This is a genomic window from Leptospira sarikeiensis, from assembly GCF_004769615.1.
In the GTDB taxonomy this organism is placed as follows: Bacteria; Spirochaetota; Leptospiria; order Leptospirales; family Leptospiraceae; genus Leptospira_B; species Leptospira_B sarikeiensis.
The window spans coordinates 400,728-458,398 of the sequence record NZ_RQGF01000012.1; the positions used below are offsets into that span (position 1 = coordinate 400,728).

The 57,671-nt window shown below is 40.6% G+C and carries 56 protein-coding genes and 1 pseudogene (2 of these 57 cut by a window edge); 38 read left to right on the plus strand and 19 right to left on the minus strand.

What is annotated here, in order from left to right:
* On the minus strand, window positions 1–1,234 hold the 5' portion of the coding sequence (locus EHQ64_RS06325; RefSeq protein WP_135648645.1) for a hybrid sensor histidine kinase/response regulator. The gene continues 278 nt to the left of window position 1, outside the view; the window shows 1,234 of its 1,512 coding nt (coding positions 1–1,234); it begins with the start codon at window positions 1,232–1,234; its stop codon lies off the left edge, out of view.
* 22 nt (window positions 1,235–1,256) lie between these two features.
* Window positions 1,257–3,602: pseudogene (locus tag EHQ64_RS06330) on the minus strand (two-component system sensor histidine kinase NtrB).
* Window positions 3,603–3,692: 90 nt separating this feature from the next.
* Here EHQ64_RS06330 and EHQ64_RS06335 point away from each other — a divergent pair.
* From EHQ64_RS06335 to EHQ64_RS06345, 3 genes are all read left to right on the plus strand, one after another.
* Window positions 3,693–4,565, plus strand: coding sequence for an alpha/beta fold hydrolase (locus EHQ64_RS06335; RefSeq protein WP_135648646.1), 873 nt, complete (start codon window positions 3,693–3,695; stop codon window positions 4,563–4,565).
* Window positions 4,566–4,928: 363 nt separating this feature from the next.
* Window positions 4,929–5,546 (plus strand): response regulator, encoded by a 618-nt coding sequence (locus tag EHQ64_RS06340; RefSeq protein ID WP_135648647.1) that lies wholly within the window; start codon window positions 4,929–4,931, stop codon window positions 5,544–5,546.
* 164 nt (window positions 5,547–5,710) lie between these two features.
* Window positions 5,711–6,343: a hypothetical protein gene (locus EHQ64_RS06345; RefSeq protein WP_135648648.1), complete on the plus strand. Its 633-nt coding sequence runs from the start codon at window positions 5,711–5,713 to the stop codon at window positions 6,341–6,343.
* Here EHQ64_RS06345 and EHQ64_RS06350 read toward each other — a convergent pair.
* Genes EHQ64_RS06350 through ppk1 form a run of 4 tightly spaced genes read right to left on the minus strand, consistent with a single transcriptional unit; the run spans window position 6,340 to window position 10,951 of the window.
* On the minus strand, window positions 6,340–7,044 hold the full coding sequence (locus EHQ64_RS06350) for a lysophospholipid acyltransferase family protein (protein ID WP_135648649.1): 705 nt from the start codon (window positions 7,042–7,044) through the stop codon (window positions 6,340–6,342). The two genes, EHQ64_RS06345 and EHQ64_RS06350, sit on opposite strands and share 4 nt — an antisense overlap.
* The gene (locus EHQ64_RS06355) at window positions 7,041–7,397 is read right to left on the minus strand and encodes a hypothetical protein (RefSeq protein ID WP_135648650.1); all 357 of its coding nucleotides are present in this window, start codon (window positions 7,395–7,397) and stop codon (window positions 7,041–7,043) included. The genes EHQ64_RS06350 and EHQ64_RS06355 overlap by 4 nt, the downstream gene beginning before the upstream one ends.
* 3 nt (window positions 7,398–7,400) lie before the next feature.
* Window positions 7,401–8,819, minus strand: coding sequence for an FAD-binding oxidoreductase (locus EHQ64_RS06360; RefSeq protein ID WP_135648651.1), 1,419 nt, complete (start codon window positions 8,817–8,819; stop codon window positions 7,401–7,403).
* A 2-nt stretch (window positions 8,820–8,821) separates the two neighbouring features.
* The gene (gene ppk1 / locus EHQ64_RS06365; protein ID WP_135648652.1) at window positions 8,822–10,951 is read right to left on the minus strand and encodes a polyphosphate kinase 1; all 2,130 of its coding nucleotides are present in this window, start codon (window positions 10,949–10,951) and stop codon (window positions 8,822–8,824) included.
* 172 nt (window positions 10,952–11,123) lie between these two features.
* Between ppk1 and EHQ64_RS06370 the strand changes: the two genes are divergently transcribed.
* The gene (locus EHQ64_RS06370) at window positions 11,124–11,384 is read left to right on the plus strand and encodes a type II toxin-antitoxin system Phd/YefM family antitoxin (RefSeq protein WP_135648653.1); all 261 of its coding nucleotides are present in this window, start codon (window positions 11,124–11,126) and stop codon (window positions 11,382–11,384) included.
* Window positions 11,381–11,800, plus strand: a complete 420-nt coding sequence (locus tag EHQ64_RS06375; RefSeq protein ID WP_135648654.1) for a type II toxin-antitoxin system VapC family toxin — start codon at window positions 11,381–11,383, stop codon at window positions 11,798–11,800. Before EHQ64_RS06370 ends, EHQ64_RS06375 begins: the two co-directional genes overlap by 4 nt.
* A gap of 19 nt (window positions 11,801–11,819) precedes the next feature.
* On the opposite strand, the gene EHQ64_RS06380 is transcribed toward EHQ64_RS06375, so the two are convergent.
* Window positions 11,820–12,257: an LIC13259/LIC11441 family protein gene (locus tag EHQ64_RS06380; RefSeq protein ID WP_135648655.1), complete on the minus strand. Its 438-nt coding sequence runs from the start codon at window positions 12,255–12,257 to the stop codon at window positions 11,820–11,822.
* A gap of 46 nt (window positions 12,258–12,303) precedes the next feature.
* Window positions 12,304–12,627 carry a hypothetical protein gene (locus EHQ64_RS06385; protein WP_135648656.1) on the minus strand — a complete coding sequence of 108 codons (324 nt, stop codon included), beginning with the start codon at window positions 12,625–12,627 and terminating at the stop codon, window positions 12,304–12,306.
* Between the two features lie 126 nt (window positions 12,628–12,753).
* On the opposite strand from EHQ64_RS06385, the gene EHQ64_RS06390 reads away from it, so the two are divergent.
* From EHQ64_RS06390 to EHQ64_RS06425, 8 genes are all read left to right on the plus strand, one after another.
* The gene (locus EHQ64_RS06390) at window positions 12,754–13,263 is read left to right on the plus strand and encodes a DinB family protein (RefSeq protein WP_135648657.1); all 510 of its coding nucleotides are present in this window, start codon (window positions 12,754–12,756) and stop codon (window positions 13,261–13,263) included.
* A complete protein-coding gene (locus tag EHQ64_RS06395) occupies window positions 13,260–13,601 on the plus strand; it encodes an SH3 domain-containing protein (RefSeq protein ID WP_246048606.1) in 342 nt (113 codons plus the stop codon). Before EHQ64_RS06390 ends, EHQ64_RS06395 begins: the two co-directional genes overlap by 4 nt.
* A gap of 34 nt (window positions 13,602–13,635) precedes the next feature.
* Complete coding sequence (locus EHQ64_RS06400) at window positions 13,636–14,433, plus strand: hypothetical protein (RefSeq protein WP_135648658.1); 798 nt, start codon at window positions 13,636–13,638, stop codon at window positions 14,431–14,433.
* 173 nt (window positions 14,434–14,606) lie between these two features.
* Window positions 14,607–18,092 (plus strand): PAS domain-containing protein, encoded by a 3,486-nt coding sequence (locus EHQ64_RS06405; protein ID WP_135648659.1) that lies wholly within the window; start codon window positions 14,607–14,609, stop codon window positions 18,090–18,092.
* 11 nt (window positions 18,093–18,103) lie between these two features.
* Entirely contained in the window at window positions 18,104–18,511 is a 408-nt protein-coding gene (locus tag EHQ64_RS06410; protein WP_135648660.1) for a response regulator, read from the plus strand.
* A gap of 150 nt (window positions 18,512–18,661) precedes the next feature.
* Window positions 18,662–20,422 carry an acyl-CoA dehydrogenase family protein gene (locus tag EHQ64_RS06415; protein WP_135648661.1) on the plus strand — a complete coding sequence of 587 codons (1,761 nt, stop codon included), beginning with the start codon at window positions 18,662–18,664 and terminating at the stop codon, window positions 20,420–20,422.
* 323 nt (window positions 20,423–20,745) lie between these two features.
* Window positions 20,746–22,689, plus strand: coding sequence for a flagellar filament capping protein FliD (fliD, locus tag EHQ64_RS06420; RefSeq protein WP_135648662.1), 1,944 nt, complete (start codon window positions 20,746–20,748; stop codon window positions 22,687–22,689).
* 30 nt (window positions 22,690–22,719) lie between these two features.
* Window positions 22,720–23,694: a hypothetical protein gene (locus tag EHQ64_RS06425; RefSeq protein ID WP_135648663.1), complete on the plus strand. Its 975-nt coding sequence runs from the start codon at window positions 22,720–22,722 to the stop codon at window positions 23,692–23,694.
* Here the strand turns inward: EHQ64_RS06425 and EHQ64_RS06430 are convergent.
* Entirely contained in the window at window positions 23,691–25,484 is a 1,794-nt protein-coding gene (locus EHQ64_RS06430) for a SpoIIE family protein phosphatase (protein ID WP_135648664.1), read from the minus strand. The two genes, EHQ64_RS06425 and EHQ64_RS06430, sit on opposite strands and share 4 nt — an antisense overlap.
* Complete coding sequence (locus EHQ64_RS06435) at window positions 25,481–27,229, minus strand: SpoIIE family protein phosphatase (protein WP_135648665.1); 1,749 nt, start codon at window positions 27,227–27,229, stop codon at window positions 25,481–25,483. The genes EHQ64_RS06430 and EHQ64_RS06435 overlap by 4 nt, the downstream gene beginning before the upstream one ends.
* Window positions 27,230–27,429: 200 nt before the next feature.
* Between EHQ64_RS06435 and EHQ64_RS06440 the strand changes: the two genes are divergently transcribed.
* Complete coding sequence (locus EHQ64_RS06440; protein WP_246048607.1) at window positions 27,430–28,038, plus strand: hypothetical protein; 609 nt, start codon at window positions 27,430–27,432, stop codon at window positions 28,036–28,038.
* Here EHQ64_RS06440 and EHQ64_RS06445 read toward each other — a convergent pair.
* Window positions 28,024–28,956, minus strand: coding sequence for a bifunctional riboflavin kinase/FAD synthetase (locus EHQ64_RS06445; RefSeq protein ID WP_135648666.1), 933 nt, complete (start codon window positions 28,954–28,956; stop codon window positions 28,024–28,026). The genes EHQ64_RS06440 and EHQ64_RS06445 overlap by 15 nt on opposite strands.
* Before the next feature lie 35 nt (window positions 28,957–28,991).
* On the opposite strand from EHQ64_RS06445, the gene EHQ64_RS06450 reads away from it, so the two are divergent.
* Complete coding sequence (locus EHQ64_RS06450; RefSeq protein WP_135648667.1) at window positions 28,992–29,615, plus strand: LIC10729 family protein; 624 nt, start codon at window positions 28,992–28,994, stop codon at window positions 29,613–29,615.
* 4 nt (window positions 29,616–29,619) lie between these two features.
* On the opposite strand, the gene EHQ64_RS06455 is transcribed toward EHQ64_RS06450, so the two are convergent.
* Window positions 29,620–29,952 carry an STAS domain-containing protein gene (locus tag EHQ64_RS06455; protein WP_008595407.1) on the minus strand — a complete coding sequence of 111 codons (333 nt, stop codon included), beginning with the start codon at window positions 29,950–29,952 and terminating at the stop codon, window positions 29,620–29,622.
* A gap of 118 nt (window positions 29,953–30,070) precedes the next feature.
* On the opposite strand from EHQ64_RS06455, the gene EHQ64_RS06460 reads away from it, so the two are divergent.
* From EHQ64_RS06460 to EHQ64_RS06475, 4 genes are read left to right on the plus strand one after another with little or no spacing between them, the layout of a single operon-like run.
* Window positions 30,071–30,763, plus strand: a complete 693-nt coding sequence (locus tag EHQ64_RS06460; protein ID WP_135648668.1) for an LIC_12936 family protein — start codon at window positions 30,071–30,073, stop codon at window positions 30,761–30,763.
* A gap of 27 nt (window positions 30,764–30,790) precedes the next feature.
* Window positions 30,791–31,459 carry a J domain-containing protein gene (locus tag EHQ64_RS06465; protein ID WP_135648669.1) on the plus strand — a complete coding sequence of 223 codons (669 nt, stop codon included), beginning with the start codon at window positions 30,791–30,793 and terminating at the stop codon, window positions 31,457–31,459.
* A 6-nt stretch (window positions 31,460–31,465) separates the two neighbouring features.
* Window positions 31,466–32,458 carry a type I phosphomannose isomerase catalytic subunit gene (locus EHQ64_RS06470; RefSeq protein ID WP_135648670.1) on the plus strand — a complete coding sequence of 331 codons (993 nt, stop codon included), beginning with the start codon at window positions 31,466–31,468 and terminating at the stop codon, window positions 32,456–32,458.
* Entirely contained in the window at window positions 32,455–32,745 is a 291-nt protein-coding gene (locus tag EHQ64_RS06475; protein WP_135648671.1) for an HNH endonuclease, read from the plus strand. The genes EHQ64_RS06470 and EHQ64_RS06475 overlap by 4 nt, the downstream gene beginning before the upstream one ends.
* A 2-nt stretch (window positions 32,746–32,747) precedes the next feature.
* On the opposite strand, the gene EHQ64_RS06480 is transcribed toward EHQ64_RS06475, so the two are convergent.
* Both EHQ64_RS06480 and EHQ64_RS06485 read right to left on the minus strand, forming a co-directional pair.
* Entirely contained in the window at window positions 32,748–32,975 is a 228-nt protein-coding gene (locus EHQ64_RS06480) for a hypothetical protein (protein ID WP_135648672.1), read from the minus strand.
* Entirely contained in the window at window positions 32,972–35,464 is a 2,493-nt protein-coding gene (locus tag EHQ64_RS06485) for an ATP-binding protein (RefSeq protein ID WP_135648673.1), read from the minus strand. Before EHQ64_RS06485 ends, EHQ64_RS06480 begins: the two co-directional genes overlap by 4 nt.
* 207 nt (window positions 35,465–35,671) lie before the next feature.
* Between EHQ64_RS06485 and EHQ64_RS06490 the strand changes: the two genes are divergently transcribed.
* The 3 genes from EHQ64_RS06490 to EHQ64_RS06500 all read left to right on the plus strand — a co-directional run bounded on the left by EHQ64_RS06490 (window position 35,672) and on the right by EHQ64_RS06500 (window position 39,312).
* Entirely contained in the window at window positions 35,672–36,010 is a 339-nt protein-coding gene (locus EHQ64_RS06490; RefSeq protein ID WP_135648674.1) for a DUF1292 domain-containing protein, read from the plus strand.
* A 143-nt stretch (window positions 36,011–36,153) separates the two neighbouring features.
* Window positions 36,154–37,674 (plus strand): potassium/proton antiporter, encoded by a 1,521-nt coding sequence (locus EHQ64_RS06495; protein ID WP_135648675.1) that lies wholly within the window; start codon window positions 36,154–36,156, stop codon window positions 37,672–37,674.
* A gap of 12 nt (window positions 37,675–37,686) precedes the next feature.
* Window positions 37,687–39,312, plus strand: a complete 1,626-nt coding sequence (locus tag EHQ64_RS06500) for a hypothetical protein (protein WP_135648676.1) — start codon at window positions 37,687–37,689, stop codon at window positions 39,310–39,312.
* Here EHQ64_RS06500 and EHQ64_RS06505 read toward each other — a convergent pair.
* Window positions 39,283–40,014, minus strand: coding sequence for a motility protein A (locus EHQ64_RS06505; RefSeq protein ID WP_135648677.1), 732 nt, complete (start codon window positions 40,012–40,014; stop codon window positions 39,283–39,285). The genes EHQ64_RS06500 and EHQ64_RS06505 overlap by 30 nt on opposite strands.
* A 502-nt stretch (window positions 40,015–40,516) precedes the next feature.
* Between EHQ64_RS06505 and EHQ64_RS06510 the strand changes: the two genes are divergently transcribed.
* From EHQ64_RS06510 to EHQ64_RS06555, 10 genes are all read left to right on the plus strand, one after another.
* On the plus strand, window positions 40,517–42,061 hold the full coding sequence (locus EHQ64_RS06510) for a cellulose synthase family protein (RefSeq protein WP_135648678.1): 1,545 nt from the start codon (window positions 40,517–40,519) through the stop codon (window positions 42,059–42,061).
* 85 nt (window positions 42,062–42,146) lie between these two features.
* Entirely contained in the window at window positions 42,147–42,428 is a 282-nt protein-coding gene (locus tag EHQ64_RS06515) for a hypothetical protein (protein ID WP_010414765.1), read from the plus strand.
* Between the two features lie 8 nt (window positions 42,429–42,436).
* A complete protein-coding gene (locus EHQ64_RS06520) occupies window positions 42,437–43,588 on the plus strand; it encodes an oxidoreductase (protein WP_135648679.1) in 1,152 nt (383 codons plus the stop codon).
* On the plus strand, window positions 43,578–44,486 hold the full coding sequence (locus tag EHQ64_RS06525; RefSeq protein WP_135648680.1) for a hypothetical protein: 909 nt from the start codon (window positions 43,578–43,580) through the stop codon (window positions 44,484–44,486). Before EHQ64_RS06520 ends, EHQ64_RS06525 begins: the two co-directional genes overlap by 11 nt.
* The gene (locus tag EHQ64_RS06530; protein WP_135648681.1) at window positions 44,461–44,916 is read left to right on the plus strand and encodes a PTS sugar transporter subunit IIA; all 456 of its coding nucleotides are present in this window, start codon (window positions 44,461–44,463) and stop codon (window positions 44,914–44,916) included. The genes EHQ64_RS06525 and EHQ64_RS06530 overlap by 26 nt, the downstream gene beginning before the upstream one ends.
* Window positions 44,917–44,928: 12 nt before the next feature.
* Complete coding sequence (locus EHQ64_RS06535) at window positions 44,929–45,828, plus strand: ABC transporter permease subunit (protein ID WP_135648682.1); 900 nt, start codon at window positions 44,929–44,931, stop codon at window positions 45,826–45,828.
* Entirely contained in the window at window positions 45,825–46,595 is a 771-nt protein-coding gene (locus tag EHQ64_RS06540) for an ABC transporter permease (protein ID WP_135648683.1), read from the plus strand. The genes EHQ64_RS06535 and EHQ64_RS06540 overlap by 4 nt, the downstream gene beginning before the upstream one ends.
* Entirely contained in the window at window positions 46,592–48,220 is a 1,629-nt protein-coding gene (locus EHQ64_RS06545; RefSeq protein ID WP_135648684.1) for a PEGA domain-containing protein, read from the plus strand. The genes EHQ64_RS06540 and EHQ64_RS06545 overlap by 4 nt, the downstream gene beginning before the upstream one ends.
* 61 nt (window positions 48,221–48,281) lie before the next feature.
* Window positions 48,282–48,845, plus strand: coding sequence for a hypothetical protein (locus EHQ64_RS06550; protein WP_135648685.1), 564 nt, complete (start codon window positions 48,282–48,284; stop codon window positions 48,843–48,845).
* 132 nt (window positions 48,846–48,977) lie between these two features.
* Window positions 48,978–49,349 carry a VOC family protein gene (locus tag EHQ64_RS06555; protein ID WP_135648686.1) on the plus strand — a complete coding sequence of 124 codons (372 nt, stop codon included), beginning with the start codon at window positions 48,978–48,980 and terminating at the stop codon, window positions 49,347–49,349.
* Here EHQ64_RS06555 and EHQ64_RS06560 read toward each other — a convergent pair.
* Both EHQ64_RS06560 and aroE read right to left on the minus strand, forming a co-directional pair.
* On the minus strand, window positions 49,346–50,560 hold the full coding sequence (locus EHQ64_RS06560; protein WP_135648687.1) for a glutamate ligase domain-containing protein: 1,215 nt from the start codon (window positions 50,558–50,560) through the stop codon (window positions 49,346–49,348). The two genes, EHQ64_RS06555 and EHQ64_RS06560, sit on opposite strands and share 4 nt — an antisense overlap.
* A 33-nt stretch (window positions 50,561–50,593) precedes the next feature.
* Window positions 50,594–51,460 (minus strand): shikimate dehydrogenase, encoded by an 867-nt coding sequence (gene aroE / locus EHQ64_RS06565; RefSeq protein WP_135648688.1) that lies wholly within the window; start codon window positions 51,458–51,460, stop codon window positions 50,594–50,596.
* A 67-nt stretch (window positions 51,461–51,527) separates the two neighbouring features.
* Here aroE and EHQ64_RS06570 point away from each other — a divergent pair, with 67 nt between their 5' ends.
* A complete protein-coding gene (locus tag EHQ64_RS06570) occupies window positions 51,528–51,920 on the plus strand; it encodes a hypothetical protein (RefSeq protein ID WP_135648689.1) in 393 nt (130 codons plus the stop codon).
* 168 nt (window positions 51,921–52,088) lie between these two features.
* On the opposite strand, the gene EHQ64_RS06575 is transcribed toward EHQ64_RS06570, so the two are convergent.
* Both EHQ64_RS06575 and EHQ64_RS06580 read right to left on the minus strand, forming a co-directional pair.
* Window positions 52,089–52,862 (minus strand): glycosyltransferase family 2 protein, encoded by a 774-nt coding sequence (locus EHQ64_RS06575; protein ID WP_135648690.1) that lies wholly within the window; start codon window positions 52,860–52,862, stop codon window positions 52,089–52,091.
* Complete coding sequence (locus EHQ64_RS06580) at window positions 52,863–53,555, minus strand: ATP-binding protein (RefSeq protein WP_135648691.1); 693 nt, start codon at window positions 53,553–53,555, stop codon at window positions 52,863–52,865.
* Between the two features lie 26 nt (window positions 53,556–53,581).
* On the opposite strand from EHQ64_RS06580, the gene EHQ64_RS06585 reads away from it, so the two are divergent.
* The 5 genes from EHQ64_RS06585 to uvrB all read left to right on the plus strand — a co-directional run.
* A complete protein-coding gene (locus EHQ64_RS06585; protein WP_135648692.1) occupies window positions 53,582–54,943 on the plus strand; it encodes an amidohydrolase family protein in 1,362 nt (453 codons plus the stop codon).
* Window positions 54,944–55,010: 67 nt separating this feature from the next.
* Window positions 55,011–56,159 (plus strand): S1 RNA-binding domain-containing protein, encoded by a 1,149-nt coding sequence (locus tag EHQ64_RS06590; RefSeq protein ID WP_135648693.1) that lies wholly within the window; start codon window positions 55,011–55,013, stop codon window positions 56,157–56,159.
* Complete coding sequence (locus tag EHQ64_RS06595) at window positions 56,160–56,621, plus strand: tRNA (cytidine(34)-2'-O)-methyltransferase (RefSeq protein ID WP_135648694.1); 462 nt, start codon at window positions 56,160–56,162, stop codon at window positions 56,619–56,621.
* A 73-nt stretch (window positions 56,622–56,694) separates the two neighbouring features.
* Window positions 56,695–57,360 (plus strand): ATP-binding protein, encoded by a 666-nt coding sequence (locus tag EHQ64_RS06600; protein ID WP_135648695.1) that lies wholly within the window; start codon window positions 56,695–56,697, stop codon window positions 57,358–57,360.
* Between the two features lie 56 nt (window positions 57,361–57,416).
* Window positions 57,417–57,671 carry the 5' portion of an excinuclease ABC subunit UvrB gene (uvrB, locus tag EHQ64_RS06605; RefSeq protein ID WP_135648696.1) on the plus strand. It continues 1,722 nt past the right edge of the window, so 255 of the gene's 1,977 nt are visible here — the first part of the coding sequence; its start codon is at window positions 57,417–57,419; its stop codon lies beyond the right edge, outside the window.

Below are 57,671 nucleotides of genomic sequence, written 5' to 3' on the forward strand. Positions count from 1 at the left end.
CAGAGTTTAAGAATATATTCGAGAATAATAGGCTCAATTGATCCGCATTCGAATGGACCGACGTTTTGTCGGAACTCCTATTAAATACGATTTCGCAATATTTGAGCCTGGTAGTTTTTCTAAAAACTTCTATAACGGACTCTACAACTTCGTTTAAATCTAAGGTCTCTCTATCCCTACCACTATCTCCCGGTTTTCCTAACTGTAATAAGTTGAAAGTCAGGTTCTTTAACTTAGTGATCTGATTCCATGTGACTTGGATCGCTTTATCTTTGATGGGTTCGTCCGCGTCAGGGAGTCTTGCAACTTCTATGAAACCTTGGATAGCTGTAAGTGCGTTATTGATCTCGTGTCCGATGCTGGAAGCGATTGTAGTTAGGAATGCTCTTCTTTCCGCATCGATCAGTTTTTCGGAGATAATATTCTTTTGAGTGATATCTCTAGCGATCCCTGTATAATATGTTTTTCCGTTTAGTTCGTATCTACAAACGGAGATATCAAAATTGAATTTTCCTCCGTCTCTGCCGACCAACTCTGCATTATGTAATCGAGCGATATTATGGTCGGATTTCCTCGTCATTAGATTCGCTACTCTTTCCAAGTAGGCTTCTTTATTTTCTTCCGAAATGAGTAATGTGATCTGTTGGCCTACTATCTCGCTTTCTTCGTATCCGAAATTCCGGATCGTAGCTTCATTCGCTCCTCGAATATAAAGATCTTCGTCTAAGGTGATGACACAATCTCCGGTGGTCTCAAGAATTAAGCTGTTGCGATAGTTTAGATCTTTGGACTGTTGAGCTAAATGAGTTTTTTCTCTTACTGCTTTTAGGATCTTTTTGGATTTTCTATCTCTATCTTCTTTCTCTTTGCGAGCGCTTTCTAAGGCGGCTAAAATGTTCTGTCTGCTGACTGGTTTGGAAATATAATCGAATACACGATTTCTAAGAGCTTCTTCTGCAGTATGAAGTTGTGGGTTCCCTGTGATCAGTATGACAGGTATATTAGAATTATATCTTTTGATCTCTCTTGCGACTTCGATGCCGTCTTTTCCGCCCATGAGTATATCGGAAATTACGATGTCTACAGCGTAGTCTCTTACGATCCTCATTGCGGATTCGAAATCTTCCGCTAAAAAAACGTGGTACCCTTCTCTGGAGATCACACGTTCTAAAGCGGTCCTGATTTCCGCTTCGTCGTCGATGATCAGAACGTTGGGATTTCTTTCCCTTGTCATATTTTTATAATATATAAGTTCTTCATACCTTTCCTACCGGTACTCGGACTGTGACCTTGGTGCCTTGTCCTGGATTCGATTCCAGGTGAATTGTTCCGCCATGGTCAGTGATGATCCTCTGAGAGATTGTCAAACCGAGTCCCGTTCCCTGTTTGGTTCTCCTGGTCGTATATAAAGGTAGAAAGGCCTTTTCCGCGACTTCGGCGTTCATTCCGGGACCGTTATCTTGAATGGTAAAACTCACCATCTCTCCGTTCAAATATAATTCTTTTCTAGCGGAAACTTGTATAAGAGGGTTTGCCGGTTTATGTTCCATTTCGGATATCGCGTTCACCGCATTTACTAAGCAGTTAATTAAAACTTGTTCGATTTCTTGCCAAGCTACAAGTATCTGAGGAAGTTCCGGATTAGTAACTCGTTTCAATTCGATTCCATTCTTCTTACAACTTACTTCTATTAACTCACAAGCGCGGAGAAGAATGAAATATGGAGAGACCAATTCTTTTTTTCTAGGAGCTCTTCTTCCTAGATCCAAAAGTCCTTTGATCAAATCTCGGATACGAAGTGCCGCTCCTTACACTCTTTTATAAACTTTTTTTCTTTCGATAGGATCCGGATCTTCATGTTCCAATAGATCTTCCAAATACAAAAGACTAGATTGAAGAGGATTGTTTACTTCATGGGCGATACCTGCGGCGATCTCACCGATCGAAGCGAATTTTGCAGTTTCGTATAATTGCCTGTCCAAAATTTTCGTTTGGGTAACGTCGGAGAAGATCAACATTGCAGCGACCGGTAGATCTTGGTATTTTTTCAAAGGAAGGAATTTTATAGAAAAGTAATTCTCCTCTTCTCCCAAAAGTACCATTGAAAAATCGAAAAATGCAGCTCTTTGTGTACGAATACATTCTTCTAACTTGATCCTAATTCCTTTTTCGGCTTCTTCCGGGAATAGGGCAGGGAATTCATCCTGCACATCTACATTTAGGAATTGGAATAGGTAAAATTTTAAGATCGGAGCGACTTCTAAAACTTTTCCATGAGGATCCAAGATCACGATCCCGTTATTCATGGAGGCGAATAGGTTCCTGAGTTTCATCTCCGAAGCACGGATCAATTCTTCGTTCTTCTTCTGTTCAGATATATCCAAAAGTAATAATATAGTTCCGATCCTATTTCCGTAGTCGTCTTTTAAGGAAGAAGAAGCCAATAGAAAAGGCACCTCGTGCCTTCCTCTTATAGTGATCCTTGTTTCTGCTCTAGAGCCTAATAGGATCATATCCGCTGCTTCCGGATCCAATTTGAGAAGGTCTCTTACTTGAATCCCCACGATCTCTTCTCTGGAGATGCCTAAAAGAGAACTAATATTGTTATTTACGTAAGTAATAAATCCTTCGTCGTCAGTGGAGAGAAGTGGGACTTCCAACGAGTTTAGTAGTGCGCCTTGGAACTGTAATATTTTCGCGGTTTCTCTTCTTTGTTTTTCGATCCTCAGGTATTGTAATGAGGAAAGTAGATCTTCTACGATCTCGAAATAAAGATAATTCTCTCCGGAATCGAAGGCCATATTCTCTTTGGAGATGATCTGGATCCCACCTATAATTTTCCCTTCTTCTCGGATGATTAAGCTTAAGGATCTTCTAAAGTCCTTTGCTACTAACGCTTCTTCCCATTCCGGATAAACGTTGGATCCGAACTCGTAGATATGGAATTGTTCACGACCATCTAATAGGGATTGGAAAGGAGATTGGGATTTTTTTTCTTCCCAAGCGTATTCTAAATTTTTTCTCCATTTAGGATCCAAGTCAGATTGTATGAGTATTTGATCCGTGCCGTCTTCTCTTCGATAGAAACCCCATACCAAACTATAATGAGGATTTTCCTTAAGAGTGTCGCAGATCTTTTGGAATAAGGTACTTTCCGAACTCAAACGTAAGGATCTTAAGTTCAATTTTAGAAGTCTTAATGTCCTAAGAATACTTTGTAGATAATAAAGCCTGAGTTCTATTTCTCTAATCTCTGATCTTTGGTAAATATGAAAGATTAAAGGAGAGTTAGGAGATTGAGAGAAAGCGTTGATCGTAAAATCCGCGAGAAGTAATGTCCCGTCTTTCTTTCTCAAATTCCAAAGAAGAGATATTCCCAATTCTTCCGCACTATTGCCATAATTTCCACCGATACTGTCCGGACGGGCGAGTAGATTGCCTAAGGAAATTTGTTTTAATTCTTCCGGATCATAGCCCAGAATAAGAGAGGCTTTCGGATTCGATCCAAGTATACTATAAGTTCCGGGCTCTAGGATCAGAATTCCTTCCTGGGCAGGAAAGAAGGCTTTTTCTAATAGTAGAACTAACTCCCGGTTATCCATGGATTGTAAATAATATCGGATTTCCACATCGTAAAATTGATTTGGATTCCTTGCTAGTTTCACCTAGAGACGGAATCATTGCCTCAATCTATGGATTTTGTATACGAACTTTTTCTTAAGAATTATACCAGACAAAAAATTCGTTTTATGGAGAAGGAGCTGGGATTCCAAAAGTTGCATTTGGATCTGGGCGGACATAAAGTTTTCTTTTTGAAGAGACCTTCCGAAACTAAATCCGGAAAAACTCTATTTTTCATACACGGACTTTTGGATTCTGCGACTGGTCTCAGACGTTTGGCTCCTTATTTACGAAAAGATCTCAATTTGATCTTTCCGGACATTCCCGGATTCGGATTAAGTCCCCTGCCGAAATTGAAATATTTGTATCAGGTGGATGTCTTTGCGGATCTTCTATACAACTCCATCCGCAAACTCGAGTTAGACGATCTGGTTCTCGGTGGGCATTCGATGGGTGCATTGATCGCGATGCTCATTGGGATCAGGGATTCGAACCGTGAAAAAAGAGTGAAAAGACTCGTATTACTTGCTCCGGGAGGAATTCCCCATCCGCAAAGAGATGAAATGAGAAAATTACTTTTTCCTTCGAAAACCGAAGAGATCGAAAGGCTTTTAACTGCATTGTATCAGGAGAACGTGCCGGAACTGGGTGGTCTGGCAAAAAAAGCCTTACTAAGCCAATGGAATAATTCCGCTCATCATTTTTTGACGGAGAATACTTTAGATCGTGAGAAAGAGATCTTTTTAGGCAAAAAACTTTCCGTAGTTTCTCAAAAAGCCCTGATCATTTCCGGAACGGAAGACCCGATCACTGACCCTCCCATGGTCAAAAAATTACATTCTTATTTAAAACATAGTAAGCTGGTTTGGATCCGGAATGCGAAACACGCATTACATATGGAAAGACCGAAAGAAGTTGCAGATCAAATAAATCTTTGGCTCTAAACTTCTAATTTAGTCCCTTGAATAAGTGATTTGTTTTAAGAGTTGATCCTTTATTAAACGAATTGGATAAATTTTTTCCTAAATGGAAATAAATTATTAATAAATGATATATTCACGTTAGAAGGTCTTTTTAGGCCTTTCTGAAAATATTATCCCTCGGAATGAAAAGTCGGACAGTCAGGATCGAAAAAATTAGAAAAAAATTCGATCTCATTCTCTAAAAAAATCGGTAAACAATCTAGTTCGGAACAATTTGATAAAAATAAAAAAAATATCCGAGCTTACGTCCGTGTTTTTTCAAAAACGAATATAGAAAATAGAATCAACAATTCGTAATGCAGGGGCCGACAGGCGGATACAAAGATGGAAAAAGTAAAGATAGCTATAGTAGAAGATAATCCTGAGTTCGCGCAAAATTGTGCGAACACTCTCTCTATAATGGAAGAAGTGGATAAAGTTGAAGTTTTTTCTTCGACGGAGGATTTGTCCCAAAATCACGAGAGCAAATTCGATCTAGTTTTTATGGACATCGTTCTTAGGGGAAAGTCCGGGATCGATTATATAAAGGAAAGATCCGATTTTGATGACGATCCTAAATACGTTATGCTTTCTACATTAGAGTCCGACGATGCGCTAATTCAAGCGATGAAGGCTGGAGCAGTTGGATTCGTTTTGAAAAAAGATCTAAAAGACATTAAAGAAGTAACTAGGATGGTAATGCAAGAAGGAGGAATACTTTCTCCGGGAGCTGCGGCAAAAGTGATCTCTTTTTTCAGAAAACCTCCTAGAAAAGAAACTCATTCCTTAACTCCAAGAGAGAGGGAAATTTTGAATCATATCATTAACGGATCCAAAACTAAGGACATCGCGCGTAACTTTGGCACGAAAGAAGGAACTGTCAGGATACAGATCAAAAGTATTTTTAAAAAATTACAAGTAAACTCCAGAGTGGACCTTGTTAGGAAGTATTCTCATTTCTAAAAAGAGACTAATCCAAACGGTTTAATTTTATAATGACAGAAGGAATTATTTTTTGCGACACGTAGATATTAGTTTTTACCGAGGCAGAAACAAAAATACTCATTCGCATAAAATAAACGGGAAACTTGCTTTCACTGGATTGTTACTAGTGTATGGTATACGGTATGATGGAGATCAGAGAAACGGAATGGTCCGAAGCTCTTGCTCGTCTCGCCGTGGTAGTATCCACTTATAAGCATGTAGGAAGTACTACAGATCAAGTTTTTCTTGCATGCGAGTCCTTATGGGCGGATTGGGATGGCTTCGAACCCACCGGACCTGATTGGCTTCAAGGTTTTGAAGAATCTATGGACGAAGGCGAGATGTTATATGCAGCCGATTCGTTCTCACAAGTCAGAGCCCTGTTAAGGGAGAAATTAGACGCAGTCAATATCACATTCGAAAACGGGGATGATTCCGCAATAGGTGGATTGATCCTTGAACTCGCGGATGGGATTTATTCACTCTTAAGCGGTCCGGAGGATCCTGACAAAACTGTAGAATCGGTTTTGATAGAAGCAGAGAAACTTTTGGAAATTTTGTTGGAGTCCAATGATCTTAAATTTCCTGAAGATGAAAATTTGGCTTCGATCGATTTGGATCAAGTAACCGATCTAGGGGAAAGAGAGATCTTGAGAGAATTGATATCCGCTTTCGAGCTTGCTCTTGATTCTAGGCAGAGTGGAAAAGCGTTATACTTGTTGATGTCTAGGCTCTTTATCGTTCATTGGAGTTTTTATAGATTGAGAGTTGCTTAATTATTTGTTTTTTCTTTCCCTAAACGTATTTCGATCCTTAGGGTTTCCGCTTCTTCTTCGCTGATCCCGATCTGCTCCAGCATAAAAGTTTCTAATTTTTTTCTCCAAAGTTCTATCTCTTCTTCTCCTTTTAATCTAGGAACATAAAAGGGTTCAGATAAACAAAACTCTGCCTTAGAAAAAAGTTTTGGTACAGGTGTCCTATCCCAACTCTGAAAAATCTTATACCGATCGTATTTCGCAAAATAAGTAATAATAGGATATCCTGTCATAGAAGCTAACTGAATGATCCCTGGTTTTAGAGTATAAACCGGACCTGTAGGCCCGTCAGGAGTGATCAAACTTATACTTCCGTTTTTAGCATCATGAACTAAGGCCTTTAAAGCGGAAGCTCCTCCTCTTTTACTAGAACCTCGTTTCGGCCTCATTCCAAAATGTCCGATCACTCTTGTGGCTAATTCTCCGTCTTTAGATCTAGAAGCCATAGGAATGACCTCTAAGCCAAAACGTTTTACAAAAAATTTATATGTGAAGTCGATTACGAACGGGATCTGATTATGCCATAAGGCGAGAACGAAACCTTGCTGTTTTTGAAGTAACGTTTCAGTTTCTTTGGGGACCTGTATCTTGGTCCAGCGTACGGTTAAATAAATGAATTTTAATATAATCGTGGCTAAAAGAGAATAGATCGCCATCTTTATATTCGACTTCTCTCTTGGAAAAACGGTAAGAGAAATAAACTGATGGAAGAGAGCGCTAATCCTAAACTTTGTTTGAATATCTCGGAATCTAAGTCGGGTTTTGGATTATCTATAAAAATATAAAATCCCCAGACGAAGTATCCAATTCCGATCGCTTTACCTAGACCCGCGACTAAGATCCTATTTCCGGGATCACGAAAGATAGAAAACCATTCCGTAGAATACAATAAGCTTACTGTAATATAGGTCGGTATCCAGACTTCCGGTTCGTAGCTAAGAAAACTGAAGCCTGCAAAAATCACCCAAACGATTACGATAAAGATCCGAAATAGATTCGAAAGAACCCGTTTCATAACTCAGGGAAGGATTTTCCCCGGATTCAGTAAGTTTTTGGGATCTAAAGCCTTTTTGATCATTTTCATCACTTCTATCTCTGCGGAAGAGCGGGAGAAATGTAGGAAGTCCTTCTTTAAAAGCCCGATCCCATGTTCCGCACTTATAGATCCATGATGTTTTTGTAATAGTTCGAACATGGAAGGATCTACTTTTTTGCATTGAGAGAAAAATTCTGCATCCGAAAGATCTTTCGGTTTTACTATGTTTAAGTGAAGGTTTCCATCACCGATATGACCGAAAAGTGCGATCTCGAATCCTGGGTATTTAGAAGAAAGAAGTGCATTCATATCTTCCAAGAATGGATTCATATTGCGAAGAGGTAGGGAAATATCGTTTTTATGAACGGTATAGTCGATTGAAATGGACTCGCTGATCCCCTCTCTGTATTTCCAGAAAGTTTCGGCTTGTCTTGAGTTTTGAGCAAGGCTTCCGTCTGAAACGAATCCTTTCTCAACAATAGTTTCTAAAAATGAGAAAAGTTTTTCTTCGTCCGATTCTTCAGTAATTTCGAATTCCATTAAAACATAATATGGACTACTTTCCGAAAAAGGATCCGGAACATGTAGATGATCCATTACTTTGTCCAGACAGTATTTCGTTAAAAATTCAAAAGCAAGAATAGGTAAGGACATATTATGAGTCTCTTTGAATAACTCTAATATGGATGGGAAATCCGGGACCGCAGTGAATAGGATCCGATTCTCTGCAGGCTTTTTAGTTAATTTTAATGTACATTCGGTGATGATCCCGAGTGTTCCTTCCGATCCGATAAACAGATGTTTAAGATCGTAACCTGTATTGTTTTTAAGGATCTCTCCGTTAAATTCCAGTATCTCTCCTGTTCCGGTTACAACTTTTAAACCTAATACCCATTGGCGAATGAGTCCATAATGGACCACTCTTACACCGCCTGCGTTCGTTGCGATGTTTCCTCCTATATGAGAAGAACCAGTGGCGGCAAAATCAACAGGGAAATAAAAGCCTCTTTCTTCCGCTTCTTTATGCAGGTTTTTAGTGATCATTCCGGCTTGTACGGTTAAGGAGCCGAAAAATGGATCGAAATCCAATACTTGATCCATCTTAGAAAGTGAGATAACTATCTCTCCGCTTTTGGCGACAGCTCCTCCTGCATATCCTGTTCTTCCACCGGAAGGAACGATCTTCAGATCGTTTTCATATGCGAACTTTACGATCTCTGAAACTTCTTTTGTATTTTTCGGGAATGTTAGGATCTCATAATCAGGAGTATATACTTTCGTTCTATCCGTTCCGAAGGAGAGGAAAGTTGCTTTGTCCATTTGGGTTTCGTCTTTAAAAAAAACCCTTTCTTCTCCCAATACCGCTTTGAGTTTATTTTTATTTTCCTGGCTAATGCTCATGTTTATTCCGCGAAATTCATCCTTTCGATTTGGCTATCTACAGGTTTTTCCCCTTCCGCTCTTTCTCTTTTTCTGTATACTCCGTCGGAAGAGAGTAGTCTTGCTTTTACGTTGTCCCTGATCTGAACGTCCAAGATCTTTTTGATCCTATCCTTGTTTTTTGCCTCTAAGATCGGGAATAATACCTCGATCCTTCTTTCGAAGTTCCTAGGCATACAATCCGCAGAAGCGAGGAAGATACTTTCTTCCCCACCGGATAAGAAATAATAAATACGCGTATGTTCCAAAAATCTTCCCACAATCGAAATTACGGTAATGTTCTCGGAAATTCCAGGAAGCCCTGGTTTTAAACAACAGATCCCTCGAATGATCAATTCGATGATCACTCCTTCCCTGCTTGCATTATACATTGCTAATATAATATTCGGATCCACCAGGCTGTTCATTTTGAAAATGATCCTGGCGGGCTTTCCTGCCTTTGCGTTCTCGGTCTCTTTTTCGATCAGAGTTAAGAATGTGGATTTTAGGTTATGAGGAGAAGCCGCGAGTTTATTCAAAAAAGGCATCTTTGCATAACTTGTGATCGTGTTGAAGATCGTTGATACGTCTTCAGTAATCTCTTTATTTACCGTGAAAAAGCTAAGGTCGGTGTAATATTTACTCGTAGTGGAGTTATAATTCCCGGTTCCAAGATGCACATAACGTACTAGATGTTCTTCTTCTCTTCTTACGATCAGCAACATTTTGCAATGGATCTTTAATCCGACTACACCGTAAACTACGTGGACCCCTCTTTCTTCCAGCTTTTGGGCCCATTTGATATTTCTTTCCTCGTCGAATCTTGCTTTTAATTCCACAAGGACCGTGACTTGTTTTCCGTTCTCTGCTGCCTGTCCTAGATACTGTATGATCGGGGAATCTCCGCTTGTACGATACAAGGTCATTTTGATCCCAAGTACTTTCGGATCCTCGCTAGAGATCCTTAAAAGATCTTCGATTGCATTGAAGGACTGATAAGGGTGATGTAATAATCTTTCTTTCTTCTTGATCGCGTCGAAAATTTTCTCTGGGGATTCGAATTTGAGAGTAGTCTTTTGTTGAAAGAACGGATACTTAAATTTAGAAGTATGTTCCAAACCGTAAAAATACATTGAGTCGCTTATGTTTAGAATGGAAGAAACTTCGAAGATCTCGTTGTCTTGAAGTTCCAAAAGATCCTTTAAAGTATTTCTTACGAAAGAAGAAGTTCCTTCATAAATATCCATCCTCACGGCATCCCCCCAAATACGGTTCCGGATCTCTTTTTTCATTGTGATGAGTAAATCTTTTACGGAAGCCTCTTCGTCTATGGAAATGTCCGCGTCCCTTACGATACGGAACGGATAAATTTCTTTTACAGTCATTCCGTAGAACAAGTCATGAACATGCAGTTTGATGATCTCTTCCAAAGGAAAAAATCTTCTGGTCTTTCCTTCTCCTTTTAATTGTAAGAAGCGAGGGAGAACAGAGGGCACTTGCACTACTGCGAATAGATCTTTTTTTAATCCTGTTTTTTCATCGTCGGTCGTAAGTACAATCGCTAGGTTTAAAGATTTATTAAGTATATGAGGAAAAGGGTGAGAAGGGTCGATAGAAAGAGGAGTCAAGATCGGAGACACATCTTCTTTATAATAATGTTTGATATCTTCTATCTCGTTTTTATTAAGTTCTTCCGGGTTTAAGATGAGATGGATCCCATTCTCTTTCATTTGGTCTAGAGTGAGGGTTAAAGTTTCATACTGCGTGGCTACAAAACTTCTGACCTTATTAGAGATCTCTGTTAAAATTTCGGATGCCCTGGAACCGTTTAGACTTTTTTCGTCGTTCCCTTCTTCTAAAATATTTTTTAGACCTGCTACCCGAACCATGTAGAACTCATCCAAGTTCGATTCGGTGATACATAAAAACTTCAGGCGCTCTAAAAGAGGATTGTCCGGATCGTTTGCTTCTTCCAAGACCCGTTTGTTAAAATCCACCCAAGAAAGTTCTCTATCGAAAAAGATGTCCGGGTTACCGAGATGGATCGGCCCCTGTTTTCCGTTTCCTCCGCTTCCTAATGATTGGGTTTCCGGCGATTTTATCTTTTGGGCCACAGATTTTATCCTACTTTCTTCTGGTTTAAAATCGACAGGCCAAGAGTCAAGTCTGCTTTTCGGAACGCGAATTCTGACAATTTGGATACACGGAATCAACTTTCCGGATAAGAGATCTCAAAATTTAAGATCGAGAATTGACAGAGATAAACTAGTCTGATAGACTGGTTGAATGATTGCAGAAGCAAAAGAATTGCCTATTAACGCCTTCGAAGCAAAAACAAAGTTCTCTTCTTTGTTACGAGGGGTTCAAGCGGGTGAAACGTATCTAATCACCTTAAGAGGAGAACCTGTCGCCCGTTTATTGCCTGTATTCAAACATACAAGTTATATGGAATTTTTAGAAACTTTAAGCCAGGCAAAAGATTTGAGAAATAAGATCAAAGGGCCTATTCCTATTTTAGAATATAAGGAAGAAGGCAGAGAAGTTTGAATCGACTTGTATTGGATGCAAGTGCGACTGCTGCCTTATTTCTTCCGGACGAAGATTCTGAAAAGATAGCAAATGTTTTAACGGAATATCAAAAACAAAATCCGAACGTTCCGTTTCTTGTACCTTCCATTTGGTGGTCCGAGATCACTAATATTCTTTTAGTATCTTTTAGGAGAGGTAGGATCAAAGAAGAAGAATTTCAGACTTCTTTGTATTTACTTTCTCGTATTCCGATCGAAACGGATTTTGTGAAAGGTACAGGATATCAAAATGCTCTCATCGCAATCGGAAAAAAAGAAGGTTTGTCCGCTTACGATGCAACTTATATAGAGTTGGCTGAAAGAAAAAAGGCGAGTCTTCTAACTATCGACAAAAATTTGGATAAGATCAGAAAGAAGCGAAAGATCCCGAGATAATCCGCTTCTTAAATATCCTTTAACTTAAAAGTTTTCCTATATTCCTTGCATCTACTAGATAAGGATTTCGGATCGTTTCCGAAACCGAGATCCAAAATTTTCCAGTAACGGGACATACAAAAGAATAAAGTTTGAACTTAGGAGCAACGTCCTTTAAAGAAGAACATAGTTCCGAATAAAGGAATTCTTGCTCTTGTCTCGCTCCCGCTTTTTCCAAAAGTTCTGCGAATGTTTGGGCTTTCGCATATTTTACCCTCTCTTCTCCCGAACTTTCTTTGGCTCGTCTTATGGTTTCTGCTAATCCTTTCGGATTTGTTCTTTTGTCCTCACTTGAAAGAAGTTGTTCGTGAAATACTGAAAGTCGTTGGAATAGCTTAAGTTCGGAAGATTCTGCCGAAACTGGAGCGGATACTGAAACTACGGATGCTGTGGCGATATATGCAAATACGTTGCGCATAAAAATTCTCCTATATTATAAAAATTAAATATTTAAGGAGAATTTTCTAAATGATAAGTCGGATTGTCTCCAGATTTGAATCGAAAGCGATCGTATGAGACGGCGCCTCGCAGACAGAAAATAAGAATCCAGGATCAAAGAAAACGTTTAAAGGAGAAGATCCTTCGTGAATGGAGAAGGTTTCCGTTTCCACCTTCTCCGATTCTTTTTCAAAAATGCCTAATGGGAGAACCCCGGAATGAGAGAGTTCCGACTGAAGATTCAGTTTGTCGCTTTGTTTACTGATCGTATAGGAATTTCCGGATTCGTTAACTGAGACCGTTAGCGAAAAACAGAAAACCAAAACGTTTATGATCAGCTTGGCAAACATTTGTGATTGGACCGAAAGAAATCTGGAATCGTTTCCTTTTTATAGTCGGTTGGATTTAATTTTTACGAAATGATCCAATTTTCAATATGGATTGACCTTTGAAGGATCATTGCCCAATATTTCAGCATGATAGATCCGGAATACTGTGTCGCAATGGCAGAATATAATCGCTGGCAAAATGATTCTCTCTTAACAATTTCTGAAAAATTAAAACCGGGTGAATTGGAAGAAGATAAAAGATTATTTTTTGGATCTATGGCGAAGACATGGAATCATATCGTTATGATGGATCTATCTTGGTTGGATCGATTTCACTCAAGACCTGTACAAAAGACGAATTTCCAAGAAGAGCAGTTTTCAGGCCTTTCCGAGCTGAAAATACTTAGGACAGAATTAGATTCGACGATTTTGAATTGGGTCCAAACCATTACCAAAGAGTGGTTGGCGGAAGACCTGAAATTTTACAGTTATATGTACAAAAGGGAAATCACTCTTCCAAAATGGCTTCTTCTTACCCATTTTTTCAACCATCAAACCCATCATCGCAGCCAAATCTCTACAGGTTTATTACAAAGCGGATTAGATTATGGAGTGACCGATATTCCGTGGAATCCTTTTTATCCGAAGGGAAGATGATATATTCAAAAAACATTATGAATATTTCCGTTACGATTCTACTTTCGTTCGTTTTTTCGTTGGTATGGAATTGTGCCTCTGCAGAAAAAGTGGAACCTCGTAAAATTGAGAAGATCATGAAAGTTAGAGCGGGGGGCGGCCTTAGGCTTAGGATCGCTCCCGATATAAAAGCCCAAAAGATCGACGTGGTTCCGGACGGCGACGTAGTGGAGACTTTCGGTGAGAACGGAGAGTTAGAGATCCAAGACGGAAAACAAGGTCGATGGGTGAAAGTGAAATGGAAAAAGAAGGACGGTTATGTATTCGGGGGTTTTCTCGAATTTATTAACGTAAAATAGCCGATATAATATTACAGAATTTTAAGGAATTCCTTTGAGACGTCTTAGAAACCAATTTATAGAGATCATATCTTTTCAGAATGCTGCAGGTTATTTTGCGGCAATTACTTTCTTTGTTACATTATTCTCTCTTTTGATCGATTCGAAGATCGGGGTCCTCACTCCGGAAATGTTGGAAGGTGGAAGATGGTGGAACGCAGGACTTTTCGTTTTTCATTTACTTTCTCCCAATGAGATCCGCGCAAGTTCCTTCGGCCCATGGTTGTTTTTGATCTTTTACACTTATCTAGTATTTTCAGTCGGAAAGTTATTGGAAGAGGACATGGGTTCTCTTCGTTTTAATCTATTTTTCTTTTCTTTAATATTCTTCATTACTATCGGCGGGGTTCTTTCTCTTTATTATCCTTTATTCGTAGATACTAAAATGATCTATGATTGTTTATTATTGGCACTTGCGATCCGTATGCCGAATATCGAGTTTTTCATTCTCCCTATTCGAATGAAATGGATCGGGATCGCATTATTCGTATATTTATTCTGGGAAAGAGCGGATGAAGTTCGTTTGTATTCTTCTGGTCTACCTTGGGTAGGATTACTTTTCGGATTTTCCAGTCTGGCATTATTTTTCGTAAAAGATATGCTTGGTTCCAAGGTGAGGGAATATAAAACTTCCAACTGGAAAGCGAAACAGACCGAAGTTTTTACCGTTCATCGTTGTTATGTTTGCGGGGCGACGGAGGTGTCGGATCCTCTTTTGGAATTCCGTTATTGTGTGGATTGTGAAGATAAGGAATATTGCGAAAAACATCTTCATACTCATGCTCACTCTTAAACCGAGAGTTCTCTAAACCCTATCCCTTAAGAACGGCTTTTATTTTCAAAAGGCCGTTCAAATAATTTCCAGGCCTTTTAAAGCGGATTGACTTTCTTTAGGTCCAGTATGAAGTTTTCCGACGCTTCGGAATTCCAGGTATTTTATCCGGGATTTTGTAGGAAGATTTTTCCGTGACTGCCGTCGTTTCTTGGTTCGAAGAGTTATTTGCCTCTCTCCCTCTTCCATTTTTGGACATATGGGGAAGGTTCGGTTATATAGTCGGGATTTTCCTAATGGTTTTCGCCTTTGGGGGTTTTACCTTCCGCCCAGGTGGTCGCTGGGGATTCGGGCGTCAGAAACAAAGTTGGGACACTCAGGCTTTCTTAAGTATTCCATTCACTTTTGTTCTGATCTTTTTTACCGGATATTTAGGTTCTTTCATAGTTTTAGTTCCCGGTGCACAAACATTCGAATCTCTTAAAGATCTCGCAGTCTTTTTATGTATTTTATTATTCGGGTATCCTGCCTTACTTGCCGTTCCGTTTGCTTACGGACTTTCCGATCTGATCGAAGGAGTTCCTCCGAATTTTTTATTCGATTGGATCTTAGGATATTTCATTAATCCTGCATGTTTTTGGATCGCTTATGAATTGATCGGAAGGGATCCGGATTTCAGAAGAATAAAGACCTGGGGTCTATATTCTATATTCGTAATGTTATTTATGGGCTTGGAGCCACAGCTCTGGGGTTATATTTGTTCGGCTCAATTCACTCCGGAGATCTCATACAGAAATATCACTCCTGCATTATTTTTTACCACGGGAGTAACATGGGTCCTGGCTCCTTTTGCGATGCTTGTCGCTTTACCTTTTGCAAAAAGATACGGTTTCTTCTGGCGAGAAATTCCAGGCCATACCAGGGATTTGATCTTAAGTTACAAGGAATGGTATTGGCAGGCAGAAGAAAAGCCGAATAAGACCGCCCCTTTGAATCAAGGGATCCCGATCCGTATGTTCTTAGTTGCGCCGTTTATACTTTTAGTCCTGATCATGGTTGCTGCGACTGCATATCTTACCTTAAGGAGTTCGGAGGCGGCTTCAGGTAAACTCGCTAGTAGACTTCATCAAGAGATCTCGGAGAATATTAATTTGCGTTTGGATGATTATCTTGCACGTTCTATTAAAAAAACTCCGGAAGAAATATCCTTATTATTAAAAAATACGAATATAGCAAGGCACGGGCGCGCGTTTATAGTGGATCGGGAAAAGAAATTGATCGCTTCTTCGGACCCCAAATTTGAGATCTCCGGTCTTTCTATCGATAGTAAGGATCCGGTAGTCAAAAATTCCGTAATTTCCATACTGAAAGATTATGAGGATCTATACGGAGTAAAATTCGCGTATCAATTTCGTTTCGATATCGTAAATGCGAAACCAGTATCCAGGGAAACTTGGCTCACCCAGGTGAATCCTTATGTGGATCATACAGGACAATACAATTGGATCGTGATCGTTGCTATGCCTGCTTCTTATTATCTAGAAGGGGTCCAAATCGGAAATAGTGAATCTGCAAAAGTTTTCGCGGTAGCGTTGACCTTGGCCTTGTTGATCGCTGCTTTACTCGCAGGAATTGTTACTTCACCGATTCGTAATATATCCAGGGCGAGTAGGGCGATGGCAGAAGGGGATTTTTCTCAAAGAGTTCCTTTTAGTAAATTGGAAGAATTGGGAAGTTTATCCGTTTCATTCAATCATATGGCAGAACAACTACAAGAGTCCTTTCTCAAAACAAAATCCAGCGAGGAAAGATCTAGGGACCTTGTGGATACTACTCCTGGTGTGGTATGGGAAGCGGATGCGATCAGTTTCGATTTTACTTTCGTTAGCCAGCAGGCCGTAAGTTTGCTCGGTTACGCAGTAGAAGAATGGAAGGTTCCCGGATTTTGGGCGAATCATATTTATCCGGAAGATAGAGATACTGCCGTTCAATACTGTGTTGCCTCTACCGGAAGATTGGAATCCCACGAGTTTGAGTATAGATTTGTCAAAAAGGACGGAACAGTCGTTTGGCTTAGGGATTTAGTGAAAGTAATTCCTGAAGGGAATAAGCCTAAATACTTGCGCGGTGTGATGGTAGACATCACGGAAAGAAAATTATTCGAAGAAAAGTTTTTAGAAAGGAACAGATTCGTAGAATCCATTTTGGATATTACTCCGGATATTCTTTATATCTACGATATTCGAGAGAGCAGGAATATTTATAGGAATAACGGGCTTCAAAGAATGCTCGGATATTCTATGGAACAACTTCAGGCAATGCAAAATGGAGTGGTCCAAACGTTGATGCATCCGGATGATTTTAGAGAGTATATCACGAATATCATTCCTAAATATTTAAGAACGGCGGACAAAGATCTTATAGAACATCATTATAGAATGAAACATAAGGACGGGACCTGGCGTTGGCTCGTTTCTCGCGAATTAATTTATAAAAGAGATCTAAATGGGATCCCGATCCAAATTTTCGGGATCTCTAACGATATTACTGAAAGTAAAACTGCAGAAGAAACTATCTTGGATCTAAATGCAAATCTGGAGCGCAAGATCGATCAACGTACTGAAGAATTAAAGAGGTCTAATGCTGAATTGACCGAGTCTTTGGAATATCAGAAAAAAATACTAAAAGAACTAAAAGAAACTCAAAGTCAGTTACTATTATCCGAAAAGTTAGCTGCGCTTGGGCAATTGGCGGCCGGAATGACCCATGAGTTGAATACTCCTTTGGGTGCGATCGTTTCTTCCAACAGGGCAATCTTGGATATTCTTTATGAAGAAATTAAGGAGATGCCAGATCTTCTTCTTAAACTAGATCAAAAGGAAGCCGAAAATTTCAAACTTATCCTGGAGGAAAGTTTGAAGGAAGTCTCTCAAGTAGAGATTTTACCGAATCGTTCTCTCAGAAGAGAATTGAGCCTGATGTTCAAGGAATCTGCAGTACCGGATCCGGAGACTGCAGTGAATCTGATCCTAGAACTTGGAATTCATAGATTGGGAGAGAAACTACCTGAACTTTTAAAATCAAAAAATTCCATCCAAATGTTAAGCGCAGTCTCTTCTATTTCCTCAGTGGTTCGTTTTAGCAATGTTATTTCTATTGCGACCGGAAAAGCTTCTTATGTGGTGGACGCTCTAAAAAATTATTTGAATCCGGGAAATCAAGACGGAGACGAAGAGTTAATCGCCGTCGATATAGAACTCGAACTTGAGACGATCATAGCGTTGTATCATAATAAGATCAAATACGGCGTAGACGTAGTGCGGAATTACCGTACAAAAGAACTTTGTCTGGGAAACCCTGACAAGTTGAACCAAGTCTGGATGAATCTATTAAATAATGGATTGCAGGCTATGAACTACAAAGGTAAAATCGAAATTTCGATAGAAAGAAGAGAGTCTTGGATTGTAGTCTCCTTTATAGATTCCGGTGAAGGAATTCCGAAAGAGATACAGGATAAAGTTTTTGATCCGTTCTTCACCACGAAAAACCCGGGAGAGGGGATCGGGTTAGGTTTGGATATCTCTAAAAAGATAGTGGAGAAGATGGGTGGAAAGATCGAATTCGAAACGGAGCCAGGCCGAACCCGTTTTGATGTTTGGTTAAAATCTGTTCAGAGATAAAGAGGGATCGATTGGAAACCGAAACAAAACAAAAGGCAATCCTTTGCGTGGATGATGAGGCGATCATACTGATCACCTTACAGAAAGAGCTTAGAAAACAGCTTGGGAACTTATTTCAATATGAAACCGCAACCAATGCGGAAGAAGCTATGGAAGTCATAGACGATCTTGTAAGTGTTGGAGTGAACGTGATCCTGATCCTTTCTGATTGGTTGATGCCTGGAATTAAAGGTGATGAATTCCTGATCTTAGTTCATAGAAAATATCCTGATATTCGATCTATTCTGATTACTGGACATGTTGACGCTGCAGCGGTTGACAGAGTAAAAAGAGAAGCAGGTACTTACACCGTAATTTCCAAACCTTGGGATGTGAATAAATTGATGGAAGCCGTAAAGGTTTGCTGCAATTTGAATTAGAGCAAATGTTATAAGAAACTCTGCCTAAGGGCCGGATATTTTGACCTTCAAACTAACACCGGTTCATTCTGATCACAACTTTCAGAAAACGAATTGACCTTTCTCTTTCTAAGAAGATACTTTATTATCTCTTAAAGGAATCTTCTTACGATGCTCCAGAATAATTATTTTAACGATGTAGCGGATCTGCGACTTCACTTCGACCATATTATCAATTGGAAGGAGATCGTGGATTCATACGAAGGCGGATTTACCGACGCTGCTAAATACAAAGCAGGGGACGAAAGATTTGCCGCTGCTCCTTCGAGCGTGGATGAAGCATTAGAATATTATAAAACACTATTGGACTCCGTGGGTGAGTTCGCAGGTAAAGAGATCGCACCTTTTGTGGCCGATCTGGATAAGGTCGGAGTGAAATTCGAGAACGGAAAAGTGGTGTTTCCTGAAAAATTATTGGAGATCGTAAGGAAAGCGAGGGATGCGGGATTACAACCTACCGGGTTCTCCAGAAAATACGGCGGCCTCGGAGTCCCTTGGACGGTCCGTGCATTCTTCAGTGAAATTTTATATAGAGTGGATGCTTCCGTTTGTATTTCCATCGGTTGTGTGAACCTAGCGGAGATTGTAGAAAAGAACGGAAGTGAGGAATTAAAAGACGAATGGTTGCCTCGTTTAGCTGCAGGAGAATTTGCATGCGCGATGGGGCTAACAGAACCGGATCATGGTTCGGATCTTCCCGGTCTTAGAACAAAGGCGACTCATAAGGAAGGAAATACTTATCTTCTAAACGGTACTAAAAGATTTATCACCCAAGGTTGTGGAACAGGAGAAATTCCTGCGATCCTTCTACTTTTAGCGAGGACAGGAAATCCTGGAAGTGGCGCGAGAGGACTTTCTTTCTTTTTAGTTCAATCCAAAGACATTCAAATTGCAGGCATAGAGAAAAAAATGGGACTCCATTGTTCTCCTACATGCGAAGTTGTTTTAGAAAATACTCCTGGGATCCTGATCGGAGAAGAGGGTCACGGGCTCATCAAACATACGATGGGAATGTTGAATGGGGCTCGTATGGGAATTTCCCAGCAAGGAGTTGGGATCGCACAGGCTGCGTTAGGTGAGACTAAAAAATATACTTCCGAAAGGATCCAATTCGGTAAACCGATAGAGACAATTCCTGCAGTTCGAAAAATCCTTCGTAGAATGGAGAGAGAGACAATGGCAATGCGTTGTCTGATGCTCGAAGGTGCAAGAGCAATGGACCTATATTATTTCAGAGGAGATCACCTGAGAGAAAAAGGTGCTACTGAAAGAGATCTAAAATCGGATGTAGTTTTGAAATATTGGGAGAAACTTGCGAGTATCCTCACTCCTATCTCCAAATTCTATTGTTCAGAGTCTTGTGTGAAGATCGCAGGAGACGCAGTTCAATTGCATGGAGGTGCCGGATTCACGGAAGATTATGATGTTTCCAGAATATACCGTGATGCAAGGATCACTACTATCTATGACGGGACTTCTCAGATCCAAGTCAATGCAAGTATCGGCGGTGTCACTACCGGTATGACGAGTCATGGTTTCTTACGAGAATATATAGAGAACGAATGGACCCATTTCCCTACGGAAGAAACCAAAGTGTTGTCCGATGTTTGGGACGGTTTCCAAGAAGCGGTCGCAATGTACAAAGAATTGTCTACTTCTGAAGAAAGAGAAGAAACTGCGGACGAGATCGTTTGGGCTTCCGCAAGACTTCTTTCCGGATTATTATTTTATCGTTCTACGCTTCGTATCCCTGAAGAACTTAGAACAGAAAGACTTTCTCATGTGGAAGAGTACAATCTGGATAGCCTCGGATATATGGAAGGTCTGAAGGCAAAGTTGAAAGTGAAGATCTCAGCTAGGCAAACTGTATAACTCTTTTGAATCTTCTTCCCTTAGTGGCTTCGCGTGGAAATACGAATAGATTGCGATTTGGGTTCACGCAAAGGCGCGAAGTTAAGAAGATATATGATATAGAATCCGCAAGGGATGCGAAGGGCTTTAGTCCCAAAGGGACGAGGCGACTGCCGAGCCCGTAGCAGCCCGGTCTTTGCAAAGCAAAGATGCGGCCAATCAGTCCTAAGAATTTTTTTTATGTCACTTGAATGGCCTCTTTAAATCGTTAAAAAACGAGAATTATAGTCTCTAAACGCTTATACTTTTGGGAAATCGGTCGATGGATTTAAAAGGAGGGGACTATGCCCGCATTCTCTATTCCGGGACTGAGTTCCGGCCAGGACACGAACCAAATCGTAAAAAAACTGGTAGAGCTTGAAGCGAAGCCGATCCGCCGTTTGGAAAAACAAAACGGTTTCAATCAGGCTCAGGTCAAGGCATGGGCGGACCTAAAAACCCTCGCTACGGATCTTCAAAATAAGACCCGCGAAATTACTTCTTTTACAGCTCCTTTTGCAACCAAATCCATTGTCTCCGATCCCGAAGGTGTGATCACTGGGGACGCAGCACGTTCTGCTAGTAGCGGAAAACGTAAAATAGATGTGAAGGAACTTGCAACCTTTCATCAGATCTCCGGAGATCCGATCGATTCCGAGAGAAAGATCCCTGCAGGCACTTTTAAAATTTTATCCGGAGATATTGAGAAGGAGATCGAGTTCCAAGGCGGGACCATTCGTGATCTTCATCTTACGATCCGTACTGCAGCAGCAGGGATCGCTCAACCTACTTTAGTAAAAGTTGATCAAGATAAAACTGTTTTAACTCTAGCTGCTTCTCAGTCCGGAAAAGACAATCAATTGAAATTCGATGATTCGAATGGGGTTTTAAAAGCGGCTTCTCTTGTAGGAGGAATGCTTCCTCAAGATCCTCCCCAGTCTTTTTATCTTCCTTGGGAAGCAAGCCAGACGAATGTATTTCAACCTGATAAGTATGGAATGACTGCGGATGCAAGACCCGTATTTATTCCGGGAAATGCTGAGAAAAAAGAACCTTCTAAGATCAAATTAACTGGCAAACAAGCATTTCAATTTCATGTGGATGCGAAAGAGGGGAAGAAGGGAGCAAGAATAGAAGCTACTCTTTCCGAACCTCTGGAAGAAGGAGAATCCATTTCTCTCGGGGTCATTTACGATCAAGACGAACAAGATAAGGTCCTACTCGAGCCTGCGTATCATAAAGAAGGAAAGATCCGTATTACTTTTAAAGCACCTATGGAAGGTAAGAAGATCCATAAGGTAATCGTGGTCAATCAAACCGGAAAGGAAAAAGAATTCTCCAATTTTAGATTCGTACTTCCTGCCGAATTTAACGGCGCAAAGCCTGCTAAGACTATTGTAGAAGCTAAAGATGCCGTCTTTACTATAGACGGGATTGAAGTGACCCGCCCTAAGAACGAAGGACTTACGGATGTTTTGGACGGAGTTCTATTGAACCTAAACAAAAAGAGCGAAGGTCCAGTAATCGTAGATATCAAAGTGGATTCTGCAAAAGGGATCCGGTTGGTGAAAGAATTCATAGAAGCATATAATAATGTTCTAAAATACTCCAAGGACGCTACTGCTGTGAACAGAGAGTCCGGAACAAGTGATTCCAAATTGGACGATCCGGATATCGCGAGATCCTTCTGGGAAGGAAAAAGTAAAACCGGGATCCTTGCAGGGGAAAACTCTGTGATCCGTTTGGTTGCGGGGTTGAAATCCGTGACCACTGCTTCATTTCCTGCCTACCCGAATTCGGAGATTAGAACTCTTTCCGATGTAGGAATTTCGACAGGAGATGTTGGAAGTAAATGGGCGGATATCCAAGAAGGACTTCTGACTCTGGACGAGGCTAAACTTTCTGCAAAACTTGCGGAGAATCCGGACGCAGTAAGGCATTTATTTGCTCAGGATACGAACTCTGATGCTAGAATGGATACCGGAGTAGGGATCAATCTAGTCGAACATTTAAAACCTTATACCCAATACGCGGGCGGTTTGGTAACGAGCAAAATTAAATTATTAGAAGAGCAGGTCTCTGATAATAACAAAAAGATCAAAAACTTCGAATCCCATCTTTTGAGTTACGAAAAAAAACTCAAAGAGAAGTTCCTGTACATGGAACAGGGTGTGGGTAAAAATAAGGCCGTCGGGTCCTATCTGAACAATAATTTGAGCAGAGGACAGGGCGGAGACGACGGTAAATAGCGGAATTATAATATAGGCGGAGGAATCACCGTGGAAATATTCGTAAACGAACAAAAATTGGAAAGTGTCATCGAAAACGAAAAGAACCTAGGAGAGGTTTTTGATGCGGTACGCCGTTGGGTGGAAAACAACGGTAAGTTTTTATTATCCTGCGTAGTGGACGGAGAGGAATTTGCCCAATCTACTATGCGAGATTCTTCCATAGCCAAAGCATCTAAAATGGAATTTTTTGTAGGGGAAGAACTAGATATTCTAATCAGTTCTCTTCATGAGTTAGATTCTTATGTGGATAAAGTTGGAACTACTTTGCTTGGTAGGGATAGTCTGACCGAAAAAGAATCTAAGGAATTAACGGACGGGATTGAATGGATCGAAAGTCTTCTACAATCTGCGGGTAAACTTCTAAAATTAAAATATGATCAGATCAAACCGATGGGAACCGGAAATACAGTTAGCGATATTCTGGCTGCTCTTCATCAGAATTCTTCTAAGTTGGAAGGAACTACTGCGATCGAGGAATTTTTAGAATATCTAAGGGACCTGAAATTATTCGTGATGGATCTGGTAGCAAGAGCTTCCGTTCTGGATCTAGAACTTCCTACACTTAGGGAAATTTTGGATACTTTTATCAAAGCGGTACCTGCTTTAAAAGAAAGTTTCGTGAAAGTAAACGAAAGTTATCAGGCCGGAAAGGACGAGGTTGCGACTCATCTTCTTACACAATCCGTTTCTCAGATCAATGTTCTTCTGACTTCGTTCATTACGTTGAGACAAAAATTACCGGGAATGGATTTCTCTAAGATCATTGTATCAGAAAAGACTTTCGAAGAAAAAACGAACGATCTGAACGATACTCTTGCTTCAGTGGCACTTGCATTGGAAGAAAAAGATATCATTCGTGCAGGAGATATTATAGAGTATGAGATCCCTGCAGTTCTGGATGAATTACTTCCTTTCTTGGAAAAAGTGAAAGAGCAGGCGGATTCACTCGCAGTGGAATCCTAAGCCGTAATTTCCAAACAGAATAAAGTTAAATCGTCCGTCATGATCCCGTCTCCGAAGGATTCCGAATAGGAAACCAAGGAGCGGATCAAACTGTCCGAATCCTGGTAGGAAAGTTTTTTGACCGCTTCTACCAGAGTCGCGTTTCCCATTGGGATACCTTTAGAACCTCTTACTTCGAATAGGCCGTCCGAATAGAGTAAAACTCTATCTCCAGGCCTTAGTTGTATCTGGAAATCCTCTAAGATAGGAGTTCCTACAGCGAGTAGTACTCCCCCTTTTCCTTGTAGATCGATAGTTTCTCCATTTCTAAGTAAAAGTCCCGCGTGATGACCAGCATAACTATATTCTAAAACTTTTGTATCCGGATCGTATCTCAGATACATCGCAGAAATGAAATGTTGGGTCACTACGGAAGAAAGTAGATCGTTCGTGAATAATAAACCTTCTTTAGGTTTGGTACCTTTTCTAGAGAATACATTAAATGAGATGGAAGCCATTGCTGCGACCATCGCAGAAGAGATTCCATGCCCGGAAACATCCGCAAATAGTATGTCTATTTTTCCGTCTGAACTTTCCGAACAATTGAGTACGTCACCTCCGACTCGATCGTAAGGTCTAAAGTAGGAGAAAATCTTAAATTCATTCGAATTAGGAAAGTCTCTTGTGGTAATCGTATTTTGGACTTCTCTCGCTATATCCAGATCTCGTATCACCCTGGAATACAACATATTGATCCTTTCGGAAGCTTCCTTTCTTTCGGTGATGTCCCTGAGTACGTAAACTTTTCCTAGGTCTCTTCCGGAAATAGGGATCTCCGATTTAGAAACTTCCAAATAAACGGATTCAGTGCTAGGTAATATCGCTTCTTCTTCCGAGGTAATCGGATGTATCTCTGAAGATCTTTTTTTAAATTCCATTCTGGAAAAAGGCCTTCTTGTAAAACCTTCCAGAAATTTTCCTAGATCCAATTTTTCAGGAGTAGCTGCTATTTTAGGAAAACCTAACATATCTCTTGCGCTTTCGTTCCAGTACAATAGATCATCCGAAGCGGATAATAGGATCACTCCTTCCCTAAGTTTCGCGTATAATTGTAATGCGATCTTCTCCAAACGAATTTCTAAAAATCCGTATTTTGCAATTGCAATGAATATACATGCGGATTGGATCACACTCGCACTTCCGCTGAGTGGGGGATAGTGAAGATCTCCTTGAGATAAAATTCGAGGTAGTACTGTGGTTAAAAATCCTAAAACGGAAGTAAGAAATGTCCCGAAAGCCAAAAGATAACATTGTTTTCGAAATCCGATCTCTTCCTTCCTGGATTCAAAGATCAAAAGAAAGATCGCATAGATAGGAGGAGAGACTATCAGAATATTGATCCCGTATACATATAAAGGACCTTGGATCAACATATCTCCCCAATATTTTCTTTCCACTCCTGCAATGATCCAATCAGTAGTTAATGTGATGGGAAAAATGGCTAAAGCGAGCCCTCGTAATAAATATAATACTATATTAGGGTTTTTTGATAAAAATGCGAATACGAACTCGAGGAATAATGGGCCGACCAGAAGCCAGGAAATAGAGCTGATCTTGAAGATCCATGTCATCCAATGAGGCGGAAGAAAGGACCAATATAAAATAATGGATATGATCCAAAGACTTAGAGCACCCGAATACATCAGGTATAGATGAACCACTCTATGTTTTCCTTTTAAAGCTAGTACATATGTAAATAGCCAAAGGTTGATAAATAACGCGAATAGAGGAACGATTAGATACGGATTCATGCCTGTCCGATCTCCAAAGCTAACATTGCTAGATCGTCGTTATGTTTTCCTTTTCCGAAATCCAATGCCTTTCTATGAGCGGCTTCGAGTAAGGATCGAGTGTCCCGATCCGCCATTCCTTCTATCCATTGAATGAATTCCTCGTATCCGAAAATTTCTCCTACATCGTTCTTTACTTCGTATAGGCCATCCGAGTAAAACAATAATCGATCCGAAGGTTTAAGATCGAATTGATAATCGTTTAAATGTAATTCCTTGATAGCGAGTAAGATCCTCCCTTCTCCTTCTAAAGGAATTACTTTCCCCGCTCTGAATACGAGCATAGGATGATGGCCTGCGTAGGAGAATTTTACCTGGTTCTTCTCAGGATAAAAACTCGCAAATACTGCGGAGATATGATGATGAAGTACTACCTTAGAAAGCATCTCATGGATCTCTGATAGGCTTTCCTTCGGAGACAAACGTTTATCCGAAACGATCTGAAATGCGATAGAAAGCATTCCTCCTACCATCGCAGAAGCGATCCCATGTCCGGAAACATCCGCAAAAAGTATATCCACTCTTTCTCCCGGATGTTCGATCACTCTGAGCATATCTCCTCCCACCTTATCAATAGGCTGGAAGAAAGAATGTATCCTGTAAGAACCCTTATCCGGGAATTTTTGGGTGATGATCGAGGCCTGGGTGACCCTTGCGATCTCTAAGTCATTAACGATTTGTGAATATAGTTGGTGGATCTTTTCTTGGGCCGCTTTTTTTTCCGTGATATCTCGGAGAAGATATAAGGTTCCGGATTCTTCTTCCGTGATCCTGATATTGGATACTGTCAGTTCTATAAATTGTTGGGAAGGATGATTGATCAGTTGATAATCCCTTGGAAAATGATCCTGGTCCTGCCTATATCCTGCGAAATGATCTTCAGGTTTAAATATTCCTTCTTTAGAAGGAGAGCCGTCCAGGATGGAGATCGCAGCTTGGTTTGCAAAAAAGAACTCCTGGTTTTCTTTCGTAAGTACGATCCCGTCGTGAATATCCCTGAATAATTCTACTGCGATCCTTTCCAGACTGATATTCAAGAAACCGTAACGTGTGATCGCGACGAATATGAAGAATGCTTGGATACTGATTGCAGCAGGACTCAAAGGAACGAACAGGTATCTACCTTGTTCATCTAGATTGAATAGCTCAGTATAAGCGCTGATGCTGAGAGCGATCGTTGTTCCCAGGATCCAATAATTCAACTGTTGTTTTATTTTCCTTTGTTTGGTCCGAAATCTTTCTTGGAGTAACAAGTATAGTCCCCAGATCGCCGGCCCGCTAACTGCAATCGTGCTGAATAAGACGAATAATATCCCCGGTTGTAGTTCGTACCCCCAATCATAAAGTACCGAACCTTGGATGATCCAATCGGTAGAAGCAGTAAGAAAAATTGTGAGAACTACGGAGAAACGAAAGAATGGAAGTATGATTGTCGAACGAATGTTTAAAAATCTATAAACGGTTTCTAAGAATAATAATCCTACGGGGATCCAGGTAAAACAGGAGAGTTTGAAGATAGGAGTCATCCATTCCGGCGGAAGCATACTCCAATACAAAATATAGGAAACTAACCATAAATTTAGGAATAAAACGAACCGTAAAAAATCCCGGATTACTGCGCTTCTGAACCTCCTTGCGAAAACATATGAAATTAAGAGAGTATTGATAATTAAGGCGCTTATAGGCAGAAAAAGGTAATAATTCATAGGCCGGAAGCTCCGAGGCATCCTAACCGAGTCCTAATTCGGGATCAATCCCGAATGACCGGGCGACGGACCTTTTTTAGGCCGGAAAACCACTGTTTTAGGACGATAAAAATCCTAGAAAATCCGGAATACAATATTAAGAAAATTGTTTGCGTTAGACGACATTGTATATAGGGTTGACGCGACTAACGCAGAGTCATATGGCCGAAGAGGGAAGTCGAATGGGTGGATTGGATTCGATCGGAACAAAAGAAATGAGCACAATGTATTGTGTTCGAGAGTCCGGTTCCTATTTTTCTGTGGAAGCTCCTATCCTTTCCCTAAAAGGGATCAACCTTACCCCAATTTGTATATGCCCCAGCTGCGGTACGGAGAGTAGGACGCCCTGGGTAAAGTCCAGAGGTAGACTAAGAGATTGGGCTGCATTTCTGGAAGAAGTCCGAGATATCACCTGTTCTAACGATTCCTGTTCTTCCAAATTCTCCCAAAAGTATATTTTGGATTATCCTAAAGAAGTAGGAACTTTAAATAAATCGAATCTTCTAAAATTGATGATCTCTTGGTTCGAGGAATATTCAGGCAGATCCATTTCCTTTGAAGAAGAGGAGGATTCGGAAAGCTTAAAATGGGACCCTTTCTTCCTATCCGTTCCGAATTGGGCGGATCATATCTCCACTCATTTGTTTGCGAATATCATGCGTTATACTCCTCCCAGGGATTTGGAAGGAGTACTTTTAGGAAGAAGGGGAATGCCTTTATTCGGCGGTTTTAAGTCTTCTAAATCGGACCCGGATTCATCTTTCGCTTAAGATCTTACGGGAAAGAATTTCATCTTTTTTTAATTGATCAATTAACGCGTCCACTCCGGAGAATTTCACTTCCGATCTGATCTTTTCCGTAAATAATACATTCACTTGTTTCCCATAAATATCATTCGAAAAATCGAATATATGACTTTCTAATGTGATCACTTGGTCACCAAAAGTGGGATTATTTCCAATATTGATCATAGAAGGATAGGTTTTACCGTCTATTTCGGTCCTTCCTGCATATACTCCGACTCCAGGAAGGATCAATTCAGGTAATGGTTGTACATTAGCAGTAGGAAATCCGATCGTTCTTCCTCTCTGATGTCCCTGGACGACGGTTCCGGTTACTGAGAATTCTCTTCCTAAACATTCTTCCGCTTCTGAGACCTTACCTTCCCTCAATAAATAACGAACATAGGAGCTGGAAAGTTTCGTGCTGCCTAGATATACAGGTTCTAATTTTTCCAGATCGTAACCGTATTGCCCGGAGTATTTTTGGAGAAGTTCGAAATCCCCTCTTCTTCCTTTACCGAAACAATGATTGAACCCGATCAGGATCGATTTGGCTCCCAACTGATCGATCAGAATATCATTTAAGAAAGTTTCCGCTTCTATTTGAGCGAATTCGAGAGTAAAAGGGACAACGATCAGCCAATCGATCCCGTAAGACTCTATTAAATTTTCCTTATCCGTTTGGGTTGTGATCCCACCCAGGTCCTTGTCTTTTCCCAGAACTAATGCAGGATTCGGATGATACGTGACTACGCAGGAAGGAAGGCCTTTTTCTAAGGAAATTTCCTTGGTTCTCTCTAAAAGGGCCTGATGGCCTAGATGGATCCCATCAAAATTCCCCAAAGTAACGACTGTGGAAGTCTTTAAGTTATCTTTCAAGTTCTCCAGACTTCTAAGAATTTTCAAGTTTCTCTCCAAAGGACGGTCGATATTCTAAAAAGATGGACTGGCGCCGAATTGCAATTCTCTTATTCTTAATCCAGGTCACTGCCGGACAGGGTCCGATCGGTCAGGAAAATCGGAAAACGAAAAATTTTGAGAATTTCTCCAAACCGATGGGAGGAGAAAACTATATTTCCGAGGACTACAGGACTTTTCCCGAACTTTCCATTTGGGCTTATCATAACGGTTTGAAACTTGCTCCCGATAGAAAGGATCCTGCTCCGGGGGCAGGTACCGGTCGATTATTCGATAACCAATGCAGAATGGTTCCTGAAACCGGGTTGGACATCCTACTCGTCGCTGATCCTGATAGAAAAGACAATATCTACGTGTATTTCGATCTAACTTTATTCGGAAAAACGGAAAATTCTGCCGTTTTACCCGATCGAGAACTTAGAATATCCGCAAACGGTAGGATGAAAAGAACGGTTCGATTTCCAGACCAGAATTTATACACCAAGTCTATCTATGGAGGAACGCCTCCAATTTATATCATCGTAGATCCTTCCGAATTGAAAGAGGGTAGATTAGTTTTGAATTTGTCTCCTATCGCAGGAGAAAAAGGAAGATTTTGGGGGGTCTGGGATGTGTTTTTATCCTACAAAGCCCCCGAATACCCTTGAAAGTTCAAGGGAACTGGCTAGTAAATTCAGACTCTGAAAGGGTTTGGAAATAAGAAGTGAGCCCTGCTACTTTAAAAACTTTCTCGATCGCAGGTTTCATATTCGCGATGAAAAATTTTCCGCTCAATTCTTGGACATAATTCAGTTGTTTAATTAACATCCCGATCCCGGAAGAATCGATATAGTTCAGTTTTTCCAGGTTAATGACTACGTTATTGTTATTTCGATCTATGTTCTGTTCGAAAAAGTTTTTGAGATCAATGGACGTATAGATGTCCAGGCTCCCGGAGAGGCTGATTATATTTGTTTCGCTGGATTTTCTAATGCTGATTTCCATATCCGTCCCTTCCCTTTTCGTAGAATCCGGCCGGAATTCAACGAATTTTTAGGAAAAATCCGGGCTTTTTGAAGGAATGGACGACACTATTTAGTAGGAACTTCCGGAACTCATACGAATGAAGAAACTACATATTATATTTCTTCTGCTATTCCTTATTGGATGGGAATTATCCGCTCAGGATTTTGAAAAGGATGGGCAGATTAAAATTTTGCCATACGAGCCTACTCAGGTTCGGGACATAGAAGGACTCATTAAAGACATCAAAGACTTCCACAAAAGGATAGAAGACATGCTTCCATTCTTGAACAAAAGGAAGAAAATTATTGATAACGAGTATTTCCAGTTTGTTCCTGCTATGGAAAATTTCAATTTTCCGATCAGAGACAGATATTTGGTGGATAAAAAGTTTTATCTAAAAGTTTCCGTGGGAGACGGTTCCCTGAAACTGGACGGGGTCCGCTTCATTACACGCAAATCTTTAGTAACTAAACTTCGCCCCATCAATGATGAGATCGGAGAATTGAAGAATGACAGAGTGGCAAACTCTGATCCTGCAGGGATCGTTTTAATCGTAAAAAGAAAAACGGATGCAGGAACGAAAGAAGAAGTATATAGTTTAGGAAATATCAGAAGTCCGAATCAAAGAGTGAAATTTGTCCGTTCTTATCGTGACAATCTTGCGGAAGTGATCCAGGCAATCGATAAATATGTGGAAGGAACGATCCGTGCCGATTCTAAAGACGTGGATACCATGCTGGACGGTTTGGAAAGTGGTGGTTCCTTCCAGGAATATAATTCGAATCGTTAAATACTTTCTCGAGTCTAAAACAGTATTATGAATCAGGCCTGGACAGATCATTATCGGGTTCTGGGCCTGAGTTTCGGAGCAAGTCCGGAATCTATAAAACATAGATATAGAGAACTCGCCAAAATTTTCCATCCGGACAACCGGCTTACCGGATCCAAACCTGTCTTTCTAAAAGTTTTAGAATCCTATCAGATACTCTCCAAACCGGAAGAACGTTCCAGATTCGATGAAGAATTCAAGATCAGGAAGAAGAAAGAACATGCAAAAAATGGAATTTACCTGATCCCGCCTTCTCGGATCTTATTCGCCACTCAAGCGGTTGAATTTGCGAGAAGGGGACTTCTTCGTGCAGGAATGAGAAGTAGGGACAGAAAAAAATACACAGGGATCTATCACGATATACGTATCTGTTTGAAACCTGAAGAGTTACTCGGTAGGATCTTTGCCGCGATCCCGCTTGTTGTCCGTTCCTTATGCCCTGAATGTAGGGGTTCCGACTTAAATTGTATATCCTGCGGTGGAAAAGGAAGTTATAAGAGTTATCGTTATTTAAAATGGAGTCCGGAACCGGGCAGTCTTTTTCCGGGTCGGATCTATACGTTGGATCTTTCCGGGTTTCGTCCAGACGTCTTCACACATTTCAAGAAAAGGACCTTAAAAGTTAAAATTGAACTCTTAAGGGCTCCTAAAAAATAGGCTTATATGCAGAAGGTTTTAAAATTCGAGCCCATCTATAAGGAAAAAGTCTGGGGCGGTAGAAAATTAGAAACCGTATTGGGAAGAAAGATCCCTTCCGGAGATATAGGCGAGTCCTGGGAGATTTCGGATTACGGTTCCGATCTTTCCGTAATTTCAAACGGAGAATTTTCAGGAAAAACTTTTAGAGAAGTTTATACTTCAAATTACGAATCCATTTTAGGAAAACCATTCCAAGGGCAAAATTTTCCACTTTTAATCAAACTTATAGACGCTAAGGAAAAATTATCCGTTCAAGTTCATCCGGACGATGCATATGCGGAAGAATTCGATCCGGAGAGTGCCGGCAAAAAAGAAGCGTGGACTGTTCTACAAGCGGACAAAGGATCCAAATTAGTCTGCGGATTTTCCAAACAAACGAATAAGGAAGAATTTTCCGAATACGTAAAATCAAATCGTGTAGAGGAAATTCTAAACGAAGTAGAAGTAAAAGAGCTGGATTCATTTTTATTGAACCCAGGAAGAATACACGCGATTGGCGGAGGGATCCTTTTGATGGAAGTCCAACAATCCTCCGATTCCACTTACAGGGTATATGATTACGGAAGGCCTAGAGAATTACATTTACAAAAGGCATTGGATGTTCTGGACTTTTCTTCCGCAGATCCTAAGGACAGGCTTGTTCCGAAAAAGATAGAAAATCCTGGGATCGATCGTTCGATTTTGACTGCGAATGATAAATTCAGAATGGAAATTTTAGAAATTCATTCTTCTAAAAAATTCTCTCTTCCTTCCTTCTCTTCCGAGCCGGTATTTCATGTTTTGATGGTTTTGGAAGGGGAATGTACATTAGAAAATCTTGATCTAAAGACAGGGGACACGGTTCTCGTGACTGCTTTCGGCATCGGCCAAGGCATAGAATGTGAATCCAGATCTTCTTTCCTTCGTTTAGCATGGTCCGGCCCGGGTTCCGATTGGATCCAATATCATTCCTCATGAACGGTCCCGGAGAATTTTCGGAAGAACCTTTACTTTGGGTAAGCGAAGCCGAGATCAAAAAACAAAGGCAGATCGCAAAAGACCTTAGAAAAACACCTTGGTGGAAAAAGAAAAAGGCGGACGGGATTTGCCATTACTGCGGTAAAAAATTCCCTTCGGACGAACTCACCATGGATCATCTGATCCCTTTGGCAAAAGGTGGGAAGTCCATCAAAGCAAATCTGGTCCCTGCATGTAAAGACTGCAATAACGCTAAGAAGAATAAATTACCTTTCGAGGAATTTTAAGCTTACCAGCAATGAGAATGGTAAACTGCTTCTATAAAATACAATTTACAATAATTCGGATCTTCGGGTTGAGCAAGACAAGCTGTTTGTAATAATTCGCTCGTCTTCTTATCATCCGGGGTGGACCTGCCGCAGTCCTGTTTCCCGCCCGAGTTGCAGTTTGTAAAAAGTAAAAAGAATACGAATAATAGAATGGCCGAAATAATATTAACTATTTTTAAACTATTCATGCGCCTCCAGCGGGCTTAGGTCTACTTTGCACATACCTTTCCAAAAATAGGATCCAATCCCTTTTGAGGGAAGGTTTTTTAAGATAAGAATCGAATCCTGAATTTTCAAAAAATTCCTCAGATCCAGGCAAAGCATGAGCCGTCCAAGCAACAAGATGCGGAGGATGGGCAAAAGTTTCCTTAATTTTTTTAGATACTTCCAGTCCGCTTATATCCGGAAGATCGATGTCCAAAAGTACGATTTCATAAGTCTCTCGATCCAATTGATTCAATGCATCTTTTCCGAAACCTAAAGAATGGACTTTCATCCCTAGTTTGGTAAGCAGATCGAAAGCGACTCTTCTGGAAAATTCCTGATCTTCTACGAGTAGGATCTTTAAAGGAGGAAGTACGATCGGAGGAGCGGCTTCTTCTTCCAGTTCTTGTTTTTCAGGTTCTTCTTGAGGGAAGGGGAGTAGGAAGGAGAATTTAGAACCTTTTTCCGGAGTACTCAAGATCCGAATACTTCCGCCCATTAGCTCCACTAATTTTTTGGATATGGTCAGTCCGAGTCCGCTTCCTCCGAATTTTCTGGCTACGGAAGAGTCTGCCTGGACGAAAGGTTCGAATAATGTCGCGGCTTGGTCTTCTGCAATTCCGACTCCATCGTCTTCTACCCAGAATTCTAAGATCCTTGAGAATAGATCTTCTCCATAGAATCTTACTCCTAGGCTGACTTTGCCTCCGGAACCGGTGAATTTGATCGCGTTACTAAGTAAGTTTAATAATACCTGTTGGATCCTTCCTTCATCTCCCAAAAATATTCCTGGATGATGTTCCGGATAAGAAATATCCACAAGGATCCTTTTTTCTTCCGCCCTTGCTTTTACCACTCTCGCGGCCCTTTGTAATACTGCGAAAGGATCAAAAGGTAGGATCTCCAACACGAACCGATGGTTTTCTATTTTAGAAAGATCTAATAGCTGGTTTACTAAATGTAAAAGGTTCTCACCGGATGCCTGGATAATTTCTGCGTATTCTTTCTGCTCCTGAGTCAGCGAGGTTTCGGATAGAAGATTAGAAGTTCCCAAAAGACCGTTTAATGGAGTACGGATCTCGTGGCTCATGATCGCTAAAAAGTCGTATCTATATTTTGCTTCCGACTCCGCTTTTTCTTTTGCTGCGGTAAGCTGGACCGTTCTGGATTCTACCTTATTCTCAAGCTCCGTTTTGAGCTCATTCAGGTTTTGATTTGCGATCTGTAATCCCTTCTCAGCTTCCATAGAAGTCCTTAAAACCCGGGAGAAAGAGAAGGAAAATCCCAAACTATGGAAGAATATGAAAAGAAAGATCGCAGGTGCCAATATATAATGAGTATTTAATATATAATTCGAAGAGAGTACGTCGTTTGCTCCGGCTACTAAAATAAAAGAGATCCCGATCAGGAAAAATCTGGATCCCGGTCTCGAGTTAAAAACAGCTCTTACACAACCTAAAAGAATATAAGCTCCCCCTATAATGATCGTGAATTGGAAAGGAAATAGCAATCTTGCATAAAATTCCGCCGGGAAAAGCAAAGTAGGTATAGAGTAAATAAGTAGGACTAAAATTGAGATCTTTTCCGTCTTCGGATGAAAGTCCTGTTTAAAAGAAGTCGCAGAATATGCCATGAACCCGGAACATAAAATATAGGTACTTAAATATTCCAACCGGTAGCTGATCTCCCAAGGTACTTCCGGAAATACAGAATTGAATAACCTATTCCCTGTCAGGAAAAATCTAAACACGGATGCAAGAGAGAAAAGAGCAAAATACATTTGGCTTTTTTCTTCTCTCGTTCTGATGAACGCCATGATCTGATAGATCGCGAGCACAAGCACCGCGGCAGAAGTTGCAATATCCAAGGCCTGGCTATAATGCAATTTTCTTAATATAAGAGAAGGTGTTCCGATCTCGGGAGTGAACCAAAGCCCTCCGTAAATATGTTCGAAGTTAGAGATCTCGAAATCTAATCTTTTTACTCCGATCGGTAGAACGACAACACTTGTGTTTAAAAACGGAACGGATGTCTCTGGAGATTTTCCTACTTTCCCGACGGTATCTAAAAGTTTTCCATCTGCGTAGATAGAGTAGGAAGTTCCCTGGTCCGGGATTTTGAGCATCAACTCCGGAGAATTTTCCGGAAGTTCTAAATGGAGACTGTAGGTTCCGTACCCTTTTCCATTCGGAAATAAAAGTTTTCCATCCTTTGAGATCTCATTCCAGACCTGAGGGATCGATGAATATACAGGCTCTAGGATTTTTTCAGGAATCGGTTCGGAGGCTAGGAATTTTTCAGGATATACTTCCCAATTTCCGGAAAGTGTAATGATCGATTTTTCCGGGTTCCAGTCTTTTGCTTCTAGTTTTCCGTTGCGGATCTTTCCGAATTCGTAGTCTGACCTTCCGCAATTCCAAGAAAATAGCAGGGAAAAAATCAGGATCGGGAAAAATACAGACCGCAAATGCATATTAGTTCGTTGCAGGAGTATCACCAAATAAGGTATCTTTACGATTTTTGCAAGTGTAGATTTTGAAAATTCAGACCAAATTTGGGGAATTTCGCCCTATAAACGACGTATTTTGACGTTTGTCCAGCTTTTACGCGGACTTTATAAATTTTTAACGAAAGTCCCGATCGTAAATAGAGCCGATCTTATCAGTAAGGAAGCCGATCTATGTTGGAATCTTACGATAAGGAAACAGAATCCGCAGAGCATGAGGAGTTAAGTGACGAACTCTTACATCTGTTGGATGAAGATGGAAACCCTTATTCTTTCATCATTGGAGAAGTTGTGGAGTTGGATGAGAACCAATACTTCCTTCTTGTTCCTTCTTCAGAAGAAGAAAAAGACCTAATTAACTTAGACGTAGGTTTTTTGAAAGGTGAAGAAAGTTTTGGATATTTTGCAGTAAAAATTGAAGCGGATGAATTCGGAGAAGATCGTTTGATCGAGGTCACAGATAAAAGGGAACTGGAAGACCTTCTTTATGAATTGAATTCGGACGTGGTCTAAACTTCCAAAAAACGAATTTCATTTTGAAAATAGTTTTTTCCACATAAGAGCCTGTCCCTGGTGGTCCAGGCTCTTGAAGCCCGGGAATTGTTCTCAATAAGCAATACCTAAGTTTTAGTACGGACTATAAAAAAAGAAATCGCATAAATTTCAATGGATTAGAATCTATCATAGTGGAATTAAACGCGCTAAATTTCGAGTTCCAAATCTTGGCCCTTTCAAGCTTGATCATATTGAGCATAGGCCTATTGCGCGTTTCCACTAAATTTGGAATTCCTTCACTACTTATATTCTTAACGATCGGAATGTTAGCAGGTTCCGACTGGATACTAAAGATCTGGTTTAACGATGCAGATCTTACTCGCAAGGTCGGTTCCGTTGCTTTGGCTTTTATTCTCTTCTCCGGAGGTCTGGAAACGGATTGGGGGAAGGTAAAACCTGTACTTTGGAAAGGGATCTCTCTCGGAACGGTGGGAGTTCTTCTCACTTGTCTCATTGTAGCACTATTTGCAATTTTCGTAATGGGCTTCGATCCGATCATCGGGTTCCTTTTAGGAGCGATCGTCTCTTCCACAGATGCAGCGGCGGTATTCAACGTATTAAGAACTAGTAATATTGGTATGAGAAAAGGACTCACTTCTCTTTTGGAATTAGAGTCCGGAAGTAACGACCCTCTTGCAGTTCTATTGACCACTTCCGTTTTGGGATTTGTAGGAACATCGGCTCCGACTTGGGACGCGTTGGCTTGGACGATCTTCCAACAATTTACTTTAGGGATCATACTAGGATTACTCTTAGGATACTGGATCTATAGAGGTATGAACCGGATCAAATTGGATTACGAAGGTTTATATCCGGTGCTACTTTCCGCATCCGTTCTTTTCGTATATTCGGCAACAGATCTGATCGGGGGAAACCCGTTCTTAGCAGTATATATCGCAGGGATCATCATAGGGAATAGATCCTTCGTTCATAAACGAAGTAATGTTCGATTTATGGATGGGATTGGATGGTTAATGCAGATCGTAATGTTCCTTACCTTAGGATTACTCGTATTCCCATCCAAGATCCCTTCGGTCGCTGCTCTCGGGATTGCATTTTCAGTCTTCTTAACTGTGATCGCAAGACCTGCCGCGGTATTTTTAGCATTGATCGGATTCAAAGAAGTGGACTGGAGAGAAAAACTTTTAGTCTCTTGGGTGGGATTAAGAGGTGCAGCTCCGATTATTTTGGCGACATTCCCGTACGCGAAACAATTGCCCGAGTCGGAAATGATCTTCCATATCGTATTCTTTACGGTTTTAACTTCCTTGTTATTGCAAGGATCCACGATCCCGTTTGCAGTTCGTATTCTCGGGCTCGAGGCTTCCTTAGAGCAGAGAGCTTCTTATCCATTTGAATTCGAGAACAAGGACAAGAGCGATACACAACTATTGGAATACATTGTTCCATATGGTTCTGCATCTGTTGGAAAATTCGTGTATGAATTGGACTTCCCGGAGAACTCACTCATTACCTTGATCTATCGAGGAGATTCCCATTTAGTTCCTACAGGTAAAACTAAAATGGAAGATGGGGATGTTCTCCTTGTATTGACTCCTGAAGGGGCAGAAGGAAAGATCCGTGAAATTCTTTCCAGAATGGGAGATAGAAGGGATAGTTAATATTCTTTCTATATGATGGGCCGATCCGATTGGAAGAAATTTCCTAAAAGTATTTTATTAGAGCCCGTCTCGGTCTTTCTTTTATTCCTTTATATCTCCTATCAAAACGCTTGGTTGAGCGATGATTCCTTCATTAGTTTTCGGGTAATAGATCATTTCGTAAATGGAAATGGATTACATTGGAATATTGCAGAGAGAGTCCAAGCGTTTACGAATCCACTTTTAATCCTCGTACTTTCTCCTTTTTATTATCTATATCAAAATATAGTTCTCTGGTCTTTGTTTAGTTCTTTTATTTGGGGACTAGCAACATTCTATTATTTAAGAAAGATCGCGGTTTCTAGTTTTTCTTTTTGGATCGGGATCACTTTCTTATTATCTTCCAGATCCTTCGTGGATTATACATATTCCGGGCTCGAAAATTCTCTGAATTATTTTTTGGCTGCAATCTTCTTTTATCATTATTTTAAAGAAGAAGAGAGCGAAAGATCCAAATTACCGGTTTTAGTTTTGATCGCGAGTGTGGGCCTTGTTTCTCGGATCGATTTTGTCCTGATCTTTATTCTCCCGATTTCGCTGCTTCTTCGCAAAGAATGGAAGAATGGAAAAGTGGATCCTTCTCTTTTATTTAAAATTTCTGTATCGACCTGGCCTGCTATTCTTTGGTTTTTATTCTCTTCTCTGTATTACGGATCACTTCTGCCGAATACGTATTATGCAAAAACGAATGTAGAAGAACCATTTTCTCAAATCCTTCAAAATGGATGGAACTATTACATTTTTGAAATGAAATGGGATCCTATCGTATTTTTCTTTTTACCTTTTGTCGCGATCATCCGGATCTTTTTTAAGAAAAATAATGCACCTATCTGGGTTTTTTTCGGATTTTCTTTGCCATACTTCATTTATATTTTTTCAGTCGGCGGAGATTTTATGGCCGGCAGATTTTTTACGTACGTAATTTTTCTTTTTGGGATCGCACTTGTTCGAATGGAAAGTTTGGAAAAAAAAGAGATCTATATACTTAGCTCTGCATTGATTTTTTATAATATTCTTCTTCTGAGCACTCCGATCCATCCTATCTCTCAGCAAATAAAACAGAATCCTTGGAAATTAGGAAAAGACGAGATCGCGGATGAAAAACTCTGGTATTTCCCGGCAACAGGACTTGTTGCCAGAAATAAAGAGAATTCGCTGATCCCTTATTTAACTCGCAAAAAGTTTTTTGTTACGGAAGAAGATCACGAAAAAGTTTTAGTGAAGTATAATGTTGGGTTTTTCGGATTTCTTCATCCTTCTCAGCATATTTTAGATCATGTTGGGTTAGGGGATCCCCTTCTATCCAGGATCAAAGGTAAAGGGAGGATAGGTCATAAGATCCGGTCTTTGCCATTTGGTTATTTCGATTCTTTGGAATTCGGAGAAAACAGAATTCAAGATCTAGCTTTAAGAGAATATTATGATTCTTTGATGATCCTCACAAGAGGGGAATTGTTCGATCCGAAACGATTCGGGCTTTTTTGGAGATTCCAATTTGGAGATCTTAGAAAATATTCCAAACCATACATAGTCGATGAAGTTCTTGAAAATAAAATTAGAAAAAGATCTTTAGAGAAAGGGAGTCATTCTTTCGACTAGAATGCGTCGATTGTCTCCGGTTTGGAGAGAGATGATCCCACGGATGATCGCCTGTCTTCTTTTGTTCCTGGAATATGCCCAGGTCCTCAAACGATTTGCCAAAGGAAAATAAGCAAGGTTTGCAAAAGCAATCCCGTAGAAAGTTGCAATAAATGCGGTCGCGATCCCTTCTCCCAAAGCTCTTGTTCCTGCTCCTAAATTTTCCAAAACACTTACGAGTCCCATCACTGTTCCGATGATCCCGATCGTAGGAGAAAATCCACCTGCGGTTTCCAGAATTTTTGCGGAACGGATCTCTTGGTTTTCAAATCCTTCTGCGGCTTCGAATAAAATTTCTTCCACTGCTCTTGGATCTGTTCCATCCACGATGAGTTGGATCCCTTTTCTTAAAAAAGCATCCGGCACTCCTGCGAGTTGGTCTTCCAAAGAAAGTAATCCGTTTTTGCGGGCCTTCTCCGCAAAATCCAAAAACACATCCGATAAAGAAAACTCTCTTTTAGGAAAAAGGGATTCTCTTAAATGAAGGATCAGGTTTGCGAATTCCTCCGGAGAATAACTCGCGTAGGTTGCGCCTGCAGTTCCCCCCAGGATCAAAACAAGCGCAGATAATTTGAGAAAGGAAAGAAAATGCGCTTCTTCCAACAAGATCGCCAATAGCACGGAAGCTAAGGCGGCAATTAAACCGATGATGGCCGAACGCATGGGAGCAAAGTAGGCGTATTATGTCCTAGAGACAAGTCTTTTTGGGGCGCCTCTGCCTTCGGCAGACCGGGCTCTCCGCTTCGGTCGCTTCGCGACGCCCGCGTCGATCCCTGGCGCGAGAAATTCATTTAAGATCTTATTTAACTTTGCTGCTTCGTTTCGCGCAGAGTTCACGGAGAACACAGAGAAAAAAAACAAGCACTCTGTGAGCTCTGTGAACTCCGTGCGAAAAATATGGTGGGAAGGGGGTAGCAAAAAAATAAGGGACGGTTTCGTCCATCCCCTCTACAAGAAAGTGAAAATTCGCAGTGGAGTAACTCTAGCCAGGGAGGCTAAAGGTCCATCCGATTTAGAATATCGGATTTCGGAGTTCTTACCTTAGGCTTGGTCTGGATTTTTTCCCAGGGCTGGGGGATTTAATTTTGGTCGGAAAAAGTTCCGTTTGCATGTTGCACTGCAAAACACATTGACTTTTTAGGTATTTCCAAAATCTTTGTCCCAAATGCTCACTTTCGTCACTGTTCTTTTTCTGGGAATTTACGCTTTAGATATTCTGGGATTATTTTTCTTCGGAATTCACACGTATATCATGGTGTATTTGTACAGAAAGTACAACACCAATTGTGACACTGATCCGAGCAGAAACCTTTCTATGGACGACCCGGAACTTCCTGTGGTCACTGTCCAACTTCCGATCTTCAACGAGTTTTACGTAGTAGATCGTTTGATCGATTCCACAATCGCATTAAAATATCCTAAAGATAAATTAGAGATCCAAGTTCTGGACGATTCTACAGACGAAACGATCCAAAAAGCTGCTTCTCTCGTGGCAAAATACAAAGCACAGGGTTTTGATATCCATCACCTTCATAGAACCAATCGTGTAGGCCATAAGGCAGGTGCTTTGGACGAAGGAATGAGAGTTTCGAAAGGTGATTATATCGCTATTTTCGACGCGGACTTCATGCCGGATCCTGACTTCCTATTAAAGACCATGGCGTATTTCGATGATCCTCAAATCGGAATGGTCCAAGCTCGTTGGGGTCATATCAACGCAGATTATAATATTCTTACAAAAGCTCAAAGTTTCGGGATCGACGGTCACTTCATGATCGAGCAGGTCGCAAGAAACGGTTCCAAACTTTGGATGAACTTCAACGGTACTGCAGGTACTTGGAGAAAGAAAACGATCGAGGACGCAGGCGGTTGGGAGCATGATACTCTTACCGAAGACTTCGATCTTTCTTACCGTGCAGAGTTAAAAGGTTGGAAGTTCCGTTATTTTAAAGATGTGGTATGTCCTGCAGAAATTCCTGCAATGATGTCCGCTTATAAATCCCAACAATTCCGTTGGTGCAAGGGTTCTATCCAAACTGCAGTGAAACTTCTTCCTCGTATTTGGAAAGCGGATCTACCTTGGAAAATCAAGGCAGAGGCTGTTACCCACCTGATCAATTATTCCGTTCACCCATTAATGATCGTGAATATTCTATTCAGCGCTCCATTATTATTAATGGAATACTGGTCTGGATTCAGCTTCTATGATCTTCCTTTAGAAGTATTGTCCGGAACTGCTGCAGTTCTATCGATCGGATCCGTAGGACCTTTATTCTTCTACGCGTATTCTCAAAAGACATTATACAAAGATTGGAAGAAAAGATTAGTGTATCTTCCGATCCTGATCATGATTGGAACAGGGATCGCGATCGTAAATACCAGAGCTTGGTTAGAAGCGGTTTTAGGGATCCAGTCTTCCTTCAAAAGAACGCCTAAATTAAGGATCGAGAAAAACTCCGATTCCTTGAAAGAAAGGCTGAAATACACTGTTCCTTTGGATTTCCATGTAGTTTTGGAATTCCTTCTCGGATGTTATTGTGTATTCTCCGTTGTGCTATCATTCTTAGTAGGACGTCCTTATATCGTGGGCTTCCTATTGATCTACGGGATCGGTTTCTTCTTCGTTTCCTTTAAGTCTTTCCAAGAATTTACCTGGAAATACAAAGAAGCAAGAAACGCTTCCCAAGAAGAGATTCCTCAGGAAGCCTGACAGCCTTCCCAAAAGGCGAGGAAACGGGTTGACTCCCTGTGCCCTCGCCTAAATCTGTCAAATACCCCAGGAAACAGGATAACCGATGAGTGAGAAAGTCTATTGCGCCAACTGCCTGCATTGCGTAACCGTCAGACAGTATGAATCCGAGGCGGACAAATACATCCTCCGGGTCAAATGTACCAAGAAAAAATGGTCCAAACGTTCCGGCGAAGAAAAGTTATATAAATACTTCACAGTGGCTCGCCGTATGCAAACAGATTGCGAATTCTACGAGCCGATGGGAGAAATTCTTCCTTATATCAAAAATTTGAAGAAAGAACTTCCTATTAAAGACGAAATCTACATGGTCAAGTCGCCTAACTAAAAAGGGCATTGTTCACAAAACCGTTCCTCCTCCAACCCAGGACCGTAAAAGAAACGGGAAATCGCAAAACGGTCCTGGACGAACCCTACACTCTTTTCCCGGACCGAGACGCCCTATTACTTAAGGATTTTCCGGTTCGGGTAAGCGTAGGAGATCCTCTCTACAAACAATCTTCAGGCATCGTTCTTTCTCCAGTGAATGGGATCGCTTCTTTGGAACATAGCGAAGAAGGTTCCAAAATCAGGATCGTTCAAGACGGGAATTTCATAGGTTCCAAACCTTGGATCCCTAAAACTCTCAAAAAAGAAGAAATACTCGAGCCAATGGATAAATTGGGTTTGGTCAGTTTGGACTTTTCAAGCCATTCTCTCTCTTCTTATTTTAAATCCAGGCAGAAGACAAAACTAATCGTTCTATCTCCATTTACCCGCACACAGGATGTGGATTATCTTCCCGAACTGAAGAAGAACGCGGAATGTCATTCTAAGTTTTTGGAAGTTTTAAAACTTTTATTCCCCGAAGCACAGATCAGGGATTATATCCAAGGTTTAAAACCACCGATTAAAAATTACGCATATCCTTGGGGCATCCCTGAGTATTTCGTTTCTCAGACTGAAAAGTTGTCTTTTTCGAAAATAAACGAGATCCTATATTTGGGACCGGAAACATTATATAATCTTTATAGAGCATTATTCGCGGATTTTCCTTTTATAGAAAGAGAGATCGCATTATATTTCTTAGGTAAGAATGGCGGGCTTAGAAAAGCGGATACCACTGTTCGTATCCGTAACGGACAAAGTTTGAAGTTCCTATTCGAAGAATACGGATCTAGATATACGAATTTTACATTCAATTCCTTTTATGAAAAGAATCCAGTTAGAGACATTAAGAAGGGATTCTATTGGGATATCCGTCAAAATTATTCACTCATATTTTTGACAAGATACGATTCAGACCGTAAAGAATTCCCTTGTGTGGAATGCGGGGAATGTTCTTATAATTGTCCTACTCAGGCAAATCCTATGGCCCTAGTTTCCAGTTTCGGTAATTTTAATTCCGGACTTTGTATGGAATGCGGGATCTGTACTTTTCTTTGCCCTTCTACGATCTCTTTAAGAGATAAGATCCGGACTTGGAAGGAGGCGAATCATGGCTTTTAGTTATGTTCTCTCCACTCAAAACGGATTTTTTAAAAGAAAAGACCTTCTACTTCCGGACATTCTTTTCTCGATTCTGGCAGTTTCTTTGCTAGTGATCGGGTCTGGCGGATCTTATTATCTATTGGTTCCTGCCGGTTTCGGGATACTATTCGGGGCAGCAGCATACTTTCTTCTCACTGGTGGGAAGTCCTACATATTATATTGGCTCAACCATACTCTGAGTTTTGTTTTATTAATACCTAGAGATTCCAGATATCTTCTTCATGCAGTATTTGCATTAGGTTTAGGCTTGGGATTATGGTGGGTATTGGAGCAAAGACTTAAGTTCCGTTTTCCTATTGTTCTAGTCCAATTTCTACTTTTCTTAATATTTTATTTCCTTCCAGGAATAGACGGTTGGAGTTCCAACCCAGGGCTTGTTTATAGAGAAACTTCCTATCCGGACATTTATACTCCCGGATTTTTAAATGAAGCTACAATTTCCAGCTTTAGATATTCGGCATTGGAGGCCTGCGGAGGTTTCGGCATTCTGTTAGTGCTGCCTCTTTTACTTAGAAGGAATTTAGCTCTTCTACTTCCTTTGGGATTTTCCATTTTACTTTCTGTTTGGATGCATTTATCCAAAATCCCAGGCTGGGAAACTGTTTCCGGTCCTGTTTGGTCAGGCATGATCGCCTTCGTACTTCTATTAAATTTACCGGGAAGAAATACAGGGTCACTTTTGCCTCTTTCTTTTTTCAGTTTGGCGCCGATGGGGTTGGCAATTTTTTTCCTTCCGACGCTGTATGTTCCTACATTCCTGTGGGTCTCATCGTTTTTTTTCATTGAATCCATCCTGATTCGTATTTTCCTAGGAGATAGGACAGAGAAGAATGAACCAGCTCCTCGCTTTACTTAAGCCAGAGACTGTAATTTTTGAAATAGAAGGCTCATCTAAGGAAGAAGTGATCAACCAACTTCTCCAGAAAGCCGTCGACTCAGGGCTTATAGCTAGAGAAGACAGGGAACTCGTATATGAATCTCTCATGGCGAGAGAAAAATCCATGTCGACTGGGATCGGGAGTGGTGTGGCAATCCCACATTGTTCGGTCAATTTAGTCGACGAACTCAAATGTGTGATGGGGCTTTCACGAAAGGGCATCGATTTTGACGCAATCGATCATCTTCCGGTCCATATCTTCATCCTGCTCGTAGTTCCCAAATCTAAATTCCAAGAACATATCAAGACACTGGCACAAATCGCAAAAACTCTGAATGTAAAAGAGGACCGCGAAAAACTGATCCTTTCCAAAAATTTCGAAGAAATCCGGAAAGCCTTCTCAGCCTGAGAGGACGCTACGTTGGAAGAAGCGAAACGCTTTCTAATTTTTGCGGTCTTTCTTTCCGCAATTTCCGTTTTTTTCTCCCAACTCAGATCTTTGAATAAGGAGTTTTTGGAAGCGGATTCAGGGATCCGGAAAGAGGATATCCAACAAACCTCATCTAACAAAAGTTTTACGGAAGAGTATTTGGGTTTTTGTAAGGGCCTATTGACCTTCGATTTGGGAGAGACCGAATCCGGAGATCCCGTAATTTCCCATATCGTTTCCAGATTTTGGCCAACTTTACATTTGGCTTCATTTGCGGTTCTTACTGGAACTGTATTCGCAGTTTTTTTAGCCTTAATGTCTCTTATTCCTCGTTTTGGTTTTTTGGGAGAAATATTCGCCTTCTTGAGCCAATTGATCTTATCCACTCCGATCTTTGTAGTTTCGGTCTTATTACTCGTATTATTTTTTTTGATCTTGGGATGGTTTCCTCCGGGAGGATATGAGGCTGGAAATACAGCCTACGTGATCTTACCAGGTTTTGCCTTAGGCTCCAGAGTATTTGCGAGGCTTTTTCTTTTTGCGAGTCAGCTTGCAGGAACGGAAAAAAAATCCGCGTATGTGAATGTATTAAAAGCAAGGGGATATTCAGAAAATCGGATCCTATTCCGGCATATTCTGCTAAAAGTTTCTCCAGTACTTTTGATCCTGGTACTTTTGGATCTAAGTTCCTTACTTTCTGGGGCAATTGTAGTGGAGGAGATCTTTTTCTTTCCGGGGATCGGGAAATCAATGTACCACGCGATCCGCACAATGGATTCTTCCTTATTGGCAGCACTTTTGTTTTATAGTGGAATGATCTTTTATATTCTAACTCGAGTTTCCGAAAAAGTTAGAGATAGGCTTTTAGGGTGGGAGACTGGAGCTGCGTGAAAGTTTCCGATTGGATCAGATACGGAGCGATATTCATATATCTGCTTTTAATAATATTCGGGATCATTTCGAATCCGGCTCCTACGGAATTGAATTTAAAAGAATCATTTCTTCCTCCTTCCATTGAATTTCCTTTCGGTAAGGATAGATTGGGAAGAGATGTATATTCCATGTTTGCGTATGGAAGTGTTGCTACTTTTTTGTTCGCCTTTCCTGCGAGAATATTGACCTTATTTTTTTCTTCTTTCGTCGGACTTTTATCTTACTCCAGTCCTTTTTTGAAGAAGAATTTTTTCAGTCCTCTATCTTCCGTATTTATTTCTCTTCCTTCTCTATTATTAGCACTTTTAGTAGTTCAGGTTTTCGGTGCAGGACCTATTCCTTTATTTTTGGCGATTGTCCTAGGTGATTGGGCACAGGCTTATGAAACAGTAAGAGCTAAGATCGACGAGGTGAGTACAAGCGGATACGCTTTGGCAGCTTCTTGTTTTGGAGCAAGTAGGGGATATATATTCAGAGCACATCTTCTTCCTCAAGCATTCCAAATCTTGAAAGTTTTATTATTTACTGGGCTTCCTGCAGTGATCATGACTCTTGCAATATTCGGATTTTTGGGAATTTCTGCGGGGGGAGAAACGTTCGGTCCAGGACTCGGAGAACAGATCGCTTTTTCAAAAGATTACGTACAAAATGCGCCTTGGGCCTTGGTGTTCCCTACTTTGGGGATTTTAGGGTTAGTGATTACTGTAGGAGGGAAACGATCTTGAAATTTTCCTTATTACAGAAAGTATTCTCTTCTATTCTTTTGATCGTATTATCTCCGATCCTTGTAGTAACTCCTACTTACGGTTTGGATGAATACTATAGATTTCCTGAATATTCTTCTCCTGAAAAAATACAGTTCGAAAAAGAAAGAAAACTCTGTATCTTCCCATTACGGAATTTGACTGGAGATACTTCTCTAGATTTTTATTCCTCCGGTTACGCCTCTGTCATCTATTCCGGTTTAAAATCTCTAACACAGATCTACGACGAAGTTTTAATACCTAAATCTATTCAACATGCATTCGGTTCTAATCCTTCCAATGCACTTCTAAATTTGAGAGAAGGAGAATGGGATTATTCTAAACTAGAAAAACTCAAAAAAGGTGAATTGGCTTTAGGAGTCGGAAAAGACCCTAGATATCTAATTTTAAAAGTGCAACCTTATGAGGCGGAAACTCCTCCCGACGAAGGATTTCTGATCCCAGTTTCCAGAAAATACGACTGCTTTTATTCAATTTACGGAGAATACGAGAAGAAAGGGGAAGAGATCAAATTAAATATTCGGATGAGATCTTCTAAAGACGGTTCCAAAAAAGAATTCTCTCATAAAACGAGTGTTAGGCGTTCATATCAAGAACTAGGCCCGATTATCGAAGAACTACGTAAAACCCTTCTTGGAAAACATACAAAGGCGCTTTCAGTCAAAACAGGAAATTTATACGATGCCTTGGTCTTTATAGACGGGGACTACGTTGGTAAAACTCCATTCAAACGTTCCGATATACTTTCAGGGATCCACGATATTAAGATCACGAAAAACGGTTTTGGAGAATGGGTAGGTCAAGTAGATCTAAGAGAGTCTTCCAAAGAGCTGGATATTACATTAGAAAAAGATAAAAAAGAAGGTTTTATTACTGTAAGTTCGGATCCTGTCGGAGCAAAAGTTTACTTAGGCTCTGAATTTTTAGGAGTCACCCCTTTGGTCAAAGTTCCTGTAAAAATAGGATGGAACCGTCTTAGATTCGTTTTGGGTGAACATGTGGATCAATTCAAAGGAGTTGAGATCAAAAAAGGAGAAGTTGCCGAAATCTCCGTAAAATTAAAAGAAGGAGAATCCGTTTCCTATTATAAAAACAAGAAATACGTATTTTTAGATCATACTTACGACGATTTCGCGATTTATTCCCTATATGGAAGTTTGTTTTTTTATGCGGGTTATTATTATTTTAATTTAAGAGCGGATCAAGCCTTAGAAAATGCAAGACCTATGGTGCAGATCACGAACTTCGTTGCATTACAAGAATTACAAAACTCTTCTCCTAATTTCCAGACATTTGCTACTTCTTATTTTTACCAAGAAAGGATTTATGACGACGCAAGAGATAAGTCCGAATATTTCAGATCTATTTCCGGAAGATTCGGAAAACACCAGGGAGTCCAAGGCGGGCTCATGTTGTACGGGATCGGAACTATGCTTATCTTATCCGCCACTTTTTATGCATTAGGATTGGATTCAGAAACTTTAGAAGTCGGAGTCGCTCCGGTAAAAACAATGCCTACTTTCGTAAGAGGAATAGAAGGGCAGTATGAAACCGAATCTTACGCGAAGTTTCATCTTAGATTCTGAACCTAGAACTCTCGTTTTCTCCTAAATCCAGTCCGACATCTAAGTAATCGCGATATATTCTATGATGTCCGATCTACAAATAGCACTCATTGCCGTTTTTATTGTGATCTCTGCGATGTTGGGTTTCATCTTCGCTGGGATCTTTCTGACCAAGTACCAATACTTTGAAATGGATTTTCGCAAGGGTATTTTATTAAAAAGGATCAAACTTCTGAGAATCGATTTGGATTGGAAGGTTGGTAAGGTTTACGAATTCTCGAAAGAGTTTGGGGTCGTAAAGGTAATGAACGAAAAGGAGATCTTTATTAGAGCGAATTTGGGCGGAGAAAGAGATGACTACTTCAAATTTCAAAAAAATTACGGACCTCTGCTACTTGGAAGGATCTTTCAGTCGGATCAAGAGCTTTGGCTTGAGATACGTATGGCTTATCCGACTTTAGTTATGGGGCTTTATATAAGTTCGGTTTCCTCCGGTCTTTTTTTTACAGGCCCCGGCTTCAGTTTTATATTCCTTGGCCTATTGGTATTCTGTTCTTTATTAGGAGTTTATTTTTGTTTTATTCGAGGTTGGGTTATCCGAGATATCATTAGAATATGCAGAAAATTTTGTGTTGGGCTAAGATGATCATCCAAAAAGTTCACTGATATTTTTTATCGATGGATTTTATCTTCGAAGCCGAAGAATATAGAAAAAAATAAAATTAACTTAGAACTGTTGGGCATTAACGACTCCTGCATTTGAACAAGCAGGTAATTTATGGATCAAACTACTTTAAAGGTCGTAGAAATTAAGGCATTTCTTCCGGCAAAAGATTTCGAACTATCTAAAAAATTCTACGAAGAGATCGGTTTTATCAAAAGATCCGACTCCGACGGAGTTGCGTATTTTCTTTTGGGAGAATCTAGTTTTCTTCTCCAAAATTTCTATAATAAGGAACTTGCTGAAAATCTAATGATGCATTTGTTAGTGGAAGATGCGAATGCTTGGTACAAAAATTTATCCGATAAAAAAATCGCAGAGAAATTCCAAGTCAGTATTAGCCGGCCGGAAGAAAGACCCTGGAGAATGATCGATTTTATCTTAAAGGACCCTTCCGGAATTATTTGGAGGATCGCTCAGAATATTTAATCTTCCGAGCGAATATAGGAATACATCCTAAAACTTCCGAGCACTAAAAGTCCTTCTTCCTTTTGGCCTGTAGTTATTAAGATATTATTTAGTTCTTCCGGTTCTATAGAATAAGATTCGGATCCTTGGGGAAGTTTGAACTCTTTCGAATTGAAAAAATACAGTTTCGTATTTTTTTCTTCCGTATAAGCCTTCAAACTTTCAGCCATAGATTCACCTTCCTTATCAGGTAAAAATCCGGCTAAGACAGAGAATTTTTTCCCGGGAAAGGAAGAATCGAGAGAAGATAAAGTCACTCGGATTGCATCCGGATTATGAGCAGGGTCGAATACGATTAGTGGTTGTTTGGATACGATCTCCAATCTACCCGGAGGCTGAGAGAGAGGCTTCGCGGTTGGATCTCCTTGCTTTTCTAAACCAGGAAATTCTTTTGTAAGATGACTTTGCAAAGTGTTTATTATAAATTTTACATATTCCAGATTATGAGTAAGATAAGATTTCCCTGTTGGTAAAGAAGGAAAAAGGAAAAGTTTTAGATCCTTCTCAGTGCAGAAATTCTCCAATATTTTCAAAAGAGAAGGTTCAGGCTCTAATGCAAAAAGGAATTTGGTTCTTTCGGAAACGATCCCCAATTTTTCCATCAGAATCGCTTCTTTCGTATTTCCTAAAACTGCCTTATGATCTTCTCCGATCGCACATAAGACTACTATATCCGCTTCTGAGAGTTTAGTGGCATCCAGTCTTCCCCCTAAACCCGCTTCGTAAACTTGGACACTAATGTCTCGTTTTTCGAATAATACATAGGCGGCTAGGGTAAACCATTCAAACCAAGAAAGAAAAGAAAGTTCTTCCGGATTACTTTCGGTAAATAGAATATTGGAAACTTCCCGTAGATCTGTTCCAGTTACAGGTTCGAAACTTGGGCCGAGTCTTATTCTTTCCTTAGGATCGAAAAGATGAGGAGAAGTATAAAGCCCCGTCTTATATCCTAGATTCGAAAAACTTCCGGATAAAAAATGAGAAACGGAACCTTTTCCATTCGTTCCGACTACGGAGATCCTTAATCTTTCTTTTTTACGATCTCTCCAACCATGAGAATCCAAAAGAGTACGAAAAGGGTCTAAGGAATAATTCCCGAAAACGTTAAAATTTCTGGTTTTTTCTAAATTGGTTAAATTGGATCCGAATTCTAAAAAATCTGGAATTTGCATTTTATAAAAATTGAATGTTTTCCGATTTGGATTTCAGGCATATCCCAAGGATTTTAAAAGCCGCAATCTTCCTTTTTCGATCAAATCAGGACTCAATTGTATTTGGGTGAATAATCTAAATTGTTCTACCGCCTGATAGAGCAACATCTCTGTGCCCGGAATGATTTTCGCTCCCTTCTCCTTTGCCCCTAACACTAAGGGAGTTTCCAAAGGATTATAAACGATGTCGAATACAACCTGATCCGATGTAAAAGAAGACTTAGGGATCGCAGGTCCGGGATCTTTTCCTTTCATTCCGAGGGGAGTGGTGTGGATGATTAGCGAAAACTCGGAAAAATTCTTTTGTACTTGGATTAGATCTGTTGATTCGAGTTTTGCCGGAAAACTTCCCAAGAGTAGCTCCACTAATTCTTGGGAAGTTTTACTGTTTCTCGCTGCAATTGTGAGATCCGATACACCTGCTTCTTTTAAAAGAGAGAAAGAAATACCTCTCGCACTTCCTCCGCTTCCGATGAGCAGAACTTTCCCTTTTAAACTTTCGGGAAAAGAAGCTTGGATGGATCGTACTGCACCGATACCGTCCGTATTATGCGCGCTAATCGATCCGTTTTCGAATACTAGAGTGTTACTTGCCTTTACGGTTTGAGAAGCTTCATCCGTTGTATCTGCAATTTGAAATGCGGTTTCTTTATGAGGAATGGTAACGGATAAACCTTTGATCCCGAACTTGGACAAGGATATAAGTTCCTTTTTTTCCAAAGTTTCCACAGGAAAAACTAAGTATCCACAGTCCAGACTTAGGTCTTCATACCAGGAACTGTGTAGCACAGGAGATAGAGTATGAGATAGTGGATGTCCTACGATTCCGAAGTATTTTGAACTGTCTCGAAAGATTTTCAATGGGCCCCGCTTCTTTTTTACTAAAATTCTCGACTTTATCCGAAAACCCGAAAAACCTGTTAAGCAGATGGGAATCCTGGCCTCGTTCAACGATTTTCTCCCTTTACTCGGCACTCAACCCTTTTTAGTTTTAGCCTCTTCTTCGGGTTGGTGGACGACATTCACGGATATACTGTTCGTTCTATCTATTAGCGGCGGTCTAGCCTGGTATTTTTATTATTATAAAAGAAAGGATCTTCTTGGTGGATTCTGGGTGGCGTTTTTAGTCGCTATTCTTGGATCTCTGATCATTCTTTCTATTTTCCAAGATCTGATCCGAGAAATTGTATATTGGCTGATCTCTCCTAAGGTCGGGATCTATCAGGTCGCTAACGTGAATTTGATCGCAGTGATATTGGGCGGATATTCTATGCTCTATATCATGAACCGCATCAATCATAATAAAGAACGTAGAGACTAATTTTCGGGCGACTCCTCACGAATGCCCATAGCGTGATCGAGGGCAGCCGAACGATTCACATTCGTTTCGGACCGCGCTCTACGCTTCAATCCGTTTCACGGGATTTCCGCTACGATCGCTGTCGCGTTATAAAACGAAAGCATAGTTATAGAGTGCAAATTCTCGGTTTTAGTTATCGGTCTTTTTTTCTTTTTCCGCAAGGCGCATCTCGAAAACCTTGGTATACTTTAAGAAATTATAATAGAATCCCATAATCGCAAGTATAAGTCCTCTTCTTCCGTCCAAAAACCCGAATCTTACGAAATACATCCAAAAAGATTTGTAACCCGCTTCTAAGAGGGCCAGGAATAAACCTGTCCTTTTTCCTTTTCCGAATTTTTCGGTCGCAGCAAGTTCCGAGTAACGATTGATGAAACTTACATGATCGAATAAGTTTTCGTAGGAATAATGAAATACGGGTTCTTTTAGCTTCTTTCTTTTGCCGGATAGTTCCACTGCTTCATGAACTTTCCCGCCTACGAATTTACCGTGAGATTTTTGGAATAATCTAGCTCTATAATTCGGATACCATCCACCGTGGCGGATCCATTTCCCCATATACATCGTAAGTCTTGGGATGAGAAAACCGTCTTCCGAAGGTTCACCATCTTTAAATAAACTTTTAATTTCTTCTTTTAAGGCTGGAGAGAGCTCTTCGTCGGCATCCAAAGTGAGGATCCAAGGACCTTTTGCGAGAGAGATCACATGGTTCTTTTGGGAAACATAGTCGTCGAATTTTCTCTGAACAACTTTCGCTCCCTTCTTCTTCGCGATACTTTCCGTTTTATCCTTGGAACCGGAATCTAAAACGATGATCTCGTTTACGAAATCTAGAGAAGAAAGACATCTTTCGATATTATCTTCCTCGTTTAATGTGATAATGCATGCTGAGATTGGTAACATCTAAGCGCGGGAAAAATCCTGATCTCTTACTGATTTAAAATTGGATGAGAGAGGCACTTCTAATCTCGCAATTGTAACGTCTTTGCGGATGATGATCCTGAAAAAAGAAGGATCGATCCCTTCTCCTTTTAACATGATCAGGATCAATGCGAGTCCTAAACCGGCGCCTTCTGTGTTGTCCGCATTATCCATATAAAATTGCGCGATATCTCCGTATTGCATTCCTTTCTCTAATTTTTCACGGAGAGATTTTTCTTCTTCTACAGTGACCGGAGTATTGTTTGTGACTTCGATCCTGATCCCGTCCATGGAGTAGTCGAAAGTGATCAGACAGAAGTATCCTTTCTTTTTGGATTTTTGCCCGTATTCTTCCGCCATACTTTCTGAAAAAAGTTCTCTATATTCAGAGACTCCCTTTTTGTACTGGATCGGGTTTTCGATATCGTAGGCTTTTTCCTCGAAGTAGATCCTTTTTTGGTTTGCCTTGCAGGCATTGATCGATAATTCTTTTACGATAGTGTAAATCGTCGGAACGAGGGTGGGGTAAGTTACCTTATCCAAGATCAGCTCGATGGCTTGCTGGATATGTTCCTCGACGGATCTTGTAATTCTATGGGTCTTAAGAGAGAGGATTTTTCCGTCCTCCACCGTAAGCCGGATATTATCTGATATATCCCGTATTTCCTGACCCATTAACCTTGAACTTTTCGGAACTCGATTTGTTTGTCAAGAGACTGATTCTAATACTGCTAAAAAAGGTCCATTCCGCTTCGACCCTGATCCTGTCGAAATTCACCCTGTATTTTCTAGGAGCCCTTTTTTTTTCGTGGAACATCCACGCAGATTCCTGGTCCTGGAGCGGGGCTTATATCATCCAACCGGAAACTTTGGAATACGCAGGTCCATTTCAGATCCAAGTCAAAGACGGTTTGGTGGAAAAAATATCCTCTTCTCCGGTTTCCAAAGAACCTCTTTATATTCTTCCCGGATTCTGTGATTCTCATGTAACCTTGGGAGCGAATTCTCTAGGAGGTTGGAAGGAGCGCGGGGAATTAGAAGCGGATCTGAAACAATTCCTGTTACACGGATTTACGAATCTTCAAAGTATTGCGGACCCACCTTGGGCATCCGAACTTTCAGAGATCAGAAAAAAGAATTCTCAGTATCCTAGATTATTCGTTCTTCCTCCTGTCTTGCTTGCTGGATCCAAGGAACTTCCTACTTCCAAAGTTTCAGGATATAAGATCCTAAAATCTCCGGAAGAAGCGATCTCTTCTCTCACTGGTAAAAAAGGAAAAATACATTTATTCCTTAGGCATAATAAAGAAGAAGCCTTCGAAGTGGATGGAAAACTTTTATACAGAATGAGATCTGAGGCGGAGAAAAACGGTTTGGAATTATCCGTCTCCACTTTCGGAGAAGAATTCGCGAACTGGGAAGCGTTGTCTTCGGAAACAAAAGTATTATTTCATCCTATCCCGGAAACTTCTTCTATTCGTCCTGTTGCTCATAACTTGGTAAAACAAATTTGGGCTCCACTACTCGGGATCTATTTCACTCGAAAAGAAATAGGAACTCCAACATTCGCGGAAGAATGGGAAAAATGGACTGACTGGAGTCCGACTTTTAAGGAAAGGGCTCTGTCTAAAGATGTACTCTCTACTTTTCCTTCTCTTTCCGAATCGGAGAAGCAGGAAGCTGATAAGGAATACGAATCCTATCTTGCATTCTTAAGGGCCCGAAAGAATCTGTCCTTAAGGATCTTATTGGGATCTGGGGCAGGTCACCAACTCCAGTTTCCCGGGATTTCAGGTTGGAAGGAGCTTAGGATCTTATCCGATCTTTTGGGACCAAAAGAAGCATTGAGAGCTGCTACCGAGACCACTTGTCAATATTTGGGAGCGTCTCATGAGGGAAAGATCAGAGTAGGAAAACCTGCACATCTTTTGATTTTTAGAGAAGACCCGATCCAAAATTGGGATAAACTAAAGACCTTAAGAACTGTAGTAACGGAGAGAGTAAAAACCGAGATCTCTTCTCCTGAAAAAAAGAAAACCAAATCCGGTAAAAAAGAGAAATAGTTTTTCCCGGAAAAATTTCGGTCGGCTAGTAGCCGTTAAACATCATAAATATATAGAGGCGGAGACGATGAAAGAAGATCAAAAAGAATTGTTTCAAAAATTACTGGATGAAAGTTTTCGAAAGAAAGCCGCGTTAGAGCCGGGCGCAAAAGTATCCGCATTAGTCACCAGTTCCAAATCGGATTACGTTTTTATAAAGGTCCAAAACGCTGGACTTTCCGGGATCATCGCTGCGGACGAGTTTACTGAGGCTCCTAAACAGGGCGAAACTATCGAGGCATATTTTCTACAAGAATCCTCGGGCGACCAATATTTCACTACCTGTCTGAACGGAGATACTATTTCCAAAGATATGGTTTCGGTCGCTCATACTGCTGAAATTCCGGTATTAGGTCATATCATCGGAGAAAATGACGCAGGCGTAGAAGTAAAGTTAGGCGAACAAACCGGTTTTTGTCCATTCTCTCAATTAGATCCGGAGCTGAAAAAGCAGAACAACGGAGTGGGAAAAAGAGTACGTTTCCTTATATCCGAAGTAGGAAGTAAGGGAAAGATCATCGTTTCCCAGAAAAAGATCGCGGATAAGGAAAGAGAGGCTAAAATCTCAGTCTTAAAGGGAGAATTGAAGCCTGGAATGTTCGTGACCTGCAAAGTAAAATCAGTTCATAATTTCGGATTGATCGTAGAAGCGGACGGACTCACTGCACTTGTTCCGGCATCGGAAGCTACTTTCAAAAAAGCTGCTGATCTCTCTAAGGAATTTCATCCAGGCCAAGTCTTAAGAGCGAAGGTTCTCAAACTGGACTGGGAAGAGGAAAAGCATAGTTTTACGGTTAAGGATTTTCTAAAAGATCCTTGGGCCCAAAATGTTCCCTTCAAGGAAGGAGATGTGGTTTCCGGTACGGTTGAAAGCGTAAAACCTTTCGGAGTATTCATAAAATTGAATGAAAACTTTTCAGGTCTGGTCCCGAATAGGGAGACAGGTTTACAAAACCGGACTCCTGCCGCTCAACATTTCAAAGTGGGTGATACAGTTTCTGCATTCGTATCTGAAGTGAATATTGCAAAAAGACAAATTTCACTTTCTCTTGTGAAAGCAAAAGAAGTTCAGGAAAGACTCGATTACAGCGGATATCTTTCGGAAGAAACTTCTTCTACAGGATCTTTCGGAGCGATCCTTGCAAAATCCTTAAACAAAGGACAGAAAAAGGGATAAATGGCTCTCCGGATCGCATTGTATCGACCGGAGATCCCTCCTAATACGGGAAATATCGCTAGGCTTTGTGTCGCCCTAGGAGCGGAACTCCATATTGTAGGAGAACCTGCATTCGAATTAACTGAAAAGGCGGCAAGAAGGGCGGGACTCGACTATTGGGATAAACTAAAATTGACCCTTCATACAAGTTGGGAAATTTTCTCCGAATCTCTGCCAGAAGATTCCAAATTATATTTAGTATCTACTAAAGGAAAAGTCTCCTACACGACTCCGAAATATAAGGAGAATGATATATTTTTATTTGGAAACGAAACTTCGGGACTTCCTGAGGAGATTTTCCAATCAAAAATACCGGACGGGATTATTCGAATTCCGATGGAAGAAGACTGTAGATGTTTAAATTTGAGTAACGCAGTCGCGGTAATCGCATACGAGGCCTTACGGCAAATTCGTAGTTGGTGAATCGGAAACAGTCTTCCGAAAAAAATCGGATTTACACCCCTCGAAAAAAACGGTCCTATGGAAAAATATGGGAATGTCCTTTTCCCTAGGAGAGATAGAAGCCCGTATTCGGGAACTCCTAGCAAACGGTTTAACAGGTAATTCCCAGGATTTCCATGCGTGGATTCGTATGGACACTCTCCGAAAATTTAGGGAAGAGCCTATACTCGCTCCGGACTGGGTCCCTAAAATTCTAGATGATCTAGTTGCTTCTAAAGAAGCTGCAAAAAGTAAACTGGACCCTAGAGAATACACACTAGCTCCGGATTCTTCCCTCAGAAAGAAAACTACTAAAAATGAAGAGTACCTCGTACTCGGCCGCACCGAATTTCAACCGATGCAATATGTAAGAAGTAGGATGGAATCCTTTCTCAGAGCCAACGGTATCAACGAAGATCTGATCGTAGATCTTACGATTGGATCAATTGAGGCAGTCGAAAACGCAGTAAAATACGGGGACGGTGGAACAGTCGAAGTCGCTTATTCAATCGAAAAAAGCGGAATTTTTAAGATCCGACTGGTGAACAACCTAAGAGAATTGAATATCGAAGAGGATATAGAAAGGGGAAAATTTTCTTCCACAGCCACGCTTATGAGAGGGATGATGGTTATGCAGAAATTATTCGATAAGATGGATTTGGAGATCCTAGAGGACAAGAGACAAGCCTTGTTCATGGCCGAAAAAAACCTTCCGAAATAAATTTCTAGATTTTTCAGTTCGACTTCCCTTATTTTTGGGTCTTTCTTTTAAACAGTATGTCTTCCATTTTCAAAATTCATTCCAATTATAATGCAGCCGGAGACCAGGTCCAGGCAATAGAAAAAATCGCGAATGCTTTCCATTCAGGAGAAGAGAAGGTGACTCTCGTGGGAGTGACCGGTTCCGGAAAAACTTTCACGATGGCCCAGGTGATCGCGAATTTAGGACTTCCTACATTGGTTCTTTCGCATAACAAAACTTTGGCGGCTCAGCTATTCCGTGAATTTAAGGAATTTTTTCCGGAAAATGCG

Coding starts and splice junctions, on each gene's coding strand:
- EHQ64_RS06340 (WP_135648647.1), top strand. CDS start 4,929: ATGGAAAAAGTAAAGATAGCTATAGTAGAAGATAATCCTGAGTTCGCG.
- EHQ64_RS06360 (WP_135648651.1), bottom strand. CDS start 8,819: ATGAGCATTAGCCAGGAAAATAAAAATAAACTCAAAGCGGTATTGGGA.
- EHQ64_RS06550 (WP_135648685.1), top strand. CDS start 48,282: ATGATGTCCGATCTACAAATAGCACTCATTGCCGTTTTTATTGTGATC.
- EHQ64_RS06490 (WP_135648674.1), top strand. CDS start 35,672: ATGTTGGAATCTTACGATAAGGAAACAGAATCCGCAGAGCATGAGGAG.
- EHQ64_RS06590 (WP_135648693.1), top strand. CDS start 55,011: ATGAAAGAAGATCAAAAAGAATTGTTTCAAAAATTACTGGATGAAAGT.
- EHQ64_RS06395 (WP_246048606.1), top strand. CDS start 13,260: ATGATATATTCAAAAAACATTATGAATATTTCCGTTACGATTCTACTT.
- EHQ64_RS06470 (WP_135648670.1), top strand. CDS start 31,466: ATGCAGAAGGTTTTAAAATTCGAGCCCATCTATAAGGAAAAAGTCTGG.
- fliD (WP_135648662.1), top strand. CDS start 20,746: ATGCCCGCATTCTCTATTCCGGGACTGAGTTCCGGCCAGGACACGAAC.
- EHQ64_RS06450 (WP_135648667.1), top strand. CDS start 28,992: ATGGACTGGCGCCGAATTGCAATTCTCTTATTCTTAATCCAGGTCACT.
- EHQ64_RS06335 (WP_135648646.1), top strand. CDS start 3,693: ATGGATTTTGTATACGAACTTTTTCTTAAGAATTATACCAGACAAAAA.
- EHQ64_RS06370 (WP_135648653.1), top strand. CDS start 11,124: ATGATTGCAGAAGCAAAAGAATTGCCTATTAACGCCTTCGAAGCAAAA.
- EHQ64_RS06480 (WP_135648672.1), bottom strand. CDS start 32,975: ATGAATAGTTTAAAAATAGTTAATATTATTTCGGCCATTCTATTATTC.
- EHQ64_RS06465 (WP_135648669.1), top strand. CDS start 30,791: ATGAATCAGGCCTGGACAGATCATTATCGGGTTCTGGGCCTGAGTTTC.
- EHQ64_RS06435 (WP_135648665.1), bottom strand. CDS start 27,229: ATGAATTATTACCTTTTTCTGCCTATAAGCGCCTTAATTATCAATACT.
- EHQ64_RS06355 (WP_135648650.1), bottom strand. CDS start 7,397: ATGAAACGGGTTCTTTCGAATCTATTTCGGATCTTTATCGTAATCGTT.
- EHQ64_RS06345 (WP_135648648.1), top strand. CDS start 5,711: ATGATGGAGATCAGAGAAACGGAATGGTCCGAAGCTCTTGCTCGTCTC.
- EHQ64_RS06530 (WP_135648681.1), top strand. CDS start 44,461: ATGAACCAGCTCCTCGCTTTACTTAAGCCAGAGACTGTAATTTTTGAA.
- EHQ64_RS06570 (WP_135648689.1), top strand. CDS start 51,528: ATGGGAATCCTGGCCTCGTTCAACGATTTTCTCCCTTTACTCGGCACT.
- EHQ64_RS06555 (WP_135648686.1), top strand. CDS start 48,978: ATGGATCAAACTACTTTAAAGGTCGTAGAAATTAAGGCATTTCTTCCG.
- EHQ64_RS06595 (WP_135648694.1), top strand. CDS start 56,160: ATGGCTCTCCGGATCGCATTGTATCGACCGGAGATCCCTCCTAATACG.
- EHQ64_RS06580 (WP_135648691.1), bottom strand. CDS start 53,555: ATGGGTCAGGAAATACGGGATATATCAGATAATATCCGGCTTACGGTG.
- EHQ64_RS06485 (WP_135648673.1), bottom strand. CDS start 35,464: ATGCATTTGCGGTCTGTATTTTTCCCGATCCTGATTTTTTCCCTGCTA.
- EHQ64_RS06380 (WP_135648655.1), bottom strand. CDS start 12,257: ATGCGCAACGTATTTGCATATATCGCCACAGCATCCGTAGTTTCAGTA.
- EHQ64_RS06385 (WP_135648656.1), bottom strand. CDS start 12,627: ATGTTTGCCAAGCTGATCATAAACGTTTTGGTTTTCTGTTTTTCGCTA.
- EHQ64_RS06500 (WP_135648676.1), top strand. CDS start 37,687: ATGATGGGCCGATCCGATTGGAAGAAATTTCCTAAAAGTATTTTATTA.
- EHQ64_RS06505 (WP_135648677.1), bottom strand. CDS start 40,014: ATGCGTTCGGCCATCATCGGTTTAATTGCCGCCTTAGCTTCCGTGCTA.
- EHQ64_RS06515 (WP_010414765.1), top strand. CDS start 42,147: ATGAGTGAGAAAGTCTATTGCGCCAACTGCCTGCATTGCGTAACCGTC.
- EHQ64_RS06560 (WP_135648687.1), bottom strand. CDS start 50,560: ATGCAAATTCCAGATTTTTTAGAATTCGGATCCAATTTAACCAATTTA.
- EHQ64_RS06525 (WP_135648680.1), top strand. CDS start 43,578: ATGGCTTTTAGTTATGTTCTCTCCACTCAAAACGGATTTTTTAAAAGA.
- EHQ64_RS06415 (WP_135648661.1), top strand. CDS start 18,662: ATGCTCCAGAATAATTATTTTAACGATGTAGCGGATCTGCGACTTCAC.
- EHQ64_RS06390 (WP_135648657.1), top strand. CDS start 12,754: ATGATAGATCCGGAATACTGTGTCGCAATGGCAGAATATAATCGCTGG.
- EHQ64_RS06430 (WP_135648664.1), bottom strand. CDS start 25,484: ATGAATCCGTATCTAATCGTTCCTCTATTCGCGTTATTTATCAACCTT.
- EHQ64_RS06600 (WP_135648695.1), top strand. CDS start 56,695: ATGTCCTTTTCCCTAGGAGAGATAGAAGCCCGTATTCGGGAACTCCTA.
- EHQ64_RS06475 (WP_135648671.1), top strand. CDS start 32,455: ATGAACGGTCCCGGAGAATTTTCGGAAGAACCTTTACTTTGGGTAAGC.
- EHQ64_RS06510 (WP_135648678.1), top strand. CDS start 40,517: ATGCTCACTTTCGTCACTGTTCTTTTTCTGGGAATTTACGCTTTAGAT.
- EHQ64_RS06455 (WP_008595407.1), bottom strand. CDS start 29,952: ATGGAAATCAGCATTAGAAAATCCAGCGAAACAAATATAATCAGCCTC.
- EHQ64_RS06460 (WP_135648668.1), top strand. CDS start 30,071: ATGAAGAAACTACATATTATATTTCTTCTGCTATTCCTTATTGGATGG.
- EHQ64_RS06575 (WP_135648690.1), bottom strand. CDS start 52,862: ATGTTACCAATCTCAGCATGCATTATCACATTAAACGAGGAAGATAAT.
- EHQ64_RS06440 (WP_246048607.1), top strand. CDS start 27,430: ATGGCCGAAGAGGGAAGTCGAATGGGTGGATTGGATTCGATCGGAACA.